The 51453-nt window shown below is 64.8% G+C and carries 45 protein-coding genes; 32 read left to right on the forward strand and 13 right to left on the reverse strand.

The window, feature by feature from the left end:
* Positions 1-223: 223 nt before the first annotated feature.
* Positions 224-1162: a tyrosine-type recombinase/integrase gene (locus CH276_RS18790; protein WP_094631581.1), complete on the forward strand. Its 939-nt coding sequence runs from the start codon at positions 224-226 to the stop codon at positions 1160-1162.
* Here CH276_RS18790 and CH276_RS18795 read toward each other — a convergent pair.
* On the reverse strand, positions 1159-1410 hold the full coding sequence (locus CH276_RS18795; RefSeq protein WP_094631582.1) for a hypothetical protein: 252 nt from the start codon (positions 1408-1410) through the stop codon (positions 1159-1161). The genes CH276_RS18790 and CH276_RS18795 overlap by 4 nt on opposite strands.
* 131 nt (positions 1411-1541) lie before the next feature.
* Between CH276_RS18795 and CH276_RS18800 the strand changes: the two genes are divergently transcribed.
* From CH276_RS18800 to CH276_RS18895, 20 genes are all read left to right on the forward strand, one after another.
* Positions 1542-2234 (forward strand): hypothetical protein, encoded by a 693-nt coding sequence (locus CH276_RS18800; protein WP_141214745.1) that lies wholly within the window; start codon positions 1542-1544, stop codon positions 2232-2234.
* A gap of 90 nt (positions 2235-2324) precedes the next feature.
* Positions 2325-3104 carry a hypothetical protein gene (locus CH276_RS18805; protein WP_094631584.1) on the forward strand — a complete coding sequence of 260 codons (780 nt, stop codon included), beginning with the start codon at positions 2325-2327 and terminating at the stop codon, positions 3102-3104.
* Positions 3104-3667 carry a hypothetical protein gene (locus tag CH276_RS18810; RefSeq protein ID WP_094631585.1) on the forward strand — a complete coding sequence of 188 codons (564 nt, stop codon included), beginning with the start codon at positions 3104-3106 and terminating at the stop codon, positions 3665-3667. Before CH276_RS18805 ends, CH276_RS18810 begins: the two co-directional genes overlap by 1 nt.
* Before the next feature lie 40 nt (positions 3668-3707).
* The gene (locus CH276_RS18815; protein WP_094631586.1) at positions 3708-4133 is read left to right on the forward strand and encodes a hypothetical protein; all 426 of its coding nucleotides are present in this window, start codon (positions 3708-3710) and stop codon (positions 4131-4133) included.
* On the forward strand, positions 4120-4596 hold the full coding sequence (locus tag CH276_RS18820) for an HK97 gp10 family phage protein (RefSeq protein ID WP_094631587.1): 477 nt from the start codon (positions 4120-4122) through the stop codon (positions 4594-4596). Before CH276_RS18815 ends, CH276_RS18820 begins: the two co-directional genes overlap by 14 nt.
* Before the next feature lie 21 nt (positions 4597-4617).
* Complete coding sequence (locus tag CH276_RS18825) at positions 4618-5172, forward strand: hypothetical protein (RefSeq protein ID WP_094631588.1); 555 nt, start codon at positions 4618-4620, stop codon at positions 5170-5172.
* Positions 5173-5733: a hypothetical protein gene (locus CH276_RS18830; protein ID WP_094631589.1), complete on the forward strand. Its 561-nt coding sequence runs from the start codon at positions 5173-5175 to the stop codon at positions 5731-5733. It begins immediately after the preceding gene.
* 91 nt (positions 5734-5824) lie between these two features.
* Positions 5825-10156 carry a phage tail protein gene (locus CH276_RS18835; protein WP_094631590.1) on the forward strand — a complete coding sequence of 1444 codons (4332 nt, stop codon included), beginning with the start codon at positions 5825-5827 and terminating at the stop codon, positions 10154-10156.
* Positions 10156-11127, forward strand: a complete 972-nt coding sequence (locus tag CH276_RS18840; protein WP_094631591.1) for a hypothetical protein — start codon at positions 10156-10158, stop codon at positions 11125-11127. Before CH276_RS18835 ends, CH276_RS18840 begins: the two co-directional genes overlap by 1 nt.
* Positions 11127-12746: a Gp37-like protein gene (locus CH276_RS18845; RefSeq protein WP_141214746.1), complete on the forward strand. Its 1620-nt coding sequence runs from the start codon at positions 11127-11129 to the stop codon at positions 12744-12746. The genes CH276_RS18840 and CH276_RS18845 overlap by 1 nt, the downstream gene beginning before the upstream one ends.
* A gap of 9 nt (positions 12747-12755) precedes the next feature.
* The gene (locus CH276_RS18850; protein WP_094631593.1) at positions 12756-13352 is read left to right on the forward strand and encodes a hypothetical protein; all 597 of its coding nucleotides are present in this window, start codon (positions 12756-12758) and stop codon (positions 13350-13352) included.
* Positions 13349-14911 carry a hypothetical protein gene (locus tag CH276_RS18855; RefSeq protein ID WP_094631594.1) on the forward strand — a complete coding sequence of 521 codons (1563 nt, stop codon included), beginning with the start codon at positions 13349-13351 and terminating at the stop codon, positions 14909-14911. Before CH276_RS18850 ends, CH276_RS18855 begins: the two co-directional genes overlap by 4 nt.
* Positions 14912-15016: 105 nt before the next feature.
* Positions 15017-15538 carry a M23 family metallopeptidase gene (locus tag CH276_RS18860; RefSeq protein WP_094631595.1) on the forward strand — a complete coding sequence of 174 codons (522 nt, stop codon included), beginning with the start codon at positions 15017-15019 and terminating at the stop codon, positions 15536-15538.
* Complete coding sequence (locus tag CH276_RS29310; RefSeq protein WP_094631596.1) at positions 15535-16041, forward strand: NUMOD4 motif-containing HNH endonuclease; 507 nt, start codon at positions 15535-15537, stop codon at positions 16039-16041. The genes CH276_RS18860 and CH276_RS29310 overlap by 4 nt, the downstream gene beginning before the upstream one ends.
* The gene (locus CH276_RS18870) at positions 16038-16976 is read left to right on the forward strand and encodes a glycoside hydrolase family 25 protein (RefSeq protein WP_094631597.1); all 939 of its coding nucleotides are present in this window, start codon (positions 16038-16040) and stop codon (positions 16974-16976) included. The genes CH276_RS29310 and CH276_RS18870 overlap by 4 nt, the downstream gene beginning before the upstream one ends.
* Positions 16973-17362: a phage holin gene (locus CH276_RS18875; RefSeq protein WP_141214747.1), complete on the forward strand. Its 390-nt coding sequence runs from the start codon at positions 16973-16975 to the stop codon at positions 17360-17362. The genes CH276_RS18870 and CH276_RS18875 overlap by 4 nt, the downstream gene beginning before the upstream one ends.
* A 111-nt stretch (positions 17363-17473) precedes the next feature.
* Positions 17474-18055, forward strand: a complete 582-nt coding sequence (locus tag CH276_RS29315) for an NUMOD4 motif-containing HNH endonuclease (RefSeq protein WP_141214748.1) — start codon at positions 17474-17476, stop codon at positions 18053-18055.
* On the forward strand, positions 18052-18786 hold the full coding sequence (locus tag CH276_RS18885; protein WP_094631600.1) for a PE-PPE domain-containing protein: 735 nt from the start codon (positions 18052-18054) through the stop codon (positions 18784-18786). Before CH276_RS29315 ends, CH276_RS18885 begins: the two co-directional genes overlap by 4 nt.
* 154 nt (positions 18787-18940) lie before the next feature.
* Positions 18941-19861 carry a recombinase family protein gene (locus CH276_RS18890; protein WP_176459335.1) on the forward strand — a complete coding sequence of 307 codons (921 nt, stop codon included), beginning with the start codon at positions 18941-18943 and terminating at the stop codon, positions 19859-19861.
* Positions 19858-20136, forward strand: a complete 279-nt coding sequence (locus CH276_RS18895; protein WP_094631602.1) for a hypothetical protein — start codon at positions 19858-19860, stop codon at positions 20134-20136. The genes CH276_RS18890 and CH276_RS18895 overlap by 4 nt, the downstream gene beginning before the upstream one ends.
* On the opposite strand, the gene CH276_RS18900 is transcribed toward CH276_RS18895, so the two are convergent.
* From CH276_RS18900 to CH276_RS18920, 5 genes are all read right to left on the reverse strand, one after another.
* Entirely contained in the window at positions 20133-20402 is a 270-nt protein-coding gene (locus tag CH276_RS18900) for a hypothetical protein (protein ID WP_094631603.1), read from the reverse strand. The genes CH276_RS18895 and CH276_RS18900 overlap by 4 nt on opposite strands.
* 16 nt (positions 20403-20418) lie before the next feature.
* A complete protein-coding gene (locus CH276_RS29040) occupies positions 20419-20745 on the reverse strand; it encodes a DUF2510 domain-containing protein (RefSeq protein ID WP_254924359.1) in 327 nt (108 codons plus the stop codon).
* An 89-nt stretch (positions 20746-20834) separates the two neighbouring features.
* Positions 20835-21290 carry a DUF2637 domain-containing protein gene (locus CH276_RS18910; RefSeq protein ID WP_254924360.1) on the reverse strand — a complete coding sequence of 152 codons (456 nt, stop codon included), beginning with the start codon at positions 21288-21290 and terminating at the stop codon, positions 20835-20837.
* Positions 21291-21342: 52 nt separating this feature from the next.
* Positions 21343-22221 carry a tyrosine-type recombinase/integrase gene (locus CH276_RS18915; RefSeq protein ID WP_176459336.1) on the reverse strand — a complete coding sequence of 293 codons (879 nt, stop codon included), beginning with the start codon at positions 22219-22221 and terminating at the stop codon, positions 21343-21345.
* A gap of 183 nt (positions 22222-22404) precedes the next feature.
* Positions 22405-23439 (reverse strand): NADPH:quinone reductase, encoded by a 1035-nt coding sequence (locus CH276_RS18920; protein WP_176459337.1) that lies wholly within the window; start codon positions 23437-23439, stop codon positions 22405-22407.
* 99 nt (positions 23440-23538) lie between these two features.
* Between CH276_RS18920 and CH276_RS18925 the strand changes: the two genes are divergently transcribed.
* Entirely contained in the window at positions 23539-24048 is a 510-nt protein-coding gene (locus CH276_RS18925; protein ID WP_094631622.1) for a mycothiol transferase, read from the forward strand.
* Between the two features lie 3 nt (positions 24049-24051).
* Here CH276_RS18925 and CH276_RS18930 read toward each other — a convergent pair whose 3' ends face one another.
* Together CH276_RS18930 and CH276_RS18935 are read right to left on the reverse strand one after the other, a co-directional pair.
* Positions 24052-24546 (reverse strand): SRPBCC family protein, encoded by a 495-nt coding sequence (locus tag CH276_RS18930; RefSeq protein WP_094631606.1) that lies wholly within the window; start codon positions 24544-24546, stop codon positions 24052-24054.
* A complete protein-coding gene (locus tag CH276_RS18935) occupies positions 24543-25367 on the reverse strand; it encodes an SDR family NAD(P)-dependent oxidoreductase (RefSeq protein WP_094631607.1) in 825 nt (274 codons plus the stop codon). The genes CH276_RS18930 and CH276_RS18935 overlap by 4 nt, the downstream gene beginning before the upstream one ends.
* A 103-nt stretch (positions 25368-25470) precedes the next feature.
* On the opposite strand from CH276_RS18935, the gene CH276_RS18940 reads away from it, so the two are divergent.
* Positions 25471-26520, forward strand: coding sequence for an iron-siderophore ABC transporter substrate-binding protein (locus tag CH276_RS18940; RefSeq protein WP_094631608.1), 1050 nt, complete (start codon positions 25471-25473; stop codon positions 26518-26520).
* A 173-nt stretch (positions 26521-26693) separates the two neighbouring features.
* Here CH276_RS18940 and CH276_RS18945 read toward each other — a convergent pair whose 3' ends face one another.
* Together CH276_RS18945 and CH276_RS18950 are read right to left on the reverse strand one after the other, a co-directional pair.
* On the reverse strand, positions 26694-28013 hold the full coding sequence (locus CH276_RS18945) for an HNH endonuclease signature motif containing protein (RefSeq protein WP_094631609.1): 1320 nt from the start codon (positions 28011-28013) through the stop codon (positions 26694-26696).
* 463 nt (positions 28014-28476) lie between these two features.
* Positions 28477-29949 carry a cryptochrome/photolyase family protein gene (locus tag CH276_RS18950; RefSeq protein WP_094631610.1) on the reverse strand — a complete coding sequence of 491 codons (1473 nt, stop codon included), beginning with the start codon at positions 29947-29949 and terminating at the stop codon, positions 28477-28479.
* A 127-nt stretch (positions 29950-30076) separates the two neighbouring features.
* Between CH276_RS18950 and CH276_RS18955 the strand changes: the two genes are divergently transcribed.
* The 4 genes from CH276_RS18955 to CH276_RS18970 all read left to right on the forward strand — a co-directional run bounded on the left by CH276_RS18955 (position 30077) and on the right by CH276_RS18970 (position 33783).
* Positions 30077-31726, forward strand: coding sequence for an alkaline phosphatase D family protein (locus tag CH276_RS18955; RefSeq protein WP_094631611.1), 1650 nt, complete (start codon positions 30077-30079; stop codon positions 31724-31726).
* 21 nt (positions 31727-31747) lie between these two features.
* Positions 31748-32590: an oxygen-dependent tRNA uridine(34) hydroxylase TrhO gene (trhO, locus tag CH276_RS18960; protein ID WP_094631612.1), complete on the forward strand. Its 843-nt coding sequence runs from the start codon at positions 31748-31750 to the stop codon at positions 32588-32590.
* Positions 32591-32594: 4 nt separating this feature from the next.
* Entirely contained in the window at positions 32595-33470 is an 876-nt protein-coding gene (locus CH276_RS18965; protein ID WP_094631613.1) for a pseudouridine synthase, read from the forward strand.
* Between the two features lie 67 nt (positions 33471-33537).
* Positions 33538-33783, forward strand: coding sequence for a hypothetical protein (locus CH276_RS18970; protein ID WP_032396524.1), 246 nt, complete (start codon positions 33538-33540; stop codon positions 33781-33783).
* Positions 33784-33920: 137 nt separating this feature from the next.
* Here CH276_RS18970 and CH276_RS18975 read toward each other — a convergent pair whose 3' ends face one another.
* The 3 genes from CH276_RS18975 to CH276_RS18985 all read right to left on the reverse strand — a co-directional run bounded on the left by CH276_RS18975 (position 33921) and on the right by CH276_RS18985 (position 41073).
* Positions 33921-39398, reverse strand: a complete 5478-nt coding sequence (locus CH276_RS18975; RefSeq protein WP_094631623.1) for an ATP-binding protein — start codon at positions 39396-39398, stop codon at positions 33921-33923.
* Positions 39399-39784: 386 nt separating this feature from the next.
* The gene (locus CH276_RS18980) at positions 39785-40456 is read right to left on the reverse strand and encodes a TetR/AcrR family transcriptional regulator (RefSeq protein WP_094631614.1); all 672 of its coding nucleotides are present in this window, start codon (positions 40454-40456) and stop codon (positions 39785-39787) included.
* Positions 40457-40470: 14 nt separating this feature from the next.
* Positions 40471-41073 (reverse strand): dihydrofolate reductase family protein, encoded by a 603-nt coding sequence (locus CH276_RS18985; RefSeq protein WP_032396526.1) that lies wholly within the window; start codon positions 41071-41073, stop codon positions 40471-40473.
* 279 nt (positions 41074-41352) lie between these two features.
* Between CH276_RS18985 and CH276_RS18990 the strand changes: the two genes are divergently transcribed.
* The 5 genes from CH276_RS18990 to CH276_RS19010 all read left to right on the forward strand — a co-directional run bounded on the left by CH276_RS18990 (position 41353) and on the right by CH276_RS19010 (position 51076).
* Positions 41353-46602: an AAA domain-containing protein gene (locus tag CH276_RS18990; RefSeq protein ID WP_441344236.1), complete on the forward strand. Its 5250-nt coding sequence runs from the start codon at positions 41353-41355 to the stop codon at positions 46600-46602.
* A gap of 108 nt (positions 46603-46710) precedes the next feature.
* Positions 46711-47919 (forward strand): metallophosphoesterase, encoded by a 1209-nt coding sequence (locus CH276_RS18995; RefSeq protein ID WP_094631616.1) that lies wholly within the window; start codon positions 46711-46713, stop codon positions 47917-47919.
* Positions 47920-47947: 28 nt separating this feature from the next.
* Positions 47948-48787, forward strand: coding sequence for an HAD family hydrolase (locus CH276_RS19000; RefSeq protein WP_094631617.1), 840 nt, complete (start codon positions 47948-47950; stop codon positions 48785-48787).
* Between the two features lie 282 nt (positions 48788-49069).
* The gene (locus CH276_RS19005) at positions 49070-49615 is read left to right on the forward strand and encodes an LpqN/LpqT family lipoprotein (RefSeq protein WP_094631618.1); all 546 of its coding nucleotides are present in this window, start codon (positions 49070-49072) and stop codon (positions 49613-49615) included.
* 51 nt (positions 49616-49666) lie between these two features.
* Positions 49667-51076, forward strand: coding sequence for a plasmid pRiA4b ORF-3 family protein (locus CH276_RS19010; protein WP_094631619.1), 1410 nt, complete (start codon positions 49667-49669; stop codon positions 51074-51076).
* The last annotated feature ends 377 nt before the right edge of the window (positions 51077-51453 follow it).

The raw sequence follows: 51453 nt of genomic DNA on the forward strand, positions 1-51453 counted from the left end.
CCGCAACGGATGCAGCCTCCGCGCTGGCATTGGCCAACAACATCAGATCGGCGTTGATCGCACTCGGGCTCGCCACGGCTTAGCCGCCCATAACACCAACTATAAAGACAGGTACAGACGACTGTATCTGTGTACATTGGTCATCGTTCCGGAGAAACGGAACGGCCCCGAAGGTGCTCGAACACCTCGCGGGGCCTAGCCACCACCAGACCAGACCTGGGAGATGACCTTGCTCGAAAGTACCTCGCCCATACCCGCCGCGCCCGCCACCACCCCGGTCGGTATCGACCGCGCCATGTACGTCGAATCGTTCGTCCACCGGTGGGACGGCAACACCCGAAAGTCCTACCGCGACGACCTCGCCATGTTCTTCCGCTGGTGCGACACCCACGACATCAACGTGTTCACCGCTCACCGGACCCACCTCGAGCTGTACATGCGGTACCTCGCCGAGGAACGACACAACTGCGCCACCACCATCCGGCACCGCATCGGCACACTCCGACTGTTCTACGAGATCTGCCTCGACGACGACCTGTGCACCAAGAACCCGACGCGGCTACTGCGGCTACCGAAGATCAAAGTCGACCAGACCCGTGAGGTAGCGCTCAACGGCATGGAGTTCAACGCGTTGATCGCCGCGGCAGCCAGCTCGCGGCCGCAGGAGTACGCACTGATCATGATCATGGGGATATGCGGACTGCGGGTGTCGGAGGCGTGCTCGCTCGACGTCGAGTCGTCGCTGCTGATGTCGAAGGCGCATCGGATGTTTCAGTTCGTCCAGAAGGGTGGCGACATCGCGCAGGTGCCACAGCCTCCGCTGGTGATGCAGGCGGTGGACCGAGCTATAGATGGGCGGATCAGTGGGCCGCTGCTTCTTCGTCGTGATGGTCAGCGGATGACACGTCGCGCCGCTGACCGAGTGGTGAAGCGGCTCGCGAAGAAGGCCGGCATCGACCGGCCGGTGTCCTGCCACATGCTGCGACACACGGCGGCGATGACGGCGTACCGCGCAAAGGTGCCCATGGAGATCATCAGCCGGTCGCTGCGGCACAAAGAGATCGGGACGACGTACAAGTTCTACAACAGGGGTGTTGTCCTGACGAACGAGCATTCGTCGCATGTCGTTGCGGGACAGGTCCTCGCACCCGATCTCGGCTAGTCGGGTATTCGAGGCAGGGCGAGGGCGGCTCGGATTCGTGCGTCGAGTTCCGGCGTGGATTCGTCGATCTGGTGCTCGACTCGTTCGCATTCGTCAGCGAGGTCGGTGAGGTCACGCTCGTACATGACCCACCGGCCCGCGGCGAGATTCATGTTCGCGTGCCGTTGCCGAGCGAGCTTCCGGATGCGTTGTGCGGCGTCGTGGTAGCGCTGCCGGCGTCGGTACGGGGTCTCCGGTTGCTGGCTCATCGAACGGACCGTAGCAGTGGGGTCCGTCAACCTCTCGGCTGTTGCCGCTGCGAGAGACTATCCTCAACACCACAGGAAGCTGCTGGCTGTGGGCCGAGCGAGTGCATCATTTTCTCGCGGAGGTTCACCTCATGCCCACCACTGTCTGGCCCACAATCCGGTCGCACGTCGTCCGCGCCACCAAACTCGACTCTTGCGCCGCTCCCGTCGTCGGCCAGAAGTCGACTCTCGTCACCGGTGGCCACATCTCGGTGAAGCTGTCCCCTCAGTACGAAGATGGTGAGGAGACGAACCAGAAGGCAGCGTCGGGGAAGTTGCGTGTCGTCGACAAGGCCGACGATCAGCTGAAGTACTTCAACTTCGAGGCCGTGTTCGCGGAGGTGAACCCCGACCTGTTCAACCTCCTGACGGGGCAGCCGATCGTGCTGGACTACCTCGGTAATGCCGTCGGTATCCGGATCGGCGAGACGATCAACGCGAACGCGGCGATCGAGACGTGGACCGATGTCCCGAACACTGCCTGCGGCCCGAACGGGAAGAGCTACGGCTACTTCCTGATGCCGTGGATGACGGGTGGCCGTCTCGGTGACTTCTCGTTCGAGAACGCGTTGGCGACGTTCACCATCACGGGCCGCACCAGCTCGGATGCGCAGTGGGGTGTGGGGCCGTACGACGTGGTGTCTCAGGCTCCGGTCGCGCCGTCGACGACCGCTCTTCCGGGCCCGCTGCTGGTGCCGATCGCGTCGGACCAGCACGTGCATTTCGAGCCGACGACGGTCGCTCCTCCGACCGAGACGGCGGGCGCTATCCCCCTTGCGGCGTAGGTAGTGGTTTCGATGGCGGGCACCGTGAATCGCGGTGTCCGCCATTGTGCTTTCGAGTTCGATCCCCCCGAGTAGAGAGAAGATGTTCTGATGCCCGACGGACCCGACGAGTGGCCGATCCTCAATCCCGCGGCGGAGTGGTTGGAGGCGGATCCCGACGACCGGGACCGCGCGAGCTCGCTCGCGATCCACAGTCTGTGGGCGCTGACGGGCCGGGTGTTCGGGCTGACGGAGCAGACGGTGCGGCCGTGCTTCGGGCCGCGTGAGTTCTCCACGTACAGTGGCCGTTCCGGTTCGGGGATGGACGGCTATTGGTGGCCGGGGTTGATCTCGGGTTCGTGGATGCGGGGGGCGTGTGGGTGTGCGTCGGGTTGCAATTGCGCGGGTCCGTCGGAGGTGGCGTTGCCGGGTCCGGTCGCGGAGATCGTGTCGGTGTTGGTCGACGGTGAGACGGTGCCGGATTCGGCGTACAAGGTGCGGAACAATCGGTGGCTGCTGCGGACTGATGGTGATGTGTGGCCGCAGGCGCAGGATTTGAAGGCCGCGGACGAAGCGGAGGGGGCGTTCGCCGTCACCTACAAGCAAGGGGTGCCGGTGCCGACAGCCGGGCAGTACGCAGCCGGGGATCTCGCGCTGGACTTCCTCCGTGCGGCGAAGAAGTCGGGTGCCTGCAAGATCCCCGACCGGGCGATCAATGTTGCACGGCAGGGCATCACAGTCGAACTGCAGGACGCCGCCGGCCTGTTCGAGGCGGGGCTGACGGGGATCAGCTCGGTCGATCAGTGGATCGCTACTGTGAATCCGTATCAGCAGAAGCAGCCTCCGCGGGTGTACTCGCCGGACGCACCTCGAGCAGCGAGGTTCAGCTGATGGACATCGGTATCTATGCTCTCGCGGCCAGGTTGCGGGACGAGCTCGCAGCGCAACTCGATGCAACCCGGGCAGGTGCACCGTGCTTCGCTGTCGTTCACCCGGGGAACATGGCCCCGGCGTACGGATGCGAGTGCGGTACGGGCGAGGGGATGGCGTGGGTGCGGGTCGTCGACATCGGAACGTCGGTGAACTATCCGCAGCAGCACGGTGCACCGATCGGCCGGAACGATGCTGTCGTCGCGACGCTCGTGCTGGAGCTGGGCACGTACCGCTGCTATCCGAATACGGAAGACAATTCGATTCCGCCGCTCGCCTATCTGGATTCGGCTGCGCGGGATGCGATCGACGATGCTGCGGCGATGCGCAGGGCTGCCCGGTGCGCGTTCACGAAGGCGGAGCAGCCGATTGTCGGGAACTGGCGGCCGCATGGCCCGCAGGGTGGTGTGCACGGTGGCGTCATGACGGTGACGGTGTTGGCGGACGTGAACTGCCCCTGCGATGTGGAGCCGCCTCAGCTCGACGAGGTCGTCGCACCACTGGAGGGTGACCCCCGCTTCTAGCCTGCGAGACGGCGGGCACAGTGCACCGTATCCTGTCGCTATGAGCGAATCCACGGTGACAGTGAAGGCGAATCAGGCTACGACGGACTGGCAGGACGGCGCGATATTCACGGTCGAACGCACCGACTACATCGACAAGCTGCTCAACAACGGCATCCTGTCCATCTACGTCCCCGACGGTGACCCCGTCTATGTTGGCGACGGTGTGGTGTTGGGGGAGCGGTACGACCCCGATGCGGCCCCGCTGACGGACGACGACGCGAAGGCCGCAGGCTTCGACCTCGACAACCCCGACGCCCTCCCACCAGCCAGCGGGGACGACGAGCTGACCGACGAGCAGGCGGAAGACGCGGCGAACGCAGTGGAGATGGAACCCACCGCCGACGCTGCCACCGAGCCCGCCGACTCCAAGCCACGGAGCAAGCGCGCTGCCGCACCGAAGAAGGCCGACGATGTCGGCGAGTAGCCACGTCGACATGCACCGCGGCCGCATGGCATCTGCCCTCTCCACCGGTGCCGGCCGATACGCAGACCGCCTCGGCCGCACCATCGCGAACAAGGCGAAGGAATACGCGCCCGTCGACGAAGGCCGACTCCGCGCATCCCTCACCCACCTCGTCACGATGACACCCAACTCGGCCATCATCCGTGTCGGCTCACCACTGCAGTACGCGAAGTGGATCCACGAGGGCACAGGCATCTACGGCCCACACAAGACCCCCATCGTCCCGGTGACGGCGAAGGCGTTGAAGTTCCGTGCCGGGAAGATGATGGGCCCGTTGCCGGCGGGGGTGAAGAACCTGCCGAAGAACAAGCGGGGGTTCGTGTTCGCGAAGTCGGTGAAGGGTGTTCCGCCGACGCCATTCCTGACGAACGCGATGCGTGACGTGTTCGGCCCCCAGAACGTCCGAGTTCGACCCACCACCTAGCAACCCCAGGAAGTAGACGCCATGCCGCCGCGCGCCCGTAAGACCGCCACACCCCGCACCGCACCGACGAAGCCCTCCGAGTCCCTCGGCGACCCAAGCCTCGAACAGATCGAAGCGGCGCAAGCAAAGCTTCAGGAACCCGCCGAGAAACTCGACGCCACCGACACATTCATCGACGACGACGACAACGACATCTCCGACGCCCTCGTCTTCAAGACCTCGGATTACGCGGACGAGGTAGCAGAGGACGACCCGAACGACACGAAGTTCATTGTCGTCGACGGCCAGGAGCTCATGGCCACCAAGCCCGACCCCGGTGCATGGGTGGTGCTGATTAGCTCCCTCGCCGGATCCGCCACCGTCGTCGACCGCACACAGGCCATCATGTCCATCGTCGACGATGCATTCGACGAGGAATCCCGCCTGTACATTCACACCCGCCTCCGCGCACGCGGCGACAAGTTCAACATCAACATCCTCGCGGACATCGTCAACGGTCTCATCGCCGCGTGGACACCGGAGCAGCTCAACCGGGCGGAGCGTCGACGCCGCCAGCGTGAGAACGCGAAGCGGTAGATGCTCGGTCCCCCCTGGGGGACACCAGCTGCGGCGTGGGTGTGCGATGGCCGCGTCATTCACGTCACGGAACCTGCACTGCCGCAGCTGGTGTCCCTCCTGCTTGCCTACTCGCCGGTCGCATTGGTGTGCTCCACAGTCCGGGACCGTGACGATTCGACGATGATCGTGAAGGCGCTCCTCGATCGCACCGACCCGATGTGCTCGGCGTTCCTCGACGACGTCGCAGATGCACTGTGTGAGTCGTGGTTCGGGTGCCCCCGCTGGACCGCGCAGGAGATTTGGTGGCGGGCACTCGGGAACTGGGCGATGGTCGACGGTGAATTATCGATGCGGGGTGTGGATGTGATGTCGATGCCGGCACCGCGCGCCACCAACACAATTCGAGCATTGCTGCTGAAGTGGGCGGCGGGCGACGAGACGCGAGTCGAGAAGCTGACACACGATTTCGATACCCCACCTGCGAGGGTCGCCGCGAAGGAGGCCGTGAGGGGGGTGGCGGTGGAGGAAGCGGCACACGATTGGAATGCGGTGATGGCGTTGGCGAGCAAACACCGGTAGCTGGGCGTCGCTCGGATACTCTTACCTGTAGTTAGCCGCTGGCTGTGGGCCGGGCACACGAGAAGTTTGTGTGACCCGACGGAGGCGCGGCTTGACCAGTCCCGATCCGTTCGCGGAAGCCGTCGTCCAAGCTCGCCTTGAGTGGGGCGATTTGGATGGCGAGTTCGAGGCTCGGGTCCGCGCTGCGACGGAGAAGGCCGCGCAGGCTGCCCGTAAGCAGTTGGCCCGGATCCAGCTCGCCGCGAAGATCAAGCTGAACCCCGATGTGACCGCGCTTCGTGCTGCGGTGCGGGAGATCAAGAACCTCCACGTCGATGTGCAGCTCCGAACGAACGCTGCCGAGGTTCGCCGGTTCACCAGCGATCTGAACCAGAAGCTCAAGGCCCGCAACGTCGTTGTCCACGTGCAGCCGAACTTCAACGAGGAAGCATTTCGGGAGCGAATCCGGAACCTCCCCGAGGGCCGCGTCAACGTCAACCTGACTGTCACGAACGCAGAGCTCCGACGGTTCGTGACCAACCTCAATGACCGTCTCGCGGCGGCCAACATTCGTGTGCCCGTGGGTCTCGACATCAACGAGGCGGCCTACCGAGCTCGTCTCGAGGCGCTTACGCGACCGGTCACTCAGACGGTGAACATCAACACCAACGGCGGTGGGGCATCAGGTGGCCTGTCGTCGCTGAACAACTCGCTGGACGGCACGAACAGTCGCGGCCGGAAACTCCGCACCGCGGGGATCGCTGGCCTTATCGCAGCGATCGGTGGCGCGGCAGGCATCGCGGCCGGCGCTGTAGGTGCGCTCGCAGCAGGGCTCGGCGCGGTGGGTATCGCGGGCGGTGCAGGTCTCGCGACCGCGGTCGTCGGAATGCAAGGCATCGGGGACGCATTCTCGGCGTTCTCCGACCAGACGGCATCCGCCGGGGCCGACGCGAAGGCACAAGCGAAAGCTGTTGAGGCAGCAGCGAAACAGATGGAATCGGCGGAGAAAGCCGTCGCCCGCGCGAACAAAGGCAGCCTCGACGCCCAGAAGGATCTGAACCAGGCCCGCAAGGACGCGACGCGGTCGATCGAGGACGTCAACTTCGCCCTCAAGGGCACCGCCATCGACGAGAAGGACGCAGCCCTCGCGCTGGCTCGGGCACGTGAGGCATACGACCAGACTTTCTCCGATCCCACAGCCACCGGCCTGGACCGCGCTGAAGCCGCCCTCGGTATCGACAAGGCGCTGCGGCGTCAGGACGAGGTCGCGCGCCGCAACAACGACCTCATCGCTCAGGCCGCCGAAGCGAACGCCAAGGGCGTCGAAGGGTCCGACGAGGTTGTCGCGGCCAAGGAGAAAGTCGTCGAGGCCGACGAGCGGGTCGCGGAAGCGAACGAGCAGCTCGTAGAGGCGACGGAGGCGATGAACGACGCCCTCAACGGCACCACCGACGCTGCCGACAAGGTCGCCGAAGCCCTCGCGAAACTGTCCCCGAACGCCCGCGCATTCGTCCTGGCGATGCGCGACCTCGGCCCCGCATGGAAAGACCTGAAACTGTCCGTCCAGGATGCGATGTTCGCCGACCTCGACCGCGTATTCACCAACCTCGCGAACGCCACCCTCCCCACCTTGAAGACGGGGATGACGGAAGTTGGTGGCGCAATCAACGGCGCGGCAAAGGAATTTGCCGCGTTCTGGGGTAGCGCCGAAGCGCAGAACGGTATCCGCGACATCTTCGCCGGCACCTCCGATTTCATCACCGCGCTGCAACCCGGCCTGCGGCAGGCATCCGAGGGGATCCTCGCTATCGGTACTGCGGCCCGTCCGGTGATGGACGAAGTCGGCGCGTCGATCGGCGGTCTCATCGGCAACGTCATGCAGGCGTTCACCGATGCCGCGAACTCCGGCGCACTGACACAACTGATCTCAACCTTCGCCGACATCATGGACGGATTCGGGGAAGGCCTCAACGGGCTCCTCGACGGCCTGATCGAGTTCGGGAACATCGTCGGACCCGTCATCGGTCCACTGCTGAAGTCCCTCGGTGAGGGCCTCGGTGCTCTCGCGCCGTCACTCGGCGCGCTCGGTGCATCGTTCGGTCAGTCCCTCATCACCTTGATGCCGTTCCTGGTGAACTTCATCTCGGCGCTCGCTGACGGGCTGGTACCGGTGATGCCGGTCCTCGCAACACTGTTCGCCGCGTTGGGCACCGCCCTCACTCCGCTGATCGGGCCACTTTCGGACATTCTCGTCGTCATCGGCCAAGCGCTGGTCGAAGCCATCGCCGCGCTGGCACCAGCCATCGGTCCACTCGGTGAAGCGTTCGCAGCTCTGATCGAGGCGCTGGCCCCGCTACTCCCGATGGCGGCCGACGTCATCTCGACGCTCGTGCAGGCTCTCGCGCCGGCGCTGACGACGATCTTCGAGGCACTCGGCCCGGTCATCGAATTGTGGCTTGAGGGGATGCGCCCCGCGATGGAGCAACTCGCGCCGATCCTGGCCGACGTCGCGATGCAACTCGGAACCGCAATCGCTGACGCTCTGGTGCAGATCACGCCGCTGCTTCCGACGCTCATCGATTCGTTCAGCCGCATCATTCTGGCTCTCGCGCCGTTCATCCCGCAGCTCGTGCAAATTTCAGCGGATCTGCTTCCTGTGGTGATCGACCTGTTCATGGTGCTGGTGGAGACGGTGCTGCCGCCGCTCACGTCGGCCATCGAGTTCATCGCCAGGTACGTCCTGCCGCTCGTCGTCGAAGGTATCCGGTCGTTCGCCCAGGAGTGGAGTGACCGTCTCACCGATGTGAAGACCAACATGCAGGGGGCGCGTGACTTCATTTCCGGTGCAACGGAATCGATCACATCGTTCTTCACCGGGATGGGAGACAAGATCTCCTCGGTGTGGGACAGCGTCGTATCCACCATCAGGGTCGCAGTCGGAAAAATTGGGAAGCTACTCCAAGACGTTGGCGGCGCGAGTGTCGCTGGATTCAGAATCCCGGGCGCTAGCGCAGTAGGGGCACTTGGCGACAAGCTTGTCAACTGGTCTGAGTCGGGTACCCCTAGCCCTCGGCGCTCAGGCGGGAATCTTACAAAGGTCCCGGGCCGCGCGCAGGGCGGCGTGTTCAAGGGTGCAGGCGGCCCGACGGACGACGCCAACCTGATCCGCATCAGCAACAAGGAACACCTCGCGTACGTGACTCGCGCGCAGGCCGTGTCGGGTACGACGCTGCCGCTGCTCGACGCCATCAACAACGGCTGGGTACCACCGGCCGACTTCCTCCACGGGATGGTTCCGGGCTTCAGGAACGGCGGCCTCGTCACCCCAGATCAGTTGAACCGGTTCGCGACTCAACTCGAAGGTAAGGAGTACGTCTGGGGTGGCGTCAACTGGGGTGACTGCTCTGGTGCGATGTCGGCGCTCGCGAATTACACCGCAGGTAATGACCCGTTCGGGTCGCGGTTCGCGACAGGGAACATGGCTGAGTCGTTGGCCGCGATGGGCGCTATCCCCGGGTTGGGGCCGTCGGGGTCGTTCAACCTCGGCTGGTTCAACGGCGGCCCGTACGGCGGGCATACCGCGGGGACGCTGCCGAATGGTGTGAACGTCGAGATGGGTGGCGCGCGCGGTGACGGCCAGTACGGGGGCGGCGCGGCTGGTGCCGATGACCCGTCGTTCACCGATCATGCGCACTTCCCGCCGGAGTTTTTCCTCGGTGGTGATCCGACGATGTCGGGTGCGACGACCGGTACTGGTGCCCGCAAGGGCGGTATCACCGGCACGGTGAAGGGTGGCGGTAGCACGTCATCGAGCGGCGGTGGCGGTGGCGGCGGTTCGTTGGGTGGTGGCGGTACTACCGCCGGTGGCGGCGGTACTGCGGTCGACGGTGCTGTCGACGCCGGATACGGCGCGACGGACGTGTTCGTCACCAACTGGCCGTCGGACTTCCCCGTGCCGGGCGGCGACACTCTCGCCACCACGGCATCGGATGCTGCCGCATACACGGTGACGGACCCCGCTACCGGAACGACAGCTGCTATTCCGATGGGTGCCGTCCCGGGCGCGACGTCCCGCATGGGTGGCTTCGACCCGACGTACTACGGCGACACCGCACCCTACGGCGGCATCGCGGGCGCGAACGACTGGGCAGCGCGTCAAGACTTCCAATCCCAGTTCAACTCCTGGGGCATCGACGCCCTGAAGGAAATCGGCGGGGAACTGTTCTCCCCCCTCGGCCTCGAATCCGCGTGGGGCAGTCTCGTCGACCGCGGCGCATCCGAACTGGCCCGCATGGGGGCACCGGCCTCATCGCAGGCGGGTGAGTACCAACAGGTCGTCTTCAACAACTCATTCGTCGGCATGGACCCGAACAAGGTGTCGGCGGAACTCGAACGGCAGTTCCAACCGGGCACCGCTGTCGCTGGAAGGTACCGGGGCAACTGATGACAACACCGATCGACTTCGACGACTGCGGCGATCTCGACCTACCGATGCAGCTGATCCTCCGAGACGAGGACGGCAACGATATCGAGGTCATTCCTATCAACGGGCCTGACGTCGACTTCAGCACGGGTATCGCGCTGCTGCAGGGATATTCGGGTTTCTACCACACCCCCATCACGCAGGTTCGGAAGTCGTACGCCTACCAACCAGGCGCGACGCTATCGGACTACCCGCGCGTCGAAGAGCGCATCCTTGAGTTTCGGCTCGGAACGAAAGCACGGAACTGGCGCGGACTCCGCGCGGTCGAATCGCTGCTCTGGCGGGTACTCAACTTCCGGCACGACTGCATCCTCCGTGTCTACTTCGACACCGGCGTCGACGACTGGCGTGAGATCGCAATCCGGTTGGAGCGCAAGCCGAAAGACCTGATGAAGCTCGCCCCCGGCCGGTCGAAGGCCTTCGCGTGGGACATCACCGCGCTGGCATGCGACCCGTACTGGTACAGCAAAGAACTCTGGGACGAGGTCACCTTCGACACCGGTACCGGATCGGGTGCCACCCGGGTATCGAACCGCGTCCTGCAGGTCCCGAACCCCGCAGACCAAGAGTGCTGGCTCGAGTACGCCACGAACGAGCTCACTGCGACATCGACGTTCACCCTCCCCGACGGCCTCGCGGTGTACCCCGCTGGGCACGCGCTCGCGGGGCAACGCATCACCCACACCATCCCGCCAATGGGTGCGGGGAAGTCATTCCTCATCGAGACGTACCCACTGAACCTCACCCTGCAGCCGATGGACGAGTCGCAGGGTGTCGCCCTGATGAAGGCGGAGGACTTCATCAGCCCCCTGCCGCCGGGAACGAACGAGCCCGTCGATCTTCCGGTGACGCTCGTTGGCGGCACTGCCGCAACGAAACTCGCCGTCTACGCCGTCCAGAAATGGGATCGATTCTTCGGAGGTGAAGTCTGATGCCCCCACTGATGGAACCGGGCGAGGTCCGGTCGACGATCAAACGCCAGACACGCGCGCGGATCAAAGCGTTGCGTGCTCGGCCGGTGGTGAAGCTGTACGACCGCGATGGCCAGTTCAAGGCGGAGCTGTTCGGTGAGATCGAGGCCGAGTTCGAGGATCTACTCAACGACACCGGCAAGGGCCGGATCTTGCTGTTCGGTGATCACGAGCTGAAGCAGTGGCTCATCGAGGAGCTCGACGAGGAAGAGGATATCCACATCACTGTGGATACGCCGGGTAAGCGGTGGCCCGGTAAAGCGGAGACAATTGTTTATCGCGGTGAAGAAGATGGCTTCGTTTATTTGGAGCTCAATTTTTTGCACGTGTTTGAGGTAGTAAAAAAAGCGATCTGCTATTCGAATCCGCTGCTCCCTCCGGAATTTCAATTCCCGAAAATGTTTCTGCTCGCGGCACCGTCAATCTTCGCAATCAAGACTTTGATATTCCTGTGCCTACTTCGACGATTCGCACCCCTCTGGTCGCTACCGGAAAACATCTTCTCTCCCGCGTCGTGGCTCGCGAACCTCAACCCCGCGAACTGGCCAATCGTCGTCATTCCCGGCAGCTTCCTCGGCGACACGTCGATGTGGACTGTCCTGTCCACGCGGTTCGGGAATCTGTTCGACGTCATCAAACCGACCCTCGAAGACGCGGGCCTGCACTTGACGGCGACGCTGTGGGTGCCAGGTGACCCGCAGCCCGCCCCGACGCACTTCACCCTGACGAAGGCCACCATCGTCCTCGACGTCGTCGACAAGTCGGGTGTCCGTGGCCCGACGGGGACGGTGTTCGACGGGCTCGCGAAGCTCGGCCGCACCATCCTTTCGGACGGTGTGTCGGAGACCATCGAGGTGCTGTACCCCGGTGCCCCGCCGGCGCAGTACTCGCAGCCGGGTGTGTTTGGGACGGTGAACGAAGCACCGTTCGTGTCGTATCGGACGGCGATGTACACCGGGGTGTCGGGTATTTCTACATGGCAAATGACGGTGCATAAAGCGCTCGCCGGTGCAATCCTCACGGGAGGACGCTCACCTGGCTATATCAATAGTGGCGTCAAGTTCTTACTGAATGCAGCCTTGGGCTATATCGGCATGATGTTCGGAAATCCCGGGCTCGCTTTGGGCATTTTCGACAAGACCGTCGAGGACGTAATTCTCGCTTTCCATCGCGTCGGGATTGTGTTCCGTCAGGCGAAGATGGGCCGCCTCCAATGGGGTGAGCATTGGGAGAACTCGGGCGGTACCGGGTTCTCCGTCTCCGCGCTTCAAGCCATCCGCGTGGGGGTTCACAAGACACGCGCCTACACGTCGTTCAAGTTCACCGTCCGCAACGGTGCCCCCTGGTGGATCGGGTGGCATTTCGATGTCGGGGACCGCATCTCGGCGGAGATCGGCGACACGCTGCGGCTGTACGTCGACCAGGTGCACGGCACGAAACTGCGGTGGGGCCGCGATCAGGATCTGGTGTACGACATCGCCCTTGGTGATGCGTCGGCGGAGCAGATGCCGGGCGACATCTTCGCTCGGCAAGTCGAGGGTGTGCGCGCGTACATCCAGTCGTTGAACGTCGGAGTGTGAGGACTAGTCATGGCGCGTCGTAAGAAGACCGAGGAGCCGGGGCAGACGTGGGTGTTCGACGCGGAGGCGGCACTGTCGGACGAGCAGAAGCAGGCGCGTACGGAGCGGCAGTCGCGTCGGGCCGCGCGCGCTGAGGCGAAGGCGAAGGCGTTCGACCCGGACAATCCTGCGACCTACCACCGGAACTACAAGCTGCTGCAGGGTATCCCGACGCATGAGGGGGTGCCGCCGATTTCGTTGCCAGCGGAGGTATGCCACTTCATCGCCTGCCACGTGTGGGATGACGACAAGCTGAACTGCTCGGACCCACGGGAGCCGCAGATCAAGCATGTGGATTCGCCTGCGGGCCCGAACATTGCGATGAATGCGGGTGCGTGGGTGAAGTCGACGGATCCGGCGGAGCCCGCGTTGCCTGAGGCGTTGCCGGTCCCGGATTTCACATCGTTGCCTGCAGAGGCGTTGGCTGCGATCGAGGCGGGCGTGTTGGCGGCGAAGGTGACGGCGTTGAAGGTGGCGGGTGCTGATCCGGAGGCGCGTGCGGAGGCGGAGGCTGTGGTGGCGGCGCGTGAGTCGTCGCCGGTTCCTGATGGGGAGTCGACACTGTGACGTCACCAGACCTCAATTTTCCCGAGGGTGCGTCGGGTGGGAACACTGTCTACCAGCTGCAGAACGTCACGCAGGCGTCGGTGGCGGCGGGGCAGTCAGCGGACATCCTGAATCTGCTCGGTGACGTGTGGGATGCGTTGATCGACAACCTACTCGGCGGCTTCGGGGACGTCGTCGGGGCTATCGCAGCGGCCATCAACAAATTCATCTCCGACTTCGTATATGCCCTGAAAGGGGTGACGGGCGGGTTCGTTGACCTGACGGGATTCGTCAAAGGCGCGGACACCAAGGCCACTGACGCCAACGCCAACGCGAACACTGCGATCGAGATCGTGACGACGGTGCAGCAGCAGGTCACGGCATTCGATGTGAAGACCAATCGTCCGATCGGGGAGACGATCACACCGCTCGGGTATCCGTCGTTCTCTCGCTCTCAATTGGTGATGACTCCGGCTGCGCGCACCGGATCCACGAATGCGGGCGACTCTGGATCGCACTCACACACGATGCCTCTTCAGGATCCGGGTAAGGCGTTCACCAACACCACGATCGTCACGTTCATTCGCATCACGTCGGACGATGCGATCAAGCTGATGTACTTCTACGCGAAAGGTGCACCCACATCATTGGTTGCACGGTTCTATCGGATGAACGCGGCGGGTAATCTGTCCGAATTGCTGGGCACGTCAGGAGAACTGGCGGGGAGCATTCTTTCGACCTTCTCGACGCAACTCGTGACGTTTCCGGATGAGGCTCTTGCACAGACCGGCGACTACCTTGCGATGACTCTGACTGTGCAGGGAACGGTGACGCTCGCCGGTATCGAACTGTTCGATCCGGCACCGCTACCTGGGTTCAATCCGGTGAAGAACGGCGCGGTCGTCGCGACTACCTCACCGGGTTCGACCATTTCGCAGTCGTCGATGGATTTCCTGTCTGGGTGGGTGACGTACGTAGAGGCCTCTCGGTCAATCGGGCAAGAGCTTGTAAAGCGTTCGTTGGTCGATCTGTATGACCGCCCCAACGGTATAGGTCTCGGGTCCCTGTACTCGGTGATGGGCTCTGGCGTTGGTCTGGGTATCTCGTCGAATGCTGCGGCGTGGACAACGACGAATGACGGCTACGCGCACGCTCTGCACACCACGCCGTTGACGACGACGAAGACGCATGGCCGGATCACGGTCGGCTCGGTCAATGGCAGTGCGAGTGAGCGTTTCGCTGGTGCGGTCATGCGGTCGAATGCGAACCGGTCGTCGTGGGGTGGCCTGTTTTTCGACAACAACGAGTACTCGATTGTTCGTGGTACCGGCCCGAATACGTTCTCGAAGTTGTTCACGTTGTCGGTGACTCCCGTGTCGGGTGACGTACTCGAGTGGGATCTCACCGATGCGCGATGGGTCGTCAAGCGCAATGGCGTTGTCATCGTGGATCAGGATTTCCCGACGATCACCTACGGTCCCGCGAATCTCTACGAGGGTGTCTACCTCAGCCGTTCCAGCTTCCAGTCCAGCGGCAGCATCGCCGACTGGATGGCCAACGACGTGTCCGACGTCCTCTAACCCAAGCGTTACCAGCCACTCTGCCTGGTCGGGTCTATTCTGGCGTGTAGATAGTTGCTGCTGGCTGTGGGCCGAGCTGAACCTCCCCGAGAGGACAGCACCCACATGCCGCCACGCTTCCTACCTGTAGCTCGTGGCTTCTACGTCACCTCGCCGTTCGCCGCCCGGTGGGGCACGTTCCACTGGGGCCAGGACTTCGGGCGCGACGGCGGCTCCGGCGGACACCCGATCTACGCAGCGCAAGGTGGCCGCGTCACCATGGCCGGGCCAGCATCAGGATTCGGGCAGTGGATCTGCATCGACCACCCGACCGCCGACGGCTCCGGGCTGACGGTCTACGGGCACATCCTCCCCGAGGTCCGCGTCGGGGAGCGCGTCGAAGCCGGGCAACGCATCGGCCGCATCAACCCGGACAGCAACACCAACGGCGGCGTAGCACCACATCTGCACTTCGAGGTGCACAAGGCTGTGTGGTCGCCTCCCGGCCCGGACAGGCTCGACCCGGGGCCGTGGCTTCAGGGCGCATCATGGCCAGGCGAAGCGCCACCGCCACCACCGGCACCCGCAGCGCCGCCACGGGACATCTGGCGACTCATCCACGAGCAAGTAATAGGACTCCTCCGATGAGCGCCGCAGAGTCGTGGCGGCCCGTACGCGGATATGAGGGTGTCTACGAAGTCAGCGACCTCGGACGGGTGCGCAGCGTCGCGCGGACGACGCAGCGTGGATCCCATGCTCTACGACTGCAAGGGGCGGTGCTGAACCCAAACTTAGGGACCGATGACAAGTACCGAGTCAACCTCAGTCGCAACGGATTCGTTCGACAGGTTCGAGTGCACAGGCTAGTTCTTGAGGCGTTCGTGGGCCCCTGCCCGGTCGGCCTTGAAGGCTGCCACAACAACGGAATCGGTAAGGACAACCGCCTCACAAACCTGCGGTGGGATACGCCATCTGAGAACCAACTCGACAAGGTCCGACACGGGACCCATCACTACTCGAAGCGAGACCACTGCTCCTACGGTCATGAATACACGCCGGACAACGTGTACAGCGGCGGCAAGTCACGGCAATGCAAGACGTGTGCACGAAGGCGCGCACGCGAATCGAAGAAACGGGCGGCGCGCGTATGACCCTCTATGGAATCGACGTCTCCAATCACCAGGGCAATTTCGACTTTGCTGCTGCGAAACGCGAGGGGTTCGTCTTCGCTTCGCACAAGGTGACCGAGGGTGACGGCTACAAGGATCCGTACTGGCCGCGAGCACGCGAGCAGATGGCGGAACACTTCCCCGGCCTGTTCGGCGGATACGTGTTCTGCCGCAAGGCCTCCCACCCCGAACGCGAGGCCGACCTACTTCTCGCCCACCTCGGCGACCCGAAAGTTCCCGTCCAACTCGACTACGAGGACACCACCGGCGGCGGAGATATCAACGACCTCCGCGCCCGCATCGCCGCCATCGAAGCCCGCGGCATGCGGGTGTTCGCGAACTACCTACCGCGCTGGTTCTGGCGCGACCGCATGCGCTCACCGAACCTCGCCGGTACGCCGCCGCTGTGGAACTCGAACTACATCGGCGGCACCGGATTCGCGTCCACCCTCTACGAGACTTCGCCCGCAACGGTGGCGGCCGGATGGGCACCGTTCCACGACGGCGCACCCAACATCGAAATCCTGCAGTTCACCGAGAAAGCCCGAGTCGCAGGCCAACAGATCGACGCCAACGCCTACCGCGGCGACATCAACCAACTCCGCGCACTGTTCGGTGGCGGACGAACCGAAGGAGCCCCCGTGGCAGACACACCGCAACTCATCCTGGATCAGCTCGTCGGGCCAGGCGGCCAGGGCTGGGAGATCCTTGGCCGCTCGAAGGTCGACCCGTCCCGGAACAACACGCTCGTCGAAGCGGTCGCGGAAGTGCGAGAGGCTCTACTGAAGCCGCGGCCGTCGATCATCAACGGCGAGGTGGCGTTCGATCTCCCGACCAATGCGCAGCTCATCGACGCATCGACGTACCGAACCGAAGAGATGGTCAAGAAGGTTCTCGACAAGCTGGAGGGCAAGTGATGTCGAAGCTCGCGCAGAACTACCCGCAACTCCGCATCGCGATCTACGGCCTCGTCGCCGCAGCTCTCGCAGCAGCAGGCATCTTCGGGTACGTCACCGAGGACCAGACGGCACAAATCCTGTCGATGGTCACGTCAGTCCTCGGCACACTCGGCCTGATCCTGGCCGCGATGAACGTGAAGAATCCAGGGCCCGTCGTCGCACTGGAACCGTCCGAATACGAGATCGGCCCGGCGGTCGACCCTGCAGCAATCGCCCGAGAAGTAGCCGCGCAACTCAACTACGGAGTCGCGCAGGGCCGCGCGGCGATCGACACGGCCAACGCCTCGGTCGCTGACATCCGGCGTCAGGCGGAGCAGGCCTTCGGTCAGCACCTGCTGGATTGATTTCCGCTGAATTCCACTGTGCAACAACTAGAATGGAACGTGACCGAGGGTGCTGGTAACACCACTCGGCCACTGACCCGCCAACTCGATCTCAGCGAGAGGAGGGCTGTCGTGGATTCTATTCCGCAGGACAGTTCCCAAGAATTCTGGAAGCCCGTAGTCGGAGTAGACGGCTACGAAGTGAGCTCACTCGGACGTGTTCGATCTAAACCACGCACGGTTCGATGCAGCGGCAGCAAAACCCCGCCCCACAATCGGCGATACTCCGGAAGAATCCTCCGGCCATCTAGTTTGCCGAAGGGGTATCAACTTGTTGCTCTCGGTTCCAAGGACCACGGGTATGTCCACATCCTCGTAGCAGAGGCTTTCATCGGGCCTTGCCCGGTGGGACTGGAAGTTGCGCACAACGATGGCGACCCCAGGAACAACAGTCTCACGAATCTGCGATACGCAACTCCCGGTGAGAACAACCGCGACAAGCGGGCGCACGGCACAGACCACAACGTGAACAAGAGTCACTGCCCGCGGGGACACAAGCTGGAAATGCCCAACCTCGTACCTCACAAGTGGGAACGCGGATGGAGATGCTGCCGCGCCTGTAGCCAGGCCGCAGCCGTGAAGCAGCGCCGACCACATACCGACTTCGACGCCGAAGCAGACCGCCGATACGCACTGATTGGGGTAGCGCAATGATTGACTTCCTGATGTTCCGAGGCACAGGTTCACCGCCCGGGGGTGACGGTGTTTGTCGGGCCTTCACCGATCGACTCGACAAGCGGAAGTTCAACGTCCGCTACATCGACCAGGGGTACCCCGCCACCTACGGAACCCCGGCGTACGGGGCGTCCGTCGCGCAGGGTGTCGCGGCCGGTATCCAGGCGATCCGCGACAGCCCGAACGTCTGCGGTGTCGGCGGCTACTCCCAAGGCGCGACCGTCGCGGGGAACATCGCCGCCCGCATCGGTCGCGGCGAACTCGAAGGCCTGCAGGTGTCGCACTGTGCCCTCATCGCCGACCCACTCCGGGCCCGGAACTCTCCGACAATCAACCCGGGTGTCGGGGGCTACGGCATCGGCGGCTCCCGACCGGTCCGCGGCATCGACCATTTCTTCCAGGTCGCCGCGTCCGGTGACCCAATCTCCGCGCTCCCCGAGAACCCACTGCGGTTGCTCGCCGACTTGTCGGAGTATGCGGGCCCCGACCTGAACGCGTGGATGGGGGACCTGCTGTTCAAGGCATCGAACCGTAACTTCCAGGGGTGGTGGAGTCCGCAGTATTGGCGTGACTGGCCGGGCGCTGTGGGGTGGCTGCGGAATTATCTGCCGCAGTCGCAGACCAACCCGGGCGGTGGCCGCCACACCGCGGCGTATCTGCGGGAGGGGTTGTGCACGCTTCTCGCTGACAGGGTGAACGCCAGCGTGTAGGTTCGACCTCGCATGGATTGCCTGAGGCGGGGCCGCTCGCCAACGTCGGAGTTGAGGCAGCCGACACCAGAAACCCCGAGTCCCCCCGGCTCGGGGTTTCTCACTTCCCCCACCCTGTATGCGGATACAGTCCCGGTGGGATACAGTCTCAGGTATGCGCCCGTACGGCTGGTCAGACGACAACACCACCCTCGTAGAGGAAGAAGCCACCCACCTCCGAGAGATGGCGCAACACCTAATCGACGGCGGGAAACTCCGCCCCCTCGTCGCAGACCTCAACGCCCGCGGCATCCTCACCGTCTCCGGGAAACAGTGGCAGACCATCACCGTCAAACGCGCCCTCGTCAACCCCCGCATGATCGGAATGCGCGAAAAGAACGGCACCCTCGAGCCGTCACTGTCGACCCCCATCCTCGACGTCGAGACGTACGACAAACTCGTGGAGCTGTTCAACGATCCCGAACGCCTCAAGTACGCCGGCGGGAACGGCACCCAGGCGCTCCTCCACGCGGGAATCGGGCGGTGCGGTGTGTGCGGTGCGAGCCTCTACTCGTATGCGTCGGGGGAGTCGTACAAGTACAAGTGCCCGTCCGCGCCGACGGGCTGCGGGCGGGTGTCGATCAAGGGCGGCGACCTCGACGCGGAAATCACCGAGGGGGTGTTGGCGCGGTTGACGGACGCCGGATATAGGCGGGCCTTGCAGGGTGCGGTGAATGCACTGTCGGTCCCGCAGGCCGCGGAGGAACAGCTCGCCGAGCTCCGTGGTCGCCTCGACGCGCTCGGTGAGGATTACGCCGACGGGGTGATCGATCGGACGCAAATGCAGAAGGGCACCGCCAGGCTGCGGGAGCGGATCGCGAAGGCGAAGGGTCTGGTGGAGCGGGCGACGACATTGTCGGATATCCCGGAGCCGACGGTGGAGAAGATTCTGGCGTGGTGGGAGGACGCGTCGATTCAGCGTCGCCGCGACGTCGTCGGAGTCCTACTGGATCACGTCACCGTCAAACCGTCGACCGGGCGTATCGCCAACGGCATCCACCCCGACCGCCTCCACTACGAATGGAAAACCGCATGAGCGAGGTCACCGCGAACGACACGAGCAGCGTGCTGACTTCAGCGGTGTGGATGTCGAGGCAGGCAGCTGACTTCGAGGACCCTGACACCGGTGAGACCGTCGACATGAGTGCATTTGTCGAGACCTCCGTCGAATGGCTGAACGTCGACGGAAAACGCATCTACACACAAACCGTTGTCCAACCCAAGGAAATCGTCGACCTGTTCTGGCAGACAACGCAGCAGTACATGACCGAGGCGCTGCTCAGGAGCGTCGAGACCGATCGCACCATCTAGCGTGCTGGTGGGTATTGGCCGTACCAGCCGATGGAGTTCCCGGCCAGATATTGCTGGTGCTCCCAGTCCGCGCGGGCCGCGACAGCCGCGTCGGCACGACGACGTTCCTCCACAGCCGCGAGGTAATGCTGTGCAGCCTTGACCGCGCAGAATATTATTCCGGCGAGAATCGCCACCACCCAGTGCTCGATGACCAGACCGAGAACGAACAGGCCGAAGAAGACCGCCACCACCGGATGCCGATCCAGGTAGCCGCCACGCCTCATCGTCGTCCTCGTTTCGTCAGTACTGCGGGGGAGTCGGCGGCACCGACGGCTGAACATGCTGTGTCCACTGGCTTCCGTCGAACCAACGCACGAACCCAGGATTCCCCGGGTCGCCGTACCAACCCGGCGGAGTTGTCACCGGCCGGGTCTCCTCGCGAACGTTCGCGTGGTTCATCGCCTGCAGTTGCTGACGCTGCAACTCCAACGAGACGCCCTGCTGCACCACTTGAGCGCGGGCCGCGTTGCGAGTCTGTTTCGTGTACTTGCTGGTCCGCTCCGCATCGTTGCGGTAACTGACGATCCCGAGCGTCCCGACGCTCATGGTCTTGCGGATGATGCCCATGGTGTTCCCCTGTCGACTTCTGTTGAGTCGTCGTTCTACCAGAGGTCGTTACCGACACGCCCGACACGTCATCCAACCGATACACAACCTCACGCTGCGACGTCGTGACGAAAGGGCGCATCGACCACCGACAGCATCGGTGGTGCGTCGGCCACCTCAGCAACGTCGACCACCCGGGGCCGGGCGTCGGCCATCAGCAGTACGCACAGGTGCGTCACCGCCAACAGCATCAGCGGCGGCACCGTCGCGATCCCCACCGCCACAGGCCCCCACTGCCAGGCATGTACCGCATTGCCCGCGAGCGACACACCAGCCGACAATCCGAGCAGCAGCCACGCGTACCAGCGTGACCGCCGAAGCGCTACAACCGACAACGTCGCCACCAGAATCGTCGCGTCGACCACCAACGGGAACAGCCACGTCTGAGACGCGGGAACACCATGATGCGCAGCCAAGTCAGCCAGCGCGGTGAACGACAGAGTGAACGCACCAGCCGAGATAGCGACAGCGCCGGCCGACGCGACAATCAGAGGGAGACGGGACACGGTAACTCCTAGACGTGGGGGAGTGGACCAACTTCGTGGATGGTCAACAGAGTCAGCTGGCAAGGGCGATCGGATAGTGCCGAGCGAAGTCGGGCCGGGGCAGCGACTCCACGGTCTCGTGCAGACGTTCGGGCGCGATAAGTGTGTACAGCGCGGTGGACACCGGCGAAGCGTGACCGAGGAGCTCCTGAACAAGACGGAGGTTGTCGGTCGAGTCGAGCGCGTTGGTTCCTGTCCAGTGCCGCAGGGTGTGCAGTGTCGATCGGGTGCCGCGGCTGAGGAGGTACCGGTTGGCGGCCGCCGACAAGGCTTTCGGTGTCAGCTCTTGGCCGTGCATCCCAGTGAAGCAACGACCGCGCTCGGGGAGCAGCGTCGACAAGATGTCCCACACCCAGTCGGGTGTCGCGCCGGTGCGCTCGCGGTCGCCTTTGGTGTGGGTCAACTCGAGGTAGACGTGACCGTCGGCGTGAACGAAATCCTCGCGGCGGAGGTAGCAGATCTCTTTGGCCCGCAGCCCGGAGTAGGCGGCGAGGAGCAGCCACGGCAGTATCCGAGTGGGGGCGTGGACGATGGCGTCCATCAGGGTGTTGGTGGCGATTGGGCGTGGCCGGCGTCGACGCTCTTGCGGGGTGATGATGAGGACTGTCGGGTTGTCGGTGCGGTGGCCGCGAGCTTGGATCCATTTGTAGTACGGCTTCACCATGGCGACCTTCCAGCGGACCTGGCTCAGTTCCATGGAGTCGCACCAGTTTTCGAGTTCTTCGGTGGTGATGTCGACGGGGTCGCGGCCAAGCCATTCGTGGAGCCAGCACATCACCATTCGTCGGGACTTGATGGTGCTGTTGCTGCGGCCTGCTCGGCGCATCCAGCGGAGGTGTTCGGACAGGGCTGTGATGGGTGCTTCGTACTGTCCACCCGGTATCAGTGTCATGCCGGGACTGTGGCCCGACTTCGATCTCAAACCAATCGGTATGTCCGAATTGTTACTCATGTGTCGTCCAACTGACGCTGGATAGCAACACGCTCAGGCCGCTCGGGGGAACGAAATGGCGACAACATTCTCAGGCCTTGTGGACCAATTTTCCATGGTCCACGTTGCCGGTCATCACCTGAATCATTCGCTGGAGACGTCGATCAGCACCTTGCCGACGGTTCCGTTCTCGACGGCGTCGTGAGCCGCAGCGGTTTCGCGCAGCGGGAAGCGGTGCAGTGGTAGGCCGGTGGCTTCGCCCACCTCGAGAACACCTGCTGCTGCGGCCGCGCTGACGTCCGCCTCGGCGTTACGCAGAGCCTCGTCGCCCACGGTGTAAAGGAGTACGAACTGGTAGCGGGTGTTGAGCACCATGTTCGGCCGGACATCCAAGGTCACGGTGTCGCCGCCGTTGTTGGCGTAGACGGCAACCGATGCGCGGTTGGCTCCCACGGCAGCGTTGAGCGCGGCATTCTGGGCGGGAGCCACCTCGACGACGAGATCGATTCCGGCGGGGATCAAGTCGCGGATCTCGGCGGCGGCGTCGCCGGTCTTGTAGTTCACCACGTGGTGCGCGCCCGCGGCGGTCGCCAGTGCGCCCTTCTCCGGTCCGCTGACCGTCGTCACCACGGTCGCGCCCGCCCAGCGGGCCAATTGGATAGCGGCATGGCCGACGGCACCGGCACCACCGGCGACGAGTACCGACTTACCGTCCAGTGCGCCCGGGTGCAGCCGGGTGGGTCCGTCCTCGGAGACGGTCAATGCGCGGTGTGCCGTCATCGCAGGCACCCCGAGGCTCGCGCCCACGTCGAATCCGACGCCGTCGGGTAGAGGAACCACCCGGGAGGCGGGTAGGACTGCGAAAGACTGCGCTGTTCCGGTCGGACGCTGATGCTGGGCGAGGTAGACCCAGACGCGATCGCCGACGGCCACGCCGTCGACCTCGGGTCCGACGGCGTCGATCACTCCGGCACCGTCCTGGTTGGGTACCACCTCGTCGAACGCGAGTTCCTCGCCCGGTCCGGAGCCGGTTCGGTTCTTCCAGTCCGTCGGGTTGACGCCCGAGACCACGATGCGGACACGCACTTCGCCTGCGGCGGGCTCGGACACCTCGCGATCCTTCAGCTCGAGTACGGACGAATCGCCGGTGCGGGTGTACACAATTGCTGGAGCAGTCATATTCGGTCCAACGCGCTCGGACCGCACCGATGTTCCCTGCGAGCACATCGGGGTATGCACGAGTGGTCAGCGGTCCCGTCAGAGGAGAAACGAATTTTCATGAATCACAACGAAGTGCTCACCGACGCGTTCGGTCGAATCAAGGAGCTCGTCCACTCCGTCCTGGACGACATCCCCGCGGCTGCGTTGACGTATCGTCCGGACGCCGATGCCAACAGCATCGCCTGGTTGTTGTGGCACCTGACGCGGGTGCAGGACGACCACATTGCGGACGTGGCCGGGAGCGAACAGGTCTGGACGTCGGACTCGTGGTTCGAGCGTTTCGGGCTGCCGTTCGACAAGTCCGACATCGGGTACGGCCAGTCATCCGCCGACGTCGCTCAGGTCACCTCGAGCGCCGAGTTGCTGCGTGAATACCACGATGCCGTGCACTCGAAAACCGTTGCCTACGTAAGCAGCGTTTCGACCGACGATCTCGATCGGATCGTCGACGAGAACTGGGATCCGCCGGTCACCCTGGGTGCGCGGCTGGTGTCGGTGGTCTCCGACGACCTGCAGCATGCCGGGCAGGCCTCGTACGTTCTCGGCCTCTACACCCGGCAGGCATAGCAATCAGGCGTAGAGCTTCTGCAGGTTCTCCAGCGTCTTACGGATGTTGCGACGCTGGAACTGCGGGAACGTCTTGCCGCTGGTGACGATCTTGTCGAACACGAGGGCCAGCGCGTCGGGCCACTTCGTCCGGTCGTCGGTCCAGGTCTCGGTGACTTTCGTGCCGCCCTCGACCGGCTCGAAGTCGTAACGCCAGGTTGCGTTCGCGCCCTTGATCTTCGGAGCGCTCTTGCCGATGGCATGGACGCGGAACTCGAAGGTCTTCCCCGGGTCGGCCGCCGTGACGGTGCAGCGAGTGACCCATTTCGCTCGGCCGCGCTTGTTGGTTCCGTCGAACACCATTCCCACGTAGGCACTCTCGCGGGGTTCGTGGACGGTGGCACCGGTGTTCTCGGGGCTCCACCGACCCATCTCGGTGGGGTCGCTGATCGCGGCGTAGAGCGTAGCGGCGTCGGCATTAACGACGATGCTGTCGGAAACGGTGAGTTCGCGCTTCACGACGATGCACCCTTCTTCAGGCCGGGATGGACACGAGTGAGCATCGGGACCAACAGTGTTCGCGGGGTGATCTGCGCGAATATCGATCCGATGCGGTTGGCGGGCCCGGGGATCGACACCATGCGTCCCTTGGTCATGTCGTCGACGGCAGTCCTGGCCACTGTCTCGGCAGAGACCCACATGATCGACGGAAGTGCCTTCTCTGCATCGTCTTTGGCGAAGCCTGCGGCTTCGCCGAACCCGGTCTGGACCGGTCCGGGGCACAGTGCGGTTGCGGTCACGCCGGTTCCGCGCAGTTCGCCGGTCAGAGACTGGGTGTAGGAGAGTACGAACGCCTTGCACGCACCGTATCCGGCCTGTCCGGGCAGAGGCTGGAACGCAGCGGTCGAGGCCACGTTGAGCAGCGCGCCGCGTCCTCGTTCGATCATGCCGGGGAGGAACCGGGTGCACAGGTCTGCGACAGCGACGACATCCACCTCGATCATGTGCATCTCGGCGTCGGGATCGGATTCTGCGACCGGTCCGAGTGTGGAAAGGCCGGCGTTGTTGATCAAGATGTCGGGGATCAGGCCGAGTTCGGTGATGCGGCCGATCAATTCGGCTCGCGCCGTGCGGTCGGAGAGGTCCGCTGCGAGCACTTCGGCTCGGACTCCCCGTGCCCGAATCTCCTGTGCCAACTCTTCGAGCTTGTCGGCGCGCCGGGCGACGAGGGTGACGCCATGGCCACGGGATGCGAGCACGCGGGCGATCGCGGCTCCGATTCCCGAGGACGCTCCGGTCACGACGGCTGTCTGATCAGGGGCGGGACGAGGAAGACTCATGGCTCCCACCGTAGCGAATATGCGCTGCGCAGCGCATTTGAATCCTGATTGAAGGTTAGCCTACTCTTACTTCAATGCTTCTTTGCTTGTCGAAAGGGTAACCATGTTCTCTGCTTCGTCGGCCGGTCGTCGGACTGCCCGCCGTGTGTCCCTGCTGTCTGCACTCGCTGTGTCGGCCCTGGTGGTCGGTGCGTGCTCGTCTTCCGACACTGCCGGGCCCGAGCAGTCGGGAGGCGGTGATTTCGCGGCCGTCACCATCGATTCGGCACTGGGGCAGGCGGTCATCACCGAGAAGCCGGAGCGCATTGTGACTCTCGGTCAGGGTTCGGCGGAGACGGCGATCGCGCTGGGTACCGTCCCGGTCGGCGTCGAGGAGTATTCGTGGGGTGCCGACGACACCGGTTACCTGCCGTGGGTACACGACGCGGTCACCGAATTGGGGGCCGAGCTTCCCGAACAATTCACCGGCGGAACCGAACTGAACATCGAGGCCATTGCCGCCCTGGAGCCGGATCTCGTTCTGGCTCCGTGGTCCGGCATCACCCAGGACCAGTTCGACAAGCTCAGTGCCTTCGCTCCGGTGGTCGCCTACGAGGAGCAGCCGTGGACGATCACCTGGGAAGATCAGATCACCGTGATCGGCAAGGCGATGGGTGAGGAACAGAAGGCAGCGGAGGAGGTCGACAAGATCAAGGCGCGCTTCGCCGACGCCGCCGCCCAGCACCCCGAGTATTCGGACGTGAGCTTTTCGTACATCTACAACACCGGCCCCGGGACGCTCGGAGTGTTCCTCGCCGACGAGCAGCGCGTCGCGATGGTGCGCGGTCTCGGGTTGCAGGTCGACCCGGTGGTGAACACGCTCGACGAGACCGAGGGCACCGACTCGTCGGTCATCGGCTTGGAGAATGCGAATCTGCTGAACGATTCCGACCTGATCTTCACGTTCTACTCGGATCCGCAGAACCGTAGCGACACCGAGAATCAGCCTGCGTACAAGCAGATTCCGGCTGTTTCCCGCGGGTCGGTCGTTGCGCCGACGGATCAGTCCTTCGTCACCGGGTCGTCCATCATCAATCCGTTGACGGTGCCGTGGGCACTCGAGCGATACGTGCCGATGATCGACGAGGCTGTCGCGAAGCTCGACGCGAACTAGCCAGTAGACCGCGCGCTGTCGTTCCTGTTCCAACACCTGCTCGAGGTGATGTGACACGACCGCGGTGTCTGATCCATGGTTCGACCGAATCAGCCTGTCGAGCAGTCTCTTCCAGCCCCGCGCCGTGTTCTCGGTGCGGGGCTGGATTGGTATGTGGAGGGGTGTGGGCAGGGTCAGGCGATGTGGGGGCCTGCTCGGGCGTGGGATGGTCTGGGTTGTCGGTAGGGGTCGACGGTGGCGGGTGGTACGAACCAGGGGTGGTTGTCGACGCCGATGAACACTTCCCAGTCACTGTGGTGGAGGAGTCGGTGGTGGAATCCGCAGAGTAGAACGAGGTTGTTCATGTCGGTGGGTCCGCCGTCGGCCCAGTGCCGGATGTGGTGCGCTTCTGTCCAGGCGGCGGGTTTGCCGCAGCCGGGGAAGGCGCAGGTGTGGTCTCGGGCGATGAGCGCCTTCTTCTGTTTGGCGGTGACGGTGCGTGCGGTGCGGGCGAGGTTGATCGGTGAGCCGTTCTCGTCCATGACGATGGCGGTGAGCAGGCAGTCGCAGGCGAGTTGCCGGGAGGTGTTGCGGGACAGTGGTCCCATCCAGGGGAGCCACCCGACGGTGGTGCCGTCGCCGAACAGGTCCCGGTACGCGCCGCGATCCGTGGCAGGGTGGCCGTCGTCATCGGATTCGTCTGCAGCGCGGGTGTTCTCGTCGTCGGCTATGTCATCGACGTCAGCACTGTCGCGGAGGTCGGTGAGATCGCGCAGGCTGATGTGCAGGTTCAGGTGCGGGCGTTCACCGCCTTCGATGGGGCGATCACTCGAGGCGAGGTATTGGTCGAGGATGTGTCCGAAGGCGTCGGCTCTGCGCCTCGCGGGGCTGCGATCGTCTTGGGTGCCGTCGGCGGCGGGGCGGGGTTCGGTCAACGGGGAGAGTGCGGTGAGCAGCTTCTCGCCGGTGATCGCATCGAAGTCTCCTTTGAGTACCAGCCGCCCGTTCAAGGTCTTGGAGGCGAAGAGTTCGTTGCGGTCGGTGTCCTCGGGAGGTGGCTTTTTGCCGCCGAATCTGTCGTTGAGGTTGGTGATGGCTTCGCGGATCCGGTCGGTGCGTGCTTCGGGTCCGGTGGCGGCGGTGATCATCGCCTTCCTGGCCATGTCCTGCCCGGCTGGGGGGAGGTTCTTGGGTGGGGTTTCGGCGAAGGTAAGGATCAAGGCGGCGTGGTCGACGGTGATGCTGCCGGTGTCGATGGCCTCGGCGATGTCGGGGAAGTTCTTCAGTCCGCGGGCGAGGGCGACGATCTTGTTGGCTTTGCTGGGGGTGAGCAGGGTGGTGGATGTCAGCCAGCCGGCGGGGCCGGGGAAACCGAGCTTCTCCCGGCTCACGCGGGTGTCGATCTCGGCGACGAGAGCGATGCGCCGGGCTTCGAGCAGCTGGATCTGGTGGGAGACCGCAGCAGACTCGGCGAGGAGTTCTGCCTCGCTCAGTTGCCAGATCGCGGTGGTCATGCCATGAAGTGTATCGAACGTGCGTTCGACTGGCAACCATGATTGAATCGAAAACTGTTGCCCAGCATAAGGATTCGTTGTCCAAAACCTGTCGGTGCATCGTGGTAGACGTCCGGAGGCACTCGGCAATCGCATGAGACGGCCATGGTGCGGCGGTGTGCGTCCGCAGAGACGTGTGGGATCGACTTCCGTGCCGTGCGCGATGCGCGCGATATGCAGGTCAGTCTTTCGTCCATGGCCACGCCCATTTTGCGTGTCGTCGATCCTTCGATTCGTCTGCCCGATATGCGGATCCAGCGCGTCCTAAACGCGCGACGACCTGGGTGAAGGAACGGCTGCGACAGGAGCCTCGAACTGGGCCCGGCTCCCATGGCAGCGGCTCAGCAAAAGTGGTGCACGTTGCGCAGTCGATATCAACGGAGACCTCGACAGGGTCCAGCTGTGCACAACTTACCGAGGTGTGTCAGTACACCTCGCGCTGTCGTTCTTGTTCCAATACCTGCTCCAGGTCGCTCAGTCGGTTCATCGACGACACCTGCCGCGCCGTGCGGTGATTGAGTGCCAACATCTCACGGTGCCGGTGGACGAAGGCCCAGTAGCCGGCGGTGAATGGGCACGCATCGTCGCCCAGTCGCTTCTTCGGGTTGAATTCGCAGGGCTTGCAGTAGTCGGTCATGCGGTTCAGGTATGCCCCGCCCGAGGCGTAGGGCTTGGTGGCGATCACGCCGCCGTCCGCGTGTTGACTCATGCCGATCACGTTCACCGGCATCACCCAGGCGAACCCGTCGACAAAAGCCGTTGCGAACCAGTCGGTCAACGCTCGCGGATCCCAAGCATGTTGCAGCGCAAAGTTTCCCAGGATCATCAGTCGGGGAATGTGGTGCACCCAGCCGCGGTCGCGCACGCCGTCCACCGTCGACGACAGGCATTTCGCGACCACAGCGTCGCCGTCCAACTCGAGCAGCCAATCCGGCAGTGGCTCATGCGCTTCGAGCTTGTTGCGCTCGAGGTACTCCGGCCCCAGATGCCAGTACAGGTGCCACACGTATTCGCGCCAGCCGAGGATCTGTCGAACGAAGCCCTCCACGCTCGCCAGTGGGGTGCCGTCGCGGTGGGCGTCCTCGGCGGCATGCGCCACGTCCAGCGGTTGCAGCAGGCCGAGGTTCAGTGGGACCGAGAGCAGTGAGTGCGACATCGTCCAGTCGTCGGCCATCACCGCGTCCTCGTACTTGCCGAAGTCGTCCAAGCGGTAGTTCACGAAGTGCGCCAACGCGTCCGACGCCTCGGCCGCGGTCACCGCGAACACACGAGGTCCGTCCACTCCGACGGTGTCGAGGTCCCACTCGTCGAGGTCGGCGCGCACCTGCTCGTCGATGGCGTCCTCGGTCGGCCACCACGGTTCCTCCACGCCCAGGGTCAGGCGTCCCTTCGGCGGTGGCGACTGATTCTCGGCGTCGAGGTTCCACTTGCCCGAGACCGGGTCGGCACCGTCCATCAGGACATCGAATCTTTTGCGCTGCTCCCGGTAGAACGTCTCCATCCGGAATGTCCCACGCTCGGCCGCCCAGTCGGCGAACTCTGCGCGGGGGAGCGCGAACATCGGTGTCGGGAGAATCTCCGAGACCAGGCCTTCCTCGTGCAACGCGGCGACGAACTTTTCCGCCGCGTGCGAGGTGGGCTCGAACACCACCACGGGCTTGCCGTACTCGGCCAACCCTTCGCGATACGTCTCGGTCTGTAGGTAGGTGACCCGGTCGCCCAACTCGTCGGCCAGATGACGCATACCCGACAACACGAGATGCAGCTTCTGCCGGTGGTATCGCCGACGCCGGAACACGCGCAGGGACTCGATCATCAGCACATCCCGATCGGCATGCTCGTCCACCGAGTGAAAGTGGGGGCCGAGCTGATCACCGAACAACCACAGAGCGTCCATGACCCCAGTGTTCTCCCACCGTCTGTGCGGCAAACCCGCGTCCGACACATGGCCGGAGGATGAACACTGTCGCCGACCCAGGCGCGCCTTACTTGACCACCGACCATCCATCGCATGGACTGACCCGATGCACGCTGAGTCTGCGCTTTCCAGAAGGACGTTTCTTCGCTCGTCGTCGGTGGCCGTCGCGGTGGCCGGAGTCGCCACGACACTGCCTGCGACCGCACACGCACAGGGCAGCGACCGCGGCTTCCTGCACGGGGTCGCATCGGGAGATCCGTTGCCCGACGCGATCGTCCTCTGGACCCGCGTCACTCCCACGCCCGACGCCACCCCTGGCTCCGGCGTCGGACCGCAGGTATCGGTGACGTGGCGGATCGCCCGCAGTGCGGACATGAGCGACGTCGTCTCATCTGGGACCGTCTCGACCGGCCCCGAGACCGACCACACCGTCAAGGTCGACGTCGACGGGCTCAGTGCAGACACCACGTACTTCTACGACTTCCGGACGAGCGACGCGGCATCGGCCGTCGGGACCACGCACACCGCTCCGGCCAACGACGCCGACATAGATGCAATGCGCTTCGGCGTCGTCTCGTGCTCCAACTGGGAGTCGGGCTACTTCGGTGCCTACCGGCATCTGGCCGCCAGGACGGACTTGGACGCCATCGTGCACCTCGGCGACTACATCTACGAGTACGAGACGGGCGGCTTCCCGGGGCGCGACGGTGTCGTTCGGCAGCATTCGCCCACCCACGAGATCGTCACGCTCGCCGATTACCGTCAGCGACACGGCCAGTACAAGTCCGATCCCGATCTGCAGGCCGCGCACGTCGACGTCCCGTGGATCTGCACGTGGGACGACCACGAGTCGGCCAACGACGCGTACGACGGCGGCGCCGAGAACCACACGCCGGCCACCGAGGGCGATTGGTACACGCGCAAGGCCAATTCGGAGCAGGCCTACTACGAGTGGATGCCGGTGCGCGCGGCAGGCACCGCGACCAACCGTCACCTGTACCGCAGGCTCCGGTTCGGCAACTTGCTCGAACTCTCGATGCTGGACCTGCGGACCTACCGTTCGCAGCAGGTGTTGCCGTTCAACGGTCCCGAGGTCGATTCGCCGAACCGGACCATCACCGGTGCCGAGCAGATGCAGTGGCTCACCGACGGGATCGTCTCGTCGCCGACGCAGTGGAAGATCGTCGGCAATCCGGTGATGATCACGCCCACCCTCATCCCGCCGCTCGATCGAGATGCGGCCAGGGCCGTCACCTCGCTGCTCGGAATCCCGGAGGGCGGCCTGCCGTACAACGCCGATCCGTGGGACGGGTACACCGCCGACCGGCGCAAGCTGCTCGGTGCCATCGTCGACGCTGGCGTCGACAACACCGTCTTCATCACCGGCGACATCCATTCGGCGTGGGCCTGCGAGGTGCCGCTCGATGCGGCGCGCTACGCAACGACGGAACCCGCTGCGACCGAACTCGTCGTCACCTCGGTGAGCTCGGCCAACATCGACGACCTGACGCGTACTCCGCCGCACACGCTGGGCCGGGTCGCCGAGGAAGCATTCAAGGCACTCAACCAGCACGTGAAGTTCGTGGACCTCGACAGCCACGGGTTCGGCGTTTTCGAGGTCACCAAGACTGCGGCTCGGATGGACCACTGGTTCCTCACCGCCAAGGAGGATCCGCAGACCGGCGTGTACTGGGGAGCGGGCTTCACCGTGGACTCGGGCACCCAGCGCGTCCGGGCGGCGGCACCGCCTGCGTGACGACGCGCCATACTGGACGGCGTGGCTGTACCGAAAATCGTCCTGTTCTACGTCTTCACTCCGCTGCCCGATCCCGAGGCGATCCGGCTGTGGCAGCAGGCGCTGGCCGCGTCCAACAACCTGGCCGGACGCATCCTGATCTCAGAACACGGCATCAACGCGACGGTCGGCGGCGACGTCGACGACGTCAAACGGTACGTCCGTGGCACCCGCAGCTATCCGGCGTTCAAGTCGGCCGACATCAAGTGGTCCGATGGGCTCGGAAACGATTTCCCGAGACTGAGCGTGCGGGTGCGGGGCGAGATCGTCACCTTCGGAGCCCCCGGGGAACTGAAGGTCGACGCCGACGGCGTGGTCGGCGGCGGCACCCATCTGAGCCCGGAGCAGGTGCACGAGCTCGTCGATTCTCGCGGCGACGACGTCGTCTTCTTCGACGGCCGCAACGCCTTCGAAGCCGAGATCGGAAAGTTCAAGAACGCGGTGGTGCCCGACGTCGATACGACTCGGGATTTCGTCTCCCAGCTCGATTCCGGTGCCTACGACCACCTGAAGAAGTCTCCGGTGGTCACGTACTGCACGGGGGGAGTGCGGTGCGAGGTGCTCTCGTCGTTGATGGTCGCGCGCGGGTTCGAGGAGGTCTATCAGCTCGACGGCGGAATCGTCCGCTACGCAGAGACTTTCGGTGACGACGCGCTGTGGGAGGGTTCGCTGTTCGTCTTCGACAAGCGGATGGCGCAGAACTTCTCCGACCACACCGCCGTCATCGGCCGTTGCAGTGCCTGCGGCAATCCGACGTCCCGCTATCAGGATTTCGACGGCGACGCCGGCCGTGGTCTGCGGTTGATCTGTCTCGACTGCGCGTAGAGAGATGCTGCCCTTCCGGGACGGTCTCGCTCCGCTGAGACTGCTGTTGCCTCATGGTGATTCGGCTACCACCATCGTGGAGTATCTCGAACGGGAGATGCCCGAGGACGACTGGCGACGGGCCATGCTCGACGCCGAAGTGGTGGACGAGAAGAGCAGGCCCATCTCCGTCGACACGCGGTACCGCGCAGGCAGTCAGGTGTACTTCTATCGCATTCCGGCGCAGGAGGTTCCGGTTCCGTTCGAGATCGGCATCCTGCACGAGGACGGCGATCTATTGGTTGTCGACAAACCTCACTTCCTCGCCACCATCCCGCGTGGCCGACACGTCACCGAAACAGCGACGGTACGACTGCGCAGGCAGTTCGACTGCCCCGACCTGACGCCTGCGCACCGACTCGATCGCGCCACCGCCGGGGTGTTGCTCTTCACCAAGACCAAGCATGCCCGACGGCCGTATCAGGAACTCTTCTCCTCCCGCAATGTCACCAAGGAATACGAGGCGGTTGCGGGATTCGATGCAGCGCTGGAGTTTCCACGCGTCGTCCGGAGTCGAATCCTCAAAGAACACGGGGTCATGACGGCATACGAGGAGTCGGGAGAGCCGAACAGTGAGACCCTGATCGACCTGGTCGACACGTTCGGTACAGCCGCCCGCTATCGACTCTTCCCGAAGACGGGTAAGACCCATCAGTTGCGAATCCACCTGTCGTCGTTGGGAATTCCCATCGTGAACGACCCGTACTATCCGGTGTTCTCTTCTATCCCGGCCGATGACTTCACCCGGCCGTTGCAACTTCTGGCCCGGGCTCTGAATTTCACGGACCCGCTCACCGGCGAGCCCAGGCGCTTCGTCAGTGCCCGAACCCTCGAGCCCTGACGGCCGGCCATCGTTCGTTCGGACGATTGTGACAATTGGGACGCGAGGTTAGCGTGTCGAGCGAAACATGTCCGACGAAATCGAAGAGGAGAACAGCGTGAAGCGTCGTCTTGCTGTTGTGCTGGGAGCCGCAGTCATCGCCATCGCGTCGCCGGCAGTCGCGGTGGCCGATACCGGAAGTGCGAGCACCGGTAGCGCGAGCGGAGTCTTGGGTGGTTTCGAGATGCTGTCGCGGCTCTGGGAGGCCTGCGCGGTAACCATCTTCACCGGACAGTGCACCGGTGTCGTCGCCACAGACGTGACCTACTGGTAACGCGTGCCCTGAGCCAAACCCTCCGCCGAACCCCCCCGAACCGACAAACGCGCGCGCATTCGCCAGACGCTCGCGGAACAGGTAACCGTTCCGCGAGCATCCAGCAAACGCGCGCGCGTTTGCGTGGAGCTCGAGCCCTACTTCGCCAACGACCGCGCCATTCCGCGTTCGATGGCGGCGACCAGCTGCGGGCGCAGTTCGGCGGCGGGGACGATGTGGTGCACCGATCCGACGTTCTGTGCACGCTGGATGTTGTGGATGGCCTCGAATTCGGCTGCCACTTCACCCAGTTTGGCGTTGCGGGCGTTCGCTCGCACGGTGGCCAACTCGACGCGCAGGGCCGAGCGGGTGGCGTCGTCCTCGGCGGTGTTCAGTCGTGTCTCGAGTTCCTTGACGGTCGGATCCGCTGCGGTGCGGGCGTTGACGTCGCGGGTGAACACCACTGCTGCGGCGGGGGCACCACCGAGCACGGAGGCGAAGGAGCCCTCCACCGCGAGGACCTCCATGTTGTCGTTGAGCGCTCCGGAGAACACCACGAACGCGCCGCCGTGGTAGCGCGAGACGACACAGAACACGACCGGTCCATCGAAGTTGACGATGGCGCGGCCGATCTCGGCACCGTATTCGAGCTGGATGTTGCGTAGCGATTCCGGTGATCCGTCGAAGCCGGAGAGGTTGGCCAGCACCACGATAGGCCGGCTTCCGCTGGCGGCGTTGATGGCGCGAGCGGTCTTCTTCGACGAGTTCGGGAACAAGGTACCCGAGGTCCACTGATCGGGGCCGTCGGACGGGAACCAGCCCTTGCGGGGGATGGCCCGCGATTCGATACCGATGACGGACACCGGGATTCCGGCGAGGTGGGCGTCGAACACCACGGAAGTGTCGGCGTCGGCCATGTCGGCCCAACGCTCGAGTACCGAGTGGTCCTGGTCCACCACGGCGCGCATCACGGTGCGAATGTCGAACGGCTTCTTGCGGTCGGGGTTGGTGACCGAGGAGAAGATGTCGCCGACGGTGGTGAAGTCGCTCGACGGGTGCACGTGCGGGTAGGTGCGCACGTCGCGCTCGGTCGGGTCCGCGGTGGCTGCCCGGCGCGGGAAGCGTTCTCCCGGAGCGGCGTACGCGTGATCGTAGTGCGCAAACAGGATGTCGCACGCGGCCCGCAGGTTCGGTGCCCAGTACTGCGCCTGGCCGTTGGGGCCCATGACGCGGTCGTAACCGCCGATACCGAAGTTGTCCTCGGCCGAGACGCCGCCGGAGTAGTCCAGGGACTGCTTTCCGGTGAGCACCATCGCACTGTCGGGGGTCATCACCAGGATGCCCTTGGTGTGGGTGAGCATGGTGGCTTCGGCGTTCCAGTACGGCTGCGCGCCGACGTTGATGCCTGCGACCACGATGTTGATCTCACCGCCGGCCTGGGTGAAGGTGATGATGCGACGCAGTCCGCGCGAGACCCAGTCCATGTTCTCGGTGCCCGATTCCATGGAAATCGTTGCACCGGAGGACAATGCGAACCATTCGACGGGCGCGCCGAGTTGTTCGGCGAGGTCGATGGCCGCGACGATTCGCGAGCACTCGGCCTCGGCAACGGTGCCCAGGGCCTTGGTCGGGTCACCGAACAGCGCGACGCGGGTGATGCCCTCGGGGTACTTGGCGGTCGGGGTGGTCGCGACACCGACGATGACGCCTGCGGAGTTGCGACCGTAGGGGCGATCGACGGGAGCGAGCACGCCGTCGGCGTCGAAGTCGTACTCGGTGAACGTGCCGCCGTTGCTGCTGAGCAACGGAATCAGCTCGTACGGGTACACGGTGCCGCGGGCCTGCGACCGCTGAACCTTCTGGGTGTACTCGTCGAGGGGACGCATCGGCTCGGTCGGCGGCGGAGTTATCTTCGCGACGATTCCCGCGCCGGAACGGTACGACAGGCGCAAGGCGACCTCGCGTGGCGTCGCTCCCGGTGTTTCGGCCAGACGAGCGATGAGGGTGATCTCCTCGAGGCCCGCGCCGATCGTCAGCGGCGCGATGTGCCTGGCGATGGTGGCGATGCGGTCGGCGGGAACGTTGAGTACCGGCCAGACGTAGAGCACGACGCGGTTGGCGTCGAGGCGCTTCTTGCCGCGTCCGGCCTGAGCGCGGCGGATGCCGTCGAGGCAGGCCGCCACGGTCCGCTCGATCTCCGGTACCGCGACGATGTTGCCTGCATCGTCCAACTGTGTTGTGACGCCGCGGATCTCGGCCAGGGCGACCAGTCGCTCGTCGGAGGGGTTGGCCTTCGACGTCAGGTGGAACAGGTAAGTTCCTGCGCTGGCGGGCAGGCGAACTCCGTCGAAGTTCTTCAGTCGCCACAGGTCCAGTCGCTGACCGGTCAGCGGGTGCATGTCCCGGATGATCGTGTCTTCCACGAGCGGCTCGGACCCCTCGGCCGCCGTTCGGCGGTAGGTCATCTTTCGAGCTGTGGAACCGAAGGCGGTCACCGTGACGCGGCGCCAGTGGCCGGTGCCGGGGTGCGCGGCCAGCACGGCTTGGAGCTGGGCCGAGAGTTCGTCGCCGTCGGTCGGCGCGTCCGGCCACGACACGTAGAGGTCAACGGCCAGGTTCTCCGGGGACGGCCCGGCGATATCGTCGACCGAGTCCAGAGTTGCTGCGAGCGAATCGAAGTCGGTGGCGGTGGACACCAGGTGCAGCCGTTCGCCCGAGAGCTCGAAGTTGCCGGTGACGAAGTGCTTGCCGTCGCGGTCGAAGGCCTTGACGTCTTCGAGTGTGCGGATTTCGTAGTACTGGCGAGTGATCACTTCGAGCAGGGCACCGGGATCGGTGATCCGTTGTGCCAGAAGCTCGATCAGCGGTTCCGGGGTGGCGACGAGAGCTGCGATGCGGGCGGAGTAGTCGGCCGCGTCGGGGTTCTCGGCCAGGTACTGCAGGCTGCCACGGACGCCGTCGTAGACCTTCTCGCGTGCACTGCGGATCTGTGGCTCGTCGAACAGCCGGAAGCGCAGGTTGCGGGCGACGTCGCCGATGACGGGGTAGCGGGCCTGGGTGGCACCGATGAGGCGCTCGAGTACCTCGGCCATGGCCGGGGTGGCCTCGGGCTGCGTCGAGCAGTCGCTGAGCCAGTGGCCGAGCAGGGCCGCGATGACCGGAACCTGGTTCTCCATGCGCTGCAGGGCCAGGAAGACGCGGTAGACGGCCTCTTCGAGTTCGGGGGTGCGTCCCTCGTCGATGGCGGCGTCGTAGTGCGCGAGGGCGCGAGTGAGCTTGGCGCGGAACGAATCCGGAAGCCCCTGAACGTCCGCGTCCAGCGAGTGCAGGAACGAGTGGAAGTGCTCACGGGGGGAGTGGACGCGTTCGTCGGTGCTCTCCTCGTCCATCGTCGGCCGGTTTCGGGAGAGTTCGCAGATATCGGCGAACGTGCCCAGCAGAGCCAGCTCGGCGGAGACCAGCCCTGCGTCGTTGCGCGGTACATCCGCACGCAGAGTCTCATAGGTGGACAACAGGTTTCGAGCGCGTGCTCCGCTGACGTCGAAGCCGGTGATGAGGGCGGCCAGTTCGTCGAGTCGGTCCAGAGCGCGACGCTGCGGCGAGCGCTGCTCGGCGTCGTCGACACCGCGGAACTGCACGCGCGGTGCCTGCTCGGACACCTTCTGCTCTCCGGCCTGATCCACGCGAAGCAGTGCCGCTCCGGCGTCGACCTGTCCGTTGACCGAGGCCAGTACCTCTCGCACTGTGCCCGCGTAGGGAGACCGGACGGCGGTTTCCATCTTCATCGATTCGAGGACGACCAGGGTCTGTCCCGCTTCGACCTCGTCGCCGACGGCGACCGGGACGGCGACGACGACGGCGGGAGCCGGTGCGCGGACCAACCCGGCCTCGTCCTGCGAGATCTGGTGGCTGATGCCGTCGACCTCGACGAGGAAGTGTGCGGCTCCGGCGACGGTGACCACCTGGTAGCGGCGGTCGCCGATGACCAGACGGCTCTCGTACTTGCCGAGGCGTTCGACGTCGACCTGAAGCTCGCCGATGCCGTCACCGTCGATGCTGTATCGGTGCGTCCCGGTCTGGCCTACCTCGAGCTTGTAGGCCTGCCCCTGGTAGTTCAATTCGACGGTGCGGCCGATGGCGTGGGTGGCGCGCGGCCGACCGCCGCGTGCGGAGTTCAGGAACGCGGTGCGTTCGCGGCCTTCCTCGGCGTCGTAGGCGTCGATGGCGGCGGCGACGATGGCAATGTCGGCAACGGCCGTCGGGCCCACCTGGGAGCCGGCTTCGGTGCGGTCGAGCCAGCCGGTGTCGGCGGAGGCGGAGATGACTTCCTCGCGGTCGAGCAGGCTCAGCAGGAAGGACTTGGTGGTGGTGCCGCCGTCGATGACGACGGTGGTCTCACGCAGTGCATTGCGCAACCTCGCCAAGGCTTCGCTGCGGTCGCGGCCCCAGGCGATGACCTTGGCGACCATCGAGTCGTAGTCGGGCGGGATGACGTCGCCCTGGGCGATGCCGGTGTCGACGCGGATGCCGGTGCCGAGGGGGAACTTGAGCAGCTCGACCGTGCCGGGAGCCGGTGCGAAGCCGTTGTCGGCGTCCTCGGCGTTCAGGCGAGCCTCGACGGCGTGGCCGAATTCGGGCGGGCATTCGCCGGGCAGTGCCTGGCCGTCGGCGACGAGGATCTGCAGCTTCACCAGGTCGATGCCGGTGGTGTATTCGGTGATGGGGTGCTCGACCTGCAGGCGGGTGTTGACCTCGAGGAAGGTGAAGATCTTCTGCTCGGGCTGGTACAGGTATTCGACGGTGCCTGCGCCCTGGTAGCCGGCGGCCTTGACGAGCTCGGCCGAGGCGGTGCGCAGCTGGTCGGCCTGCTCCTTGGTGAGCAGCGGTGAGCTGGATTCCTCGATGACTTTCTGGTTGCGGCGCTGGATGGAGCAGTCGCGCACGCCCGGGGCCCAGACGTTGCCGTGGCTGTCGGCGATGACCTGAACCTCGACGTGCCGGGCGTCGGTGACGAGCCGTTCGAGGAAGACGACGGGGTCGCCGAACGAGCGCTCGGCCTCACCCTGGGTACGTTCGAGAGAGAGTTCGAGTTCGTCCTCGTGGAAAACCTTGCGGATACCGCGGCCACCGCCGCCCGAGCGGGCCTTGATGATCAGCGGGTAGCCGATCGCCGCTGCGTGACGCCTGGCGTCGGCGCGAGTCTCGACGGGGCCGCCGGACCACGGTGCGACGGGGACGCCGACCTTCTCGGCGAGGATCTTCGCCTCGACCTTGTCGCCGAGCAGACGCATCGCGTCGGCCGACGGGCCGATGAAGGTGATGTTCAGGCGGGCGACGAGGTCCGCGAACGTCGGGTCCTCGGCGACGAAGCCCCAGCCGACCCACACCGCGTCGGCACCGGACTCGACCAGCGCGGCCTCGAGGACGCCGTAGTCGAGGTAGGCCGATCCTGTCGCGGGCTTGCGCAGCGTGACCGCTTCGTCGGCCTGGCGGACGAACATCGCGCGCTTCTCCGCCTCGGTGTGCAGCGCTACGGTGCGGATGCCGTAATCGTGTTCGGCGTTGAGCTCTCGGACGGCTCGGATCAGGCGTACTGCTGCCTCGCCTCGGTTGACTACTGCAATCCGCTTGAACAACGTATCTCTCTTCGCTCGGTGTGGGCGCACCGCGTCGGTGCGCTCGATGGAACGTGGATTGGTGCCGGGCATGCCATTTTCTCGTTCGTCATGCGGCACTCCGATCGGCTCATTCTAACGGTAACGAGGCCTTGTGCACCGCCAACAGCGTTCGGCGTGAGTGTGATTGATCACCAACAAGTGAAACATATTCTGTGGCAACCACTTTGGTCACGAACTCGCTGTCGAGTTTTGTTCACCTCGCAAACGTACTCGCGAGTAGCGTTGGCGCGTGGCGTAATTCGCCATTCGACCACTCGCGTTGCTACCGGCGAGTACATTACCGGTGGGTACAACTCGAGCCGATCGGCTCGAGTTGGTTCGCGCGTCGCCGAGTGCGGTCTCCCTCACCTGTCGCCCTCGCTCACCCGCGGCAGTCGCAGCGCGTTGACCCACAGCCTCGTGGCCGTTGCGAGCAGGGCCTCGGAGTCCTCGGGCGGACGGCCGTCGACGGCGTCGACCACGAAGTGGTTGAAGGCCAGCCGACTGATCATCGAGGACAGTGCGCGGGAGGCCAGCAGAGGATCGAGTTCCGCGTCGGCCAGACCGCGGCTCTGCAGACTCTCGATGCTTCGGGCGTTGCGCCTGACGAAGGCATCGGCGCGTTCGCGGCGGAGGCGGCGGAACTCGGGATCGATGTTCGATACCTGCTCGAGCAGCGCCATCAGCTTCGCGTTGCGCTGGTAGGCCTCGAAATAGGCGCGGTTGCTCGCAGCGATCACTGCCACCGGATCGTCGTGCGGGTCCACTCGCTCGGTACCGGGATGCAACATGTCGTCTCGTGCCTGCTCGAGCACGGCGGCCAGGATCTCTTCCTTGCTGGTGAAGTAGGTGTAGAAGGTGCCGGCCGAGCACCGAGCGGCGCGGGTGATGTCGATGAGCCGGGAGTCCAGGTACCCACTGTCCTCGAAAACTCGGCGCGCAGCCGCCACGAGCGAGGATCGAGTTCGCAGCCCGCGCGGGGTGATCGGCAGCTCCCGATTCGGCAGCTCGCGGTCGGACTCCGGCGCGGCAGGCATTCAGTCTTTATACGTCATTCCCCGCGAGCTTCCGGTCGGATGAACCGGGTGAATCTCACTCCGCTGTCGAACTGGCGCGATTCGAGGTGCTCGAACCGCTGAGCGGGGAACGGATCGGCACCCGTCCCGGGCGAGAACAGGCCGATTCCCCGCCCGAGTACGACGGGATTGACCTTGAGGAACAGCTCGTCGATCTCGGGCAGCAGTTGACCGGCGAGGTTTCCCCCGCCGCAGATCCAGACGTCGAACTCCGACTCCTCGGCTTTGAGGCTCCTGACGAGTCCGATCGGATCGTCGTTCACCACGGTGAGGGTCGGGTCGTCCGACCGGGCGAGGGTGCGAGAGAGAACGTACTGGCGCAGGTGGGGATAGGGGCTGGCGATCCCGGCGTCCAGCGCCGGTTGCAGCGTCTCGCGGCCCATGACCAGGGTGTCGAACCGAGTGGGCGGACCGTCCAGGCCGAACAGGGCCCGCACGTGCACGGGTAACGTCTCGGGCAGCTCGGCCACGATGGCATCGAGGTGATCGCCTTCGGCCACGAAACTGTCGTAGCCACCGTCCGGTGCGGCGATGAACCCGTCGAGGGTGACCGCGATGTAGTAGACCAGCTTGCGCATTCGGCTCCTGTCGTGGTCGACGGGGTGAGAACCCGTGGTCAGGGCGGGCGGGTCGGTTCGCTGTGGGGGATCCAGCGACCGAAGTGGGTCTTTGTGACCCAGCACTAGAACATATTTTGTGTTCTCGGGACGCGATGAACAACTTGTTTTCAACGGCTAGTCTGGCCCGGGTGTGCAAACACCGTCCCTGAAACGGACGACCATTCGAGTATTTGTGGGGAAACTGTGACGGCTGCAGCTGCTACCGGTCGTGAACACGACGACGAGCTCAAGAGCAGGGTGCAACGCCTGCTGCGCTTCCTTCGCGAAATCGTCGAGGCGCGCTCGAACCCGGTGCTGCGTTTCGACGACCACATGCAGATCGAGTGGGTCCACGCCGGGGACGTTCCCATGCAGCTCGACCCCCGAGCCAAGCAGGGTGGTGTGGTGCTCCGTGCACCTCGCATCGCGGTCGACGAGCCGCCCGAGCCGCCTGCGCTGCTGTCGGGCTGGCTCGATCCTCAGGTCGTCGCAGACAGCCGCTACCGCGAGCTCGAGCTGGCCGACGCATCCTCGGTGACGTCACGCCGTCGAGAGGAAGCGCAGGAGTCCGACGCCGACTTCGACATCCGCAAGGCCTACGAGATCAAGCAGGCCTTCGAGGAGTACTCCGAAGCGTGGAAGGAATGGGCGCAGGAGGATCGGGATCGGCGACCGCAGGCCGCTCTGTACCAGGCACTGCAGCTGATGATGCAGGAGCTAGCGTCGCGACCGGAGTCGATCGAGCTCGTAGTGGCATCCGGCCTGTTGACGTCGAGCAACACCGATCCGCAGCGCAGCGTGCGCACTCACCTGATCACACAATCGGCCAGCATAGAACGGGACGTACGCACCGGTGACCTGCTGGTTCGCCTCGCCGCGAGTACCACCCCGCGGCTCGAGGACGGCCAGCTGCTGACCGGTTCGGACGATTTCGACACCTCCGGCTCCGTCGCGCTGGCGCGAGAACTGCGCGACACCGTCAGCTCGCCCATCGGGGACGGTGTCGCACAGTTCTTGCGGAACTGGGCGACGCGGGTGCCACGCCACGAAATCGAGGTGCTCGATCGTCTCGGGCCGCCCGGGGCTCTCGCCTACATCGACGACGACCGCACGCTGACCGTCTCACCTGCCCTCGTTCTCCGCGTTCGAGACTCGTTCGCGCTGGTCGAGTACTACGAGCAGATGATCGCCGACCTCGAGTTCGCCGACTCGCCGGTACCGCTGGGGCTCGCGCAACTGGTCGATGCCATCGAGCCGGCAGATCGGATGGCGTGGCTCGAACGCACGGGGGCGGGGGAGTCGGCGACACTGGCGGAGGACCCGCTGTTTCCGCTGCCGGCCAACGCCGAGCAGTCGCAGATCATCGAACGGCTGGGGCGCGACAGCGGCGTCGTGGTCGAGGGGCCGCCAGGAACGGGCAAGACCCACACGATCGCCAACCTCATGTCCGGGCTGTTGGCGCGCGGACAGCGGGTTCTGGTCACTAGTGAAAAGTCACAAGCTTTGCGTGTGCTGCGGGACAAGCTCCCGCCGGAGCTGCAGGAGCTCTGTGTGTCCATCACCGACCTCTCCCGCGGTGGTTCGGACGAGCTCAATCGCAGCGTCGCGAAGATCGCCGAGCGCAAGACCTCGTTCGACGAAGCCAGCGAGGTGCAGAAGATCGAGGCGCTGACGACGCAGCGCGCAGCGGCCCTGGCCCGCCGGGCCGAGCTGCTCGATCGGGTCAGCGCGCTCCGTGAATCCGAAACCGTTGTGCACGAGTATGTTTCCGATGGTTACGACGGCACCGTGTCGTCCATCGTGCGCAAGGTCAAAGCGGCCGAAGGTGCCCACGAGTGGCTACCCGGCCCGCTGCTGGCCGATCGGCCACCCCTCGACGGTGCCCAGGTCGATCAGCTTCGCAAACTCATTGCCGGCTCCGACGGCTCTCGCGAACTTCGCTCGCGACAGGTACTGCCGCGTCCGGAGACCATGCTGCCGAATTCGGCCGAACTCGCCTCGCTCTGCCAGCGTGCAGGTGCGCAGATCGACACTCTCTCGCCCAAGGCCGCGGATCTCGTGGCGTTGCTCGACGGCGTCGAACCCGCCGTGTCCGCGGAGATCAGGCAACTGTGCGAGGAGCTCGCCGCCCGAGTGCGAGCGGTCGTCGAACTCGACGGCTCCTACCCACGGTTGACCGATTCCGTTCTGTCCGGCGAGGCCGCTCACCTGTGGTCTCGGGTCAGCGGAATCGACGCGATGGTCGAGACGGCAGCTGCGTCCGATCGCTACGTCGGTGCCCACGATGTGCAGTGCTCGTCGAGCTCGCCTGCGGCACTGTCGGCGATGGATGCGTTCGCCAGCGCGCTGGAGTCCGGTATCGAGTGGAAGCCCCGGTTCCGTCGCAGCGAGGAGCAGAAGGCCGTCGAGGCTCTCGACATCGTCGCCACCGTCGACGGCCAACCCGCGACGACGGCCATGGCCGCGCGACTGGTTGCCGAACACATTCGTGCACTCGAGACCGTGCAGACCGCAGCGGTGCTGCTGGCCGACCTCGCGATCATCGTTCCGCTCGACGGCACACGTTCGATTCGCGTCAACAACGTGGCGCGGATCGCCGACCGGCTCGGCCTGGTGTCTGCCGTCGTCGCTGCCCGTGACGCCCTGGTGCAACGGCTGTACACCATTTCGCCTGCGGCACCGTGGATTCGGAGCCTGGCCGAAGCTCAGGAAATCGCCGGGGCCGCCGACGCCATCGCCACGCGCATCGATATCGATGCCGCACGCGCCGAGCTCGACGCCCTGCAGTTCGCGGTCGCGACGCGCATCGATGCCGGGCCCTCGCCCGAGGGGTCGAATCTGGTGAGTGCGTTGAGCACTGCGGACCCGTTGGAATTGGCTGCCGCCGTTGCGGCCTATTCGCAGGCGTGTTCCGAGCAGGAGGATCAGCTTCTGCTCGAATCGATGTCGGCGTCGTTGTCCGAGGTCGCACCCGCATTGTTCGACCTGGTCGAGGACACCGCGGGCGATGTCGAATGGGACGAGCTGAGCTGGCAGATGTCGAAGGCCTGGGCGTGGCGTCGGGCACGCGAGTGGGTCGGTGAGCAGCACCACGGTGGACTCGAGCAGCAGCTGGAAGCGGAGCTCGCGGCCGCCGATACGGACATCGCCTATCTCACAACACGTCTCGCAGCGGCCAGTGCCTGGCGTAACAGCCTCCAACGAATGACCGCCGTCGAGGTGCGCGCGCTGCAGACTTATCGAGAGCACATCTCCAGCATCGGCTCCGGAGCCGGTAAGTACGCCGAAACCTACCGCAGTGCAGCACGATCGGCGATGCGCGAGGCGCAGAGTGCGGTCCCCGCCTGGGTCATGCCGCTGTCCCAGGTGCTGGCCTCGATTCCGCCGGTGCCGGGCAGTTTCGACGTCGTCATCGTCGACGAGGCGTCTCAGGCCGACATCACCAGTCTCTTCCTGCTGTACCTCGCACCCCGTGTGATCGTGGTGGGCGACGACCGGCAGTGCGCGCCGGCGGACGTCCCGCAGGCCGGCACACTCGAGGACGTGTTCGATCGCCTGGACGTCTATCTGCCCGATCTACCCGAACACGTGCGTGCGACGCTGACTCCGAGGTCGAGCCTGTTCTCCATGCTCCGTACCAGGTTCGGTCAGGTGGTGCGGTTGCGTGAGCACTTCCGCTCCATGCCCGAGATCATCAACTGGTCGAGTCAGCAGTTCTACGGAGACTCCCCGCTCGTTCCCGTGCGCCAGTTCGGTGCCGATCGGCTACCGCCGTTGCGGCACACGTACGTTCGCGGAGCTACGGTGACGGGAAAGAATGCCTCACTGGTCAACCGTACCGAGGCCATCGCGATCGCCGACCAGATCGCCGAGTGCCTCGAGGACTCCGCTTACGACAACTTGACCTTCGGAGTGGTTGTGCTGCAAGGCCAATCGCAGGTCGACGAGATCCGCAACGAGTTGATCAAGCGGATCGGCATCGAACAGTGGGAGCAGCGTCGGCTTCGTGTCGGTACGCCGCCGGACTTTCAGGGCGACGAACGCAACGTCGTGTTCCTGTCGATGGTGGTGGCACCCGATCAGAATTTCGCCACCCTCACCGCCAATCAGTACAAGCGGCGGTTCAACGTTGCGGCGTCGCGGGCACAGGATCAGCTGTGGCTCTTCCATTCGGTGACCGTCGACCGTCTCAAGCGAGCGGACCTGCGCAACTCGTTGCTGAGTTACGTCACCTCCGTCTCGCCCGCTCCGGCCGATCCCATGCCGGTCGATGTTTCGCGTGAGGTCCGGAAGGCGCCGTTCGAGACGCTGCTCGAGCAGCAGTTGTGGAACGATCTCGTCGAGCGAGGTTTTCACGTCAATCCTGGTGTCGAGGTCAACAACAGACGCCTGGCCCTGGTCGTGACCGGCGACTCCTCGCGTCTCGCCGTCGAATGCGACGGTGACACGTTCCTGTCCACCCCCGCGCAGCGGTTGGCAGATCTGCAGCGTGAACAGGAACTCAAGCGATGCGGTTGGACGTTCTGGCGGGTGCGTGAATCCGAGTACTACCTGGACCGCGACGCGGCGTTGGAAAGCCTCTGGACCACGCTGGCCCGATTGGGAATCAAGCCCAACAGCGTTGTGGTGGAAGGTCTGGAGAGCTCGGACGGAGCTTGGACTCCGGTCCCACTCGAGTCCTCGCAGTTCGACGATTCCGGTGTGTTCGAGACGTCCACGTACGCCGACTCACCCGCGCGCCACGAGTCGGTGCTGTCCTTGTGGACCATGCCCCGGATCGACATCCCCGCCGAGGACCCGGCCGCATCGGATGCGCGACGAGCCGACCGCGAAGGATCCGCACCGACGACCACCAACGGTTCGGGAACCGCCAACGGGGCGGGAGTCGAGAACGGCTCGGGCCCCACGAACGGGTCGGGATCGAACAACGGCTCGGGTATGACCAACGGCTCGGGTATGACCAACGGGCAGGGAACGACGAACGGCTCCGGTATGACCAACGGGTCGGGAACGACGAATGGGTCGGGAATGACGAACGGCGCGTCCGCCGCCAACGGTGGCGGTCGTTCCAACGGCTCCACTCGCTCGGCTCGGCCGATCGAGTCCTCGGCACCGAGTCGTTCGGCCATGACCAACGGATCCACACCCGCAAAGGATGCGGAGATCGATGCGTCCGCGCGGGTGCGCGATGTCGAGGTGAGCAGCGGCCCGACCACCGAGCCCGACGAAACCGCGAACAGCACGACAGCGGCAACGGACCGGATCGTGGAAGCCGACGAGGCGGTCGCACAGCACGAGGCGGTCGCAGAGGACGAGGCCGGGGCGAGGGGCGAGGCTCCCGATCTCGACGGACCCGATCCTGCCGAGGCAGCGGGTGATTCAGCGGGAGCACCGGATGCCGACGGCGAGCCGAGCGGGGGCCTCGAGGCACCCGAGGACGAGGGCATCGCAGAACACGAGTTGCCGCTCAACGGACTTCGCGGATACACCACCCGTCGTCGGCCGTAGTTCGGCGTTTCCTGCCGACAGGCTCAGCGCCCGCACCGAAGCCGTGAGGGCGACGTAGTCTTGGTCCTCGGGCTGCGCGCACGTACGAGTGAAAAGGGTTCGACGCCGATGACAGATCGACAGATGCAGCAACCGGAGCAGTCGGTCTCACCGGATCGGTCGCCGCGCACTCGGCGGATCGTTGTGCCTACTGTCGTCTTCGTCGTCTGCGCTGCGCTTGTCACGCTGCCGACCTGGACCGTCGTATTCGCCGGCGCGCAGTGGCCGCTGGCCGCGCAGTTGGCCGGCTCTGCGGTTGCACTCGCTGTATTCGTGGCGTTGCCTGCAGCGATGTACATGGGCCACCGGCCGAGCGCAGAAGGGTCCTCCAAGGACGCGTGGGCGCGTATCGGAGACGTGTTGTTGGGCTCGGTCTGGATCGCGTTCGTGTGGGCGGCACTCTCGCTGCTGCTGCGGCTCGCACTGTGGACGGGTGGGGTCGACGACCCACTTCGCTCGCGGATCGTGTCGGTGACAACCGTGGTGGTCGTGGTCGCCCTCGCGCTGTGGGGTCATTACGAGGCGATGCGAACTCCCCGCGTGCGACACACGACCGTCAGGATCGATCGGCTCGGGGCGCGATTCGACGGTCTGCGAGTGGTTCTCGTGACCGACACCCATTTCGGCCCGCTCGATCGCACGACGTGGTCGCATCGATTGACCGACGCCGTCAATGCGCTCGAGCCGGACGTATTGGCCCACGTCGGCGATATCGCCGACGGCTCGGTCGATCGGCGTCGAACGCAGGCCGCGCCGTTGGAGTCGATGCTCGCTAGTGCGGCGCGCGTCTACGTCACCGGCAATCACGAGTACTTCGGTGAGGCGCAGGAGTGGCTCGATCACATGGAGGACCTCGGATGGAACTCGTTGCACAATCGCCATGTGGTGCTCCATCGCGGTGAAGACGCGCTGATCATCGCGGGCGTCGACGACGCCACCGCTGCAGGGTCGGGTGCGCCCGGCCACGGCGCCGATCTTGCTCGCGCACTTGCCGGAACCGATCCTTCGATGCCCGTGCTGTTGCTGGCTCACCAGCCGAAGCAGATCGGTGACGCTGTCGACGCCGGCGTCGACCTGCAGGTCTCCGGTCATACACACGGCGGTCAGATCTGGCCGTTCTCGGCGCTGGTTCGGCTCGACCAGCCGGTGGTGCACGGTCTGAGCAGACACGGCGCGCGAACTCAGCTCTACACCAGCCGCGGATCGGGATTCTGGGGTCCGCCTTTCCGGGTGTTCGCGCCCAGTGAGATCTCCGTTCTGACATTGGTCGCCGGCTGAGCGATCGACACCTGGCAGGATCGGTGGGGTGAAGAGAACCGAAGAGGTCGTCGTTGTCGCCACCGATCTCGACGGCACCCTGTTGCGTTCGGACCGGACCGTGTCCGCGCGAACGGCCGCTGCGATGGCTGCCGCAGACGCAGCCGGAATCAGGGTGGTGTGGGCCACGGCTCGGGCACGCCACTCCATCGACGAACTCGCGGCGTCCTGCGGATTTCGCGGGACCGCGATCGGTGCCAACGGTGCTGTCGTCCTCGACCTGGCCGACGGTTTCCCGGCCATCGTCGGCACCAGATCGGTACCGCCCGAGACGGTGGCCTCTGCCAAGTCGGTCGTGCGCTCGCTCGTTCCCGGCGTGGCCTTTGCGACCGTGGGTGCCACACGATTCGTGGCCGAGGCTCGGTACGCCGAGCTGTGCGTGTTCGCCGATCACCACCGGCAGCCGCACGAGATGGAGTTGTCGGAGCACGGTTTGTCGGCCGACGTCGAGCCGACGGTCAAAATCGTTGCTCGGCACAGTGATACGACGAGCGAGGAGTTGTACGAGCTCGTCGCCGCTGTGGGAGTGGACGGGGTCGAGTTGACTCATTCCGGTGCTCCGTACATCGAGATGTCCGCAGCGGGAGTCTCGAAGGCCAGTGCGCTGCAGGAATTGTGCGAGCGGTGGGGGATATCTTCGGGTTCGGTTGCGGCGGTGGGGGATGCGCGCAACGATCTGCCGATGCTGACCTGGGCGGGCACGGCGTTGTGCCCGTCGAATGCTGCTGAGCCCGTACGATCCGTTGTCGATCGAGTCCTCGAATCCAACGACGACGACGCGGTTGCGCGCTATCTCGAGGAACTCACCGCACGCAGGGCGAAACTGTGACGCGCGGTCTGCACCCTGCGTTGCCGTATGAGAAGCCGGCCCCCACCGTCGGCGGACGCACACCGGTGAGCTCTCCGGGTTCGGGTGACGTAGCGGTTGCGGCGCAACCGAATTCGGCTTCGTTCACCGACGGAACAGTCGGCTCGACGTGGCCGGTGGACGGTTGGAGTCGCGCAGCGCTCAGCTCCCCGCCGGTCACTGCCTCTAGGATCTACGGACGAGCGGACCGGCGCGGGTAGCCTCTGGCGTGTCGGTGAATAGTCCACCACGAAAGGCCCTGCTGTGAACGACGCCCTGTCGACGGAATCCTCCGAGCCCACCACGATCGCCGAGTACCTGAACGCACATGCGTTGCGCGTCTCGCCGCTCGACGGTGCCGCGGCGGCCGAGATCGGCATCACCGTGCCGATTCCTGCGGGATGGCAGACGCTCGATCCCGCACAACTTCCCGGGGCGACTCAGGTGATCGTGGAACCGAACCTGGTGGAGAACGGATTCGCGCCCAACGCGGTGCTTCTGGTCGGTGCGTTGTCGCGCACGATCGACCCGGAAGCGTTGATGGCATTGGGTTTCGGCGACGGACGTGCAATGCCCGGCTGGGTGGAGCGCGAGGCGAGCGCGGCGTCGTGGCTCGGCTGGCCGTCGCGATTCATTCGGGGTACGTACGTCGCGCAGCAACTCGAAGCGGCCGTGACGACGCGATACGTGGTGGTGGGCGTCGAAACTCAGTACTTGGTGCAGTTGACGGTGACGACGTTGGCATCGCAGCTCGATGCGTTGGCGTTCGACGTCTCCGCGATCAACGATGGTTTGACCACTGGTACGTAGAAGAACGCGAGCCCCTGTGTCCGACGCGCGGGTCCGACTAGGGTCGATTCCATGTCGATGAGAACCGGTCGCGTCCGGCATCTGTCGGTGGTGCCGAACTTGTCCGACGCCGACGAACCGGCCGATGGCGAGGCGACAGAGGCCACGCGGCGGGGCCTGGTGAACTTGGTGCTTCGGGTGACCGTGGATCACACCCGTCCGCAGATCTGGCGCCGGGTGCGGGTGCGCTCGGACCTGCTGTTGTCCGAGCTGCACTCGGTGCTGCAGAGGGCTCTCGGTTGGGAGGACCGGCATCTGCATGCGTTCAGCGTCAGGACCGCCGGTGCCACGCGTCGCTTCGAGATGGAGGAGTCGCTCGACGACGAACCGGACGACGAGTCGTCGAGCGAGGAGCGAGTGCGGATCGACGACGTGCTCACTGCACCGGGTTCCACCATGACGTACGAGTACGACTTGGGTGACGGATGGACGCACACGATAGTTCTGGAGCAGATCGATTCCGATATCGACGACCTCCGATCCGTCTGCCTCGACGGGGCGCGTGCATGCCCACCCGAGGAATCAGGCGGGCCAGCGCGCTATGCACAGGCTTTGGAGATCGCCGCCGACCCGTCCGATCCCGAACACGCAGGCGTGCTGGCGCGGTGGGGCGCGGCCTTCGACCCGGCTCTGTTCGACGCCGATGCAGTCAACACTGTGCTGCACTCGTTCGACGTGGGGCGTTCGGTCCTTGCCGAAGCGGTGGCCGCGGCTCCGGCCATCGGAAAACTGTTCGATCGAGTGCGTCCTACGGAGGTGCCGTCACTGATGGCGTTGCTTCCGCGGTGCGAACTCACCATCGAGAGCTCGATCGATCTACCCGTCGCCGAAATTGCGATGGCCAAGTTGACGTGGTTTCTGGGCAGAATCGGCGACGCCGGAGCCGACCTGACCGGTGCCGGCTACCTCAAGCCTGCACTCGTCGTGGCGATTCGCGAGGAGCTCGACTGGGGCTTGGGCTGGGTCGGGCCGAGCAATCGCGAGATCGATCATCATCAGGTGACCGATCTGCGCGAGGCGGCGCGACACCTCGGGTTGACCCGCACATCGAAGGGCAGGTTGCTGCGCACCAAGCTCGGTGCAGCGTTGGCTCACGACCCGGTAGGGATGTGGCGACATGCGGCGTCTCGACTTCCGCTGGGCAAGGAGACGTACGAGACCGACGCAGCGACTCTGTTCCTGATCTCCCTCGCCGCATCGGCATCTGCGACGCATCGAAACAAGATGCTGATCGAGACTGTCGCCGAATTAGGTTGGGCAAGTGAGGATTCCGGTGTCTTCGATGCCCAGTTCGCGGCGCAGGCCACGGTGAGCTTTCTCGATCTCATCGGTGCCCACGGTCCGCAGTTCTACTTCCGTCAAGGGGTGTCGGACTCACCGAGCTGGTCGCGCAGGTTCGCACGTGATGCACTGCTGAGCTGAGTCGACGAGAAGTGGTCCCGGTAATGCCGAAATGGGGCTCGAGTCGCGCGAGACTGCCGCTGAGCAGGCGATTTGCGTTGGTGTGGTTGGTGGCGTAACTTTTATCGAGTCAGAGCGACGGACACCGACCCGGTCTTCACGGACTGGGTGAACGAGGTTGGACGTGTGGCTCGGCAGGTTGTGTCCCCCAAGAGTCGGGCCTTGTGTCCGAGACCAAGCTGGGATACGCTGGAACAGTTGCCCTCGAGGCCGACGGACTGTGTGTTCGTGGGGTGAGAGTGTGTGCGTGTTCTTTGAGAACTCAACAGTGTGTCGATGAATGTCAGTGCCGAAATTATTTTGGTGAATGCATTCGATGTATCAGCCATCCGCTTGTG

The sequence above is a fragment of the Rhodococcus sp. 06-470-2 genome, from assembly GCF_002258235.1.
Taxonomy (GTDB): domain Bacteria; phylum Actinomycetota; class Actinomycetes; order Mycobacteriales; family Mycobacteriaceae; genus Rhodococcoides.

Coding starts and splice junctions, on each gene's coding strand:
- CH276_RS18950 (WP_094631610.1), bottom strand. CDS start 29,949: ATGGACGCTCTGTGGTTGTTCGGTGATCAGCTCGGCCCCCACTTTCAC.
- CH276_RS18925 (WP_094631622.1), top strand. CDS start 23,539: ATGAATCACAACGAAGTGCTCACCGACGCGTTCGGTCGAATCAAGGAG.
- CH276_RS18945 (WP_094631609.1), bottom strand. CDS start 28,013: ATGACCACCGCGATCTGGCAACTGAGCGAGGCAGAACTCCTCGCCGAG.
- CH276_RS18860 (WP_094631595.1), top strand. CDS start 15,017: ATGCCGCCACGCTTCCTACCTGTAGCTCGTGGCTTCTACGTCACCTCG.
- CH276_RS18820 (WP_094631587.1), top strand. CDS start 4,120: ATGTCGGCGAGTAGCCACGTCGACATGCACCGCGGCCGCATGGCATCT.
- CH276_RS18965 (WP_094631613.1), top strand. CDS start 32,595: ATGCTGCCCTTCCGGGACGGTCTCGCTCCGCTGAGACTGCTGTTGCCT.
- CH276_RS18940 (WP_094631608.1), top strand. CDS start 25,471: ATGTTCTCTGCTTCGTCGGCCGGTCGTCGGACTGCCCGCCGTGTGTCC.
- CH276_RS18815 (WP_094631586.1), top strand. CDS start 3,708: ATGAGCGAATCCACGGTGACAGTGAAGGCGAATCAGGCTACGACGGAC.
- CH276_RS18850 (WP_094631593.1), top strand. CDS start 12,756: ATGGCGCGTCGTAAGAAGACCGAGGAGCCGGGGCAGACGTGGGTGTTC.
- CH276_RS18885 (WP_094631600.1), top strand. CDS start 18,052: ATGATTGACTTCCTGATGTTCCGAGGCACAGGTTCACCGCCCGGGGGT.
- CH276_RS18825 (WP_094631588.1), top strand. CDS start 4,618: ATGCCGCCGCGCGCCCGTAAGACCGCCACACCCCGCACCGCACCGACG.
- CH276_RS18955 (WP_094631611.1), top strand. CDS start 30,077: ATGCACGCTGAGTCTGCGCTTTCCAGAAGGACGTTTCTTCGCTCGTCG.
- CH276_RS18810 (WP_094631585.1), top strand. CDS start 3,104: ATGGACATCGGTATCTATGCTCTCGCGGCCAGGTTGCGGGACGAGCTC.
- CH276_RS18915 (WP_176459336.1), bottom strand. CDS start 22,221: ATGACACTGATACCGGGTGGACAGTACGAAGCACCCATCACAGCCCTG.
- CH276_RS18900 (WP_094631603.1), bottom strand. CDS start 20,402: ATGAGGCGTGGCGGCTACCTGGATCGGCATCCGGTGGTGGCGGTCTTC.
- CH276_RS18790 (WP_094631581.1), top strand. CDS start 224: ATGACCTTGCTCGAAAGTACCTCGCCCATACCCGCCGCGCCCGCCACC.
- CH276_RS18795 (WP_094631582.1), bottom strand. CDS start 1,410: ATGAGCCAGCAACCGGAGACCCCGTACCGACGCCGGCAGCGCTACCAC.
- CH276_RS19010 (WP_094631619.1), top strand. CDS start 49,667: ATGTCGATGAGAACCGGTCGCGTCCGGCATCTGTCGGTGGTGCCGAAC.
- CH276_RS18895 (WP_094631602.1), top strand. CDS start 19,858: ATGAGCGAGGTCACCGCGAACGACACGAGCAGCGTGCTGACTTCAGCG.
- CH276_RS18870 (WP_094631597.1), top strand. CDS start 16,038: ATGACCCTCTATGGAATCGACGTCTCCAATCACCAGGGCAATTTCGAC.
- CH276_RS18935 (WP_094631607.1), bottom strand. CDS start 25,367: ATGAGTCTTCCTCGTCCCGCCCCTGATCAGACAGCCGTCGTGACCGGA.
- CH276_RS29310 (WP_094631596.1), top strand. CDS start 15,535: ATGAGCGCCGCAGAGTCGTGGCGGCCCGTACGCGGATATGAGGGTGTC.
- CH276_RS18970 (WP_032396524.1), top strand. CDS start 33,538: ATGTCCGACGAAATCGAAGAGGAGAACAGCGTGAAGCGTCGTCTTGCT.
- CH276_RS29040 (WP_254924359.1), bottom strand. CDS start 20,745: ATGGGCATCATCCGCAAGACCATGAGCGTCGGGACGCTCGGGATCGTC.
- CH276_RS18805 (WP_094631584.1), top strand. CDS start 2,325: ATGCCCGACGGACCCGACGAGTGGCCGATCCTCAATCCCGCGGCGGAG.
- CH276_RS18980 (WP_094631614.1), bottom strand. CDS start 40,456: ATGCCTGCCGCGCCGGAGTCCGACCGCGAGCTGCCGAATCGGGAGCTG.
- CH276_RS18845 (WP_141214746.1), top strand. CDS start 11,127: ATGCCCCCACTGATGGAACCGGGCGAGGTCCGGTCGACGATCAAACGC.
- CH276_RS18840 (WP_094631591.1), top strand. CDS start 10,156: ATGACAACACCGATCGACTTCGACGACTGCGGCGATCTCGACCTACCG.
- CH276_RS18800 (WP_141214745.1), top strand. CDS start 1,542: ATGCCCACCACTGTCTGGCCCACAATCCGGTCGCACGTCGTCCGCGCC.
- CH276_RS18920 (WP_176459337.1), bottom strand. CDS start 23,439: ATGACTGCTCCAGCAATTGTGTACACCCGCACCGGCGATTCGTCCGTA.
- CH276_RS18830 (WP_094631589.1), top strand. CDS start 5,173: ATGCTCGGTCCCCCCTGGGGGACACCAGCTGCGGCGTGGGTGTGCGAT.
- CH276_RS18890 (WP_176459335.1), top strand. CDS start 18,941: ATGCGCCCGTACGGCTGGTCAGACGACAACACCACCCTCGTAGAGGAA.
- CH276_RS18985 (WP_032396526.1), bottom strand. CDS start 41,073: ATGCGCAAGCTGGTCTACTACATCGCGGTCACCCTCGACGGGTTCATC.
- CH276_RS18995 (WP_094631616.1), top strand. CDS start 46,711: ATGACAGATCGACAGATGCAGCAACCGGAGCAGTCGGTCTCACCGGAT.